The sequence below is a fragment of the Mucilaginibacter sp. OK268 genome, from assembly GCF_900103125.1.
Classification (GTDB): Bacteria; Bacteroidota; Bacteroidia; order Sphingobacteriales; family Sphingobacteriaceae; genus Mucilaginibacter.
In genome coordinates, this window is record NZ_FNJV01000006.1 from 230686 (window position 1) to 288356 (window position 57671).

General features: G+C 39.7%; 38 protein-coding genes, 1 tRNA gene and 1 pseudogene (1 of these 40 running past the window's edge). 23 read left to right on the top strand and 17 right to left on the bottom strand.

Annotation, left to right across the window (positions count from 1 at the left end; genetic code table 11):
- The first annotated feature begins 662 nt into the window (after positions 1–662).
- The 9 genes from BLR84_RS19425 to BLR84_RS19470 all read left to right on the top strand — a co-directional run bounded on the left by BLR84_RS19425 (position 663) and on the right by BLR84_RS19470 (position 15671).
- Complete coding sequence (locus tag BLR84_RS19425; RefSeq protein ID WP_090471427.1) at positions 663–1961, top strand: hypothetical protein; 1299 nt, start codon at positions 663–665, stop codon at positions 1959–1961.
- A 20-nt stretch (positions 1962–1981) separates the two neighbouring features.
- Positions 1982–3049 carry a hypothetical protein gene (locus BLR84_RS19430; protein ID WP_090471428.1) on the top strand — a complete coding sequence of 356 codons (1068 nt, stop codon included), beginning with the start codon at positions 1982–1984 and terminating at the stop codon, positions 3047–3049.
- Positions 3050–3053: 4 nt separating this feature from the next.
- On the top strand, positions 3054–3989 hold the full coding sequence (locus tag BLR84_RS19435) for a hypothetical protein (protein ID WP_090471430.1): 936 nt from the start codon (positions 3054–3056) through the stop codon (positions 3987–3989).
- Positions 3990–4007: 18 nt separating this feature from the next.
- Positions 4008–4844 (top strand): hypothetical protein, encoded by an 837-nt coding sequence (locus tag BLR84_RS19440; protein ID WP_090471432.1) that lies wholly within the window; start codon positions 4008–4010, stop codon positions 4842–4844.
- A 33-nt stretch (positions 4845–4877) separates the two neighbouring features.
- Entirely contained in the window at positions 4878–8333 is a 3456-nt protein-coding gene (locus BLR84_RS19445; RefSeq protein WP_090471434.1) for an RHS repeat domain-containing protein, read from the top strand.
- A 26-nt stretch (positions 8334–8359) separates the two neighbouring features.
- A complete protein-coding gene (locus BLR84_RS19450; protein ID WP_176852108.1) occupies positions 8360–11812 on the top strand; it encodes a DUF6443 domain-containing protein in 3453 nt (1150 codons plus the stop codon).
- A gap of 11 nt (positions 11813–11823) precedes the next feature.
- Positions 11824–12261 carry a DUF4279 domain-containing protein gene (locus tag BLR84_RS19455; protein ID WP_090471438.1) on the top strand — a complete coding sequence of 146 codons (438 nt, stop codon included), beginning with the start codon at positions 11824–11826 and terminating at the stop codon, positions 12259–12261.
- Positions 12262–13907: 1646 nt separating this feature from the next.
- Positions 13908–14516 carry a hypothetical protein gene (locus tag BLR84_RS19465; RefSeq protein WP_090471442.1) on the top strand — a complete coding sequence of 203 codons (609 nt, stop codon included), beginning with the start codon at positions 13908–13910 and terminating at the stop codon, positions 14514–14516.
- Between the two features lie 387 nt (positions 14517–14903).
- Entirely contained in the window at positions 14904–15671 is a 768-nt protein-coding gene (locus BLR84_RS19470; RefSeq protein ID WP_090471445.1) for a hypothetical protein, read from the top strand.
- Here BLR84_RS19470 and BLR84_RS30600 read toward each other — a convergent pair.
- The 10 genes and pseudogenes from BLR84_RS30600 to BLR84_RS19525 form a co-directional block, all read right to left on the bottom strand.
- Positions 15588–16055, bottom strand: a pseudogene (locus BLR84_RS30600) (hypothetical protein); the annotation flags it as partial. The gene BLR84_RS19470 and the pseudogene BLR84_RS30600 overlap by 84 nt on opposite strands.
- A gap of 595 nt (positions 16056–16650) precedes the next feature.
- Entirely contained in the window at positions 16651–17367 is a 717-nt protein-coding gene (locus BLR84_RS19485) for a M48 family metallopeptidase (protein WP_090471451.1), read from the bottom strand.
- Complete coding sequence (locus tag BLR84_RS19490) at positions 17367–20882, bottom strand: type I restriction endonuclease subunit R (RefSeq protein WP_218128395.1); 3516 nt, start codon at positions 20880–20882, stop codon at positions 17367–17369. The genes BLR84_RS19485 and BLR84_RS19490 overlap by 1 nt, the downstream gene beginning before the upstream one ends.
- Positions 20879–21295: a hypothetical protein gene (locus BLR84_RS19495; protein WP_090471454.1), complete on the bottom strand. Its 417-nt coding sequence runs from the start codon at positions 21293–21295 to the stop codon at positions 20879–20881. The genes BLR84_RS19490 and BLR84_RS19495 overlap by 4 nt, the downstream gene beginning before the upstream one ends.
- Positions 21295–22530, bottom strand: coding sequence for a restriction endonuclease subunit S (locus BLR84_RS19500; protein ID WP_090471456.1), 1236 nt, complete (start codon positions 22528–22530; stop codon positions 21295–21297). The genes BLR84_RS19495 and BLR84_RS19500 overlap by 1 nt, the downstream gene beginning before the upstream one ends.
- Complete coding sequence (locus BLR84_RS19505; protein ID WP_090471458.1) at positions 22524–24422, bottom strand: type I restriction-modification system subunit M; 1899 nt, start codon at positions 24420–24422, stop codon at positions 22524–22526. Before BLR84_RS19505 ends, BLR84_RS19500 begins: the two co-directional genes overlap by 7 nt.
- Positions 24423–24949: 527 nt before the next feature.
- Positions 24950–25735 carry a hypothetical protein gene (locus tag BLR84_RS19510; RefSeq protein ID WP_090471460.1) on the bottom strand — a complete coding sequence of 262 codons (786 nt, stop codon included), beginning with the start codon at positions 25733–25735 and terminating at the stop codon, positions 24950–24952.
- 9 nt (positions 25736–25744) lie between these two features.
- On the bottom strand, positions 25745–25957 hold the full coding sequence (locus tag BLR84_RS19515; protein WP_090471462.1) for a hypothetical protein: 213 nt from the start codon (positions 25955–25957) through the stop codon (positions 25745–25747).
- A gap of 778 nt (positions 25958–26735) precedes the next feature.
- Positions 26736–28805 carry a DEAD/DEAH box helicase gene (locus BLR84_RS19520; protein WP_090471464.1) on the bottom strand — a complete coding sequence of 690 codons (2070 nt, stop codon included), beginning with the start codon at positions 28803–28805 and terminating at the stop codon, positions 26736–26738.
- Between the two features lie 176 nt (positions 28806–28981).
- Positions 28982–29058, bottom strand: a tRNA-Met gene (locus BLR84_RS19525).
- A gap of 160 nt (positions 29059–29218) precedes the next feature.
- Between BLR84_RS19525 and BLR84_RS19530 the strand changes: the two genes are divergently transcribed.
- The 3 genes from BLR84_RS19530 (at position 29219) to BLR84_RS19540 (ending at position 32495) form a co-directional block, all read left to right on the top strand.
- Positions 29219–29599, top strand: coding sequence for an START-like domain-containing protein (locus tag BLR84_RS19530; protein WP_090471465.1), 381 nt, complete (start codon positions 29219–29221; stop codon positions 29597–29599).
- 104 nt (positions 29600–29703) lie between these two features.
- A complete protein-coding gene (locus BLR84_RS19535; protein WP_090471467.1) occupies positions 29704–31125 on the top strand; it encodes an LptF/LptG family permease in 1422 nt (473 codons plus the stop codon).
- Positions 31126–31289: 164 nt separating this feature from the next.
- Positions 31290–32495 carry a bifunctional 3,4-dihydroxy-2-butanone-4-phosphate synthase/GTP cyclohydrolase II gene (locus BLR84_RS19540; protein WP_090471470.1) on the top strand — a complete coding sequence of 402 codons (1206 nt, stop codon included), beginning with the start codon at positions 31290–31292 and terminating at the stop codon, positions 32493–32495.
- On the opposite strand, the gene BLR84_RS19545 is transcribed toward BLR84_RS19540, so the two are convergent.
- Entirely contained in the window at positions 32492–36940 is a 4449-nt protein-coding gene (locus tag BLR84_RS19545; protein WP_143013954.1) for a translocation/assembly module TamB domain-containing protein, read from the bottom strand. The genes BLR84_RS19540 and BLR84_RS19545 overlap by 4 nt on opposite strands.
- Positions 36941–37111: 171 nt before the next feature.
- On the opposite strand from BLR84_RS19545, the gene tsaD reads away from it, so the two are divergent.
- Together tsaD and BLR84_RS30105 are read left to right on the top strand one after the other, a co-directional pair.
- Positions 37112–38113, top strand: coding sequence for a tRNA (adenosine(37)-N6)-threonylcarbamoyltransferase complex transferase subunit TsaD (gene tsaD / locus BLR84_RS19550; RefSeq protein WP_090471473.1), 1002 nt, complete (start codon positions 37112–37114; stop codon positions 38111–38113).
- A 23-nt stretch (positions 38114–38136) separates the two neighbouring features.
- A complete protein-coding gene (locus BLR84_RS30105; RefSeq protein ID WP_176852109.1) occupies positions 38137–38307 on the top strand; it encodes a hypothetical protein in 171 nt (56 codons plus the stop codon).
- Between the two features lie 116 nt (positions 38308–38423).
- Here the strand turns inward: BLR84_RS30105 and BLR84_RS19555 are convergent, their stop codons facing one another.
- The 3 genes from BLR84_RS19555 to uvrA form a co-directional block, all read right to left on the bottom strand.
- A complete protein-coding gene (locus tag BLR84_RS19555) occupies positions 38424–40490 on the bottom strand; it encodes an IPT/TIG domain-containing protein (RefSeq protein ID WP_090471475.1) in 2067 nt (688 codons plus the stop codon).
- Positions 40491–40792: 302 nt separating this feature from the next.
- Positions 40793–41374, bottom strand: a complete 582-nt coding sequence (locus BLR84_RS19560) for a glycoside hydrolase family 19 protein (RefSeq protein WP_090471477.1) — start codon at positions 41372–41374, stop codon at positions 40793–40795.
- Between the two features lie 370 nt (positions 41375–41744).
- Positions 41745–44657, bottom strand: a complete 2913-nt coding sequence (gene uvrA / locus BLR84_RS19565) for an excinuclease ABC subunit UvrA (RefSeq protein WP_090471480.1) — start codon at positions 44655–44657, stop codon at positions 41745–41747.
- A 482-nt stretch (positions 44658–45139) separates the two neighbouring features.
- Here uvrA and BLR84_RS19570 point away from each other — a divergent pair, with 482 nt between their 5' ends.
- From BLR84_RS19570 to BLR84_RS19600, 7 genes are all read left to right on the top strand, one after another.
- Complete coding sequence (locus BLR84_RS19570) at positions 45140–45724, top strand: RNA polymerase sigma factor (RefSeq protein ID WP_076375554.1); 585 nt, start codon at positions 45140–45142, stop codon at positions 45722–45724.
- Between the two features lie 213 nt (positions 45725–45937).
- A complete protein-coding gene (locus BLR84_RS19575) occupies positions 45938–46132 on the top strand; it encodes a hypothetical protein (protein ID WP_090471482.1) in 195 nt (64 codons plus the stop codon).
- A 209-nt stretch (positions 46133–46341) separates the two neighbouring features.
- The gene (gene nth, locus BLR84_RS19580) at positions 46342–47103 is read left to right on the top strand and encodes an endonuclease III (RefSeq protein WP_090471484.1); all 762 of its coding nucleotides are present in this window, start codon (positions 46342–46344) and stop codon (positions 47101–47103) included.
- A gap of 216 nt (positions 47104–47319) precedes the next feature.
- Positions 47320–48339, top strand: a complete 1020-nt coding sequence (gene recA / locus BLR84_RS19585) for a recombinase RecA (RefSeq protein ID WP_090471486.1) — start codon at positions 47320–47322, stop codon at positions 48337–48339.
- 273 nt (positions 48340–48612) lie between these two features.
- Positions 48613–50244, top strand: coding sequence for an ABC transporter substrate-binding protein (locus BLR84_RS19590; RefSeq protein ID WP_090471488.1), 1632 nt, complete (start codon positions 48613–48615; stop codon positions 50242–50244).
- A gap of 39 nt (positions 50245–50283) precedes the next feature.
- A complete protein-coding gene (locus tag BLR84_RS19595; RefSeq protein WP_090471489.1) occupies positions 50284–50772 on the top strand; it encodes a cupin domain-containing protein in 489 nt (162 codons plus the stop codon).
- A gap of 35 nt (positions 50773–50807) precedes the next feature.
- Positions 50808–51569, top strand: a complete 762-nt coding sequence (locus BLR84_RS19600; RefSeq protein ID WP_090471492.1) for a 5'-methylthioadenosine/adenosylhomocysteine nucleosidase — start codon at positions 50808–50810, stop codon at positions 51567–51569.
- A 279-nt stretch (positions 51570–51848) separates the two neighbouring features.
- Here the strand turns inward: BLR84_RS19600 and BLR84_RS19605 are convergent, their stop codons facing one another.
- From BLR84_RS19605 to BLR84_RS19615, 3 genes are all read right to left on the bottom strand, one after another.
- Positions 51849–54116 carry an aconitate hydratase gene (locus BLR84_RS19605; RefSeq protein ID WP_090471494.1) on the bottom strand — a complete coding sequence of 756 codons (2268 nt, stop codon included), beginning with the start codon at positions 54114–54116 and terminating at the stop codon, positions 51849–51851.
- Between the two features lie 153 nt (positions 54117–54269).
- Complete coding sequence (locus BLR84_RS19610; RefSeq protein WP_090471496.1) at positions 54270–55358, bottom strand: PIN domain-containing protein; 1089 nt, start codon at positions 55356–55358, stop codon at positions 54270–54272.
- A gap of 36 nt (positions 55359–55394) precedes the next feature.
- Positions 55395–56015: a polysaccharide deacetylase family protein gene (locus BLR84_RS19615; protein ID WP_090471498.1), complete on the bottom strand. Its 621-nt coding sequence runs from the start codon at positions 56013–56015 to the stop codon at positions 55395–55397.
- A 94-nt stretch (positions 56016–56109) separates the two neighbouring features.
- On the opposite strand from BLR84_RS19615, the gene BLR84_RS19620 reads away from it, so the two are divergent.
- Both BLR84_RS19620 and BLR84_RS19625 read left to right on the top strand, forming a co-directional pair.
- The gene (locus BLR84_RS19620) at positions 56110–57555 is read left to right on the top strand and encodes a TolC family protein (RefSeq protein ID WP_090471500.1); all 1446 of its coding nucleotides are present in this window, start codon (positions 56110–56112) and stop codon (positions 57553–57555) included.
- A 36-nt stretch (positions 57556–57591) separates the two neighbouring features.
- Positions 57592–57671: the start of an efflux RND transporter periplasmic adaptor subunit gene (locus BLR84_RS19625; RefSeq protein WP_090471501.1), read on the top strand. It continues 1258 nt past the right edge of the window; 80 of the gene's 1338 nt are visible here — the first part of the coding sequence; it begins with the start codon at positions 57592–57594; its stop codon lies beyond the right edge, outside the window.

The following is a 57671-nucleotide window of genomic DNA, read 5'->3' on the forward strand; positions in this document are numbered from 1 at the left end:
GTTCTTCTGTTCGATCGTATGTTTATTGTTCGATGGGTTTAATAGTTTTGCAGAAATTCGGCCAACGATCATGTTATCGGGGACATCTTTAGTGACTACTGCACCTGCGCCGACCACTGCGTTCTCACCAACAGTCACACCTGGCAGAACCGTTGCACCTACACCGATCCAGGCACCTTTTTTATGACAATTCCATTCGAGATCGTCGCACGTCGTTCAGCCGGATCTAATGGATGACCTGTGGTGATGAGGCTTACTTTAGGCCCGATCAGTACATCATCTTCCAAAGTGATGCCGCCCCTGTCCATAAAAGTACAGGCGTGATTGATAAAGACGTTTTTGGCTAAAGTGATATTCTCCCCAAAATCCGAATAGAAGGGTGGGTGATTAACCTATATGTTAAGTTTGTATTAATTAGGTATAATATTTTAATATACTCTATTTATTTAGAATCATAAATAATTATATTTGAATCACCTTGCAATTAATAAAAATATAACTTATCACAATGATCAAACTCGCACCCCTCAAGTCCAAACAAGGACTGTTCCAATAACTATATCAATATATCCGAAAAGCTAGGCCTCCCTTATGGAATTGGCTGGTTATTTTTCTGTGCCTTTTAAATTATAACTCTACTCGATTTAGTCTTACTTTATTTTATGAAAACCCCTTATCTAATCCTTTTAGCTATCTTATTTGCTACATACAGTAGTCATGCTCAAAATACATTTCCAACAAGTGGAAATGCAGGTATAGGCACAACCACCCCTACAGCAGGTTTAACGGTCCAGTCGGAGGGTGGGAATACTGCAGATGGATCCCTTTTTCTGGTCAATGGAGTCAATAACGGATTTGGTGGAGGAGCAACAATTGCCGGAATTAAAACAACAGCAGGAGACGGAGGACAATATAATTTTTTAAAGATTCAAAATGCGGGAGGCGTTAAGTTCTTAATTAACGGGGCTGGGAACGTTGGTGTTGGCACCACTAATTTAAACGCTAAATTTAATATTTATCAAGGTTTGGTGTTAGGCAGTGTTATTAAAAATAATACACTGCTGGCTACAACCGGGGGTTCTACAGGAGCCAATAGCTTCCTGAATAATTTATGGCTGGTCAGGAATGTGGGAGGTAGCGATTTTACAACAGCCAGATTACATGATGGCATTTCTATTGATGCTTCATTTGGAACACCGCAAACGGATACCCGCACCTGGTGGGAAAGAGATCCTACTTCAGATATTCAATCCTGGGGAACAGCAACAAATGCTTATTTAACGATTAATAAAGGGAATGTGGGAATAGGTACCTTAACTCCAGGAAGTGCATTAACTCTTATAAACAGTACTCCTATAATTCAGCTTTTTGATAAGGAGCCTAGTCCACATGATGGAAGCAGTATGGGGAAACTCGCATTTGGTTCAGGCGGCTCTGAATACGCATCTATAGAAGCTTCACGAGTGGCTACTAATTTTGATGACGTATCTATGTTGCAATTCAGGACATGCTGGGCAACAGGAGCTGGAGGTGACGGCGTTAATCTGGAGCGTATGCGTATCAACTTTAATGGGAATGTGGGTATTGGAACAACAAATCCACAGAATAAGTTGGATGTGAATGGTACAATACATTCCCAAGCAGTCAAGATTGATTTAGTTGGCTGGAACGATTACGTCTTCAAAAAGGATTACCAACTACGAACCCTTCAAGATGTAAAGGCATATATAGATCAAAATCAGCATTTACCAGAAATTCCATCTCAACAAGAAATGATCAAGAAGGGCTTGGATGTGAGTGAGATGAGTAAACTACATATGAAGAAAATCGAAGAGTTGACTTTGTACCTGATAGAGAAAGATACAGAGATAAACGAACAGAAAGCGATCAATAATAAACTACAAGAGCAAATTAATCAATTAAATAAAAAACTCGAACTGCTCGTCAATAAAATTAAATAGTCTTTTATCCTTGTCTTATCATGAAGAAACCTTTCCTTTTCCTATCTCTATTTCTAAGCTTTTCATCTTTAGTGCATGCACAATGGACAACCAATGGAGCAAACACTATTACTTCAACCACTAATTCCATTGGTATTGGAACAACCACGCCACAGTCATTACTACATATCTCCGGAACAGGTACGTTCATCAATCAAAGCTCGCAGTTTGATTCGAAATCATTGATCATCCAGTCTAATAATGGAGGGCGAGGCCTCGCAAATGGGGCGCAATTGGAATTTGTTATTCCTGCTAATACCGATGGAACTAATCCCTGGGGGCAAGCTCGAATCATTACAGTAGCTGGTAATAGTAATACTGGCGATGCCACCGGTAAGATGATTTTGGGTACCCGTAGAATGTTTAATAAAATTGGCGCAGGCGCTACATGGTATTACGGGGATGATATCACTATTGATGGAGGTGGAAAAGTTGGTATAGGAACCACTATACCTAATACTCCGCTGGACATAAATGGGGCTTTTTGTGGAGGTAATACTAATTTAGACGGCTTTAATACTGGATTCTTAGCCAACTCATCTAAAATATTAATTGGATGGAATAGGACACAGGGAGCAGGTGAAACAGATTTTATTGCCAATCAAGGAGCCGGTACCGTTGGAGGGTTTGCGTTTTATAATCATGATAACAACAACTCCGAGAAACAATTAATGTGGCTCACAGGTGATGGTCGACTAATGGTTGGTTTGAGTACCGGAAATACGGGCAATAACAAGCTGGCTGTTGGTGGTGGGATTATAGCGGAAGCAGTCACTGTTAAATTGCAAGCTAACTGGCCAGATTATGTTTTCAAAAAGGACTACCAGTTACCGTCACTTCAAGAAGTTAAAGCATATATCGATCAAAACCAACATCTACCCGAAATACCATCAGAACAACAGATTGCTAAAGATGGATTGAACCTGGGCGAGATGAATAAGTTATTAATGAAAAAAATGGAAGAAATGACTCTGTACATGATAGAGGCGAAAGAAGAGATTAACGAATTAAAGAAACAAGTCCAGGACTTGAAAAAACAAAACAAATAGATATATGAAAAGAGCCTTACTTCTGACATTGACAGTTTTAATTGGTACGCATTTTGCAAATGCGCAAACTAAAACGGTTACTGTTGACGCCAACGATGCATTAAACAATAACACTAAAATCGTTGCTCAAACCTCTATCGGTCAGATATTTTTCACGGGACATCAACTTGGAACAAGTTATGCGTATCCTAGTGCGGGCATATTCAGAGCCTGGACCGATAATCCAAACGGAGCAAACAATATTTTTTTTGATGGTATTACTGCTGGGACGACAAATTTTAGTGTAAGAGCAGATGGGCAGGGATATTTTGCAGGCAATGTAGGAATTAGCACCAATGCTCCCGCTGCCAAATTACATATATTCAGTCAATATGATGTCAATCAAATAACTGCCTTGAAAATGTTTTATCAGGGTACTTGGGGAACACCTACTTACGCGACAAATTTTAGATTTATCGATTTAAACAGTACCGAAAGCGGAAAAGTACTACAGGTGAATGGAACGGGAATAGGTATCGGATATGACCCACCTGCCTGGTCGACCGCTGATAAATTATACATTAATGGAAACGTTGGTATAGGGACTACCGATCCTAAAGGATATAAGCTTGCTGTGAACGGCAGCGCCATTGCCACTGCCATGATAGTGAAGCTTAACTCTGCATGGCCCGACTATGTATTCAAAAAAGACTATCAATTACCATCCTTGCAGGAAGTAAAAGCATACATCGATCAAAATCAGCATTTGCCTGAAATTCCATCAGAGCAGCAAATAACTAAAGAAGGGTTGAATCTGGGGGAAATGAATAAGTTGTTAATGAAGAAAGTGGAAGAGTTGACACTGTATCTGATTGACGAACATAAAAAGAATAAAGATCAACAGGAGCAAATTGACCAGTTAAACAAGAGAATAGAACTGTTGAATAATAAAATTGAATAAAAATATAGATCTACGACTATGAACAAAAGAATACTTTTTAAACTGATTTTTTTAATCTTGTTGGCTTTTCCAGGTATAACCTATGCGCAATATACGGTGGATAATGTTGGATCAACACAGCGTCCATTCTATTTGGTAGGCAGTTTACCTCCAGATGATCTGGGTAACTATCAAAAATTACAAATTGATGTTTTAGGAGGTGGGTGGGGAAATAATACTCTCGGAGTCACCACATATTACGTGGGAAACAGAGGAGGCTTGACAATTCATCAAACGACGCAAGGTAGTGGTGCTACATCTTTTGGCATTAAAGCTTACGCAAACCCCAATGGGAATACGGACATATATATTATCATCACACAGGACTATCCTGCGATTTCTATAAAATCATTTAAATTACCTAGTAATAATGGCCAATTGCAAGCTATTGTACAACAGGCACCTATTGGAACAGACGTTACTCCAGTTTTACTTCCGGTAATGATTACCGATGCCAATGGTAATATCGCACTTAATACCTACGACTCTAAAGGATACAAGTTCGCAGTTAATGGCAGCGCCATCGCAACCTCAATGACCGTAAAACTCAACTCAGCATGGCCCGATTATGTTTTCAAAAAAGATTATCAATTACCTTCTTTATCAGACGTAAAAGCCTACATCGATCAAAATCAACATCTACCCGAAATCCCATCAGAGCAACAAATAGCTAAAGAAGGCTTGAATCTGGGAGAGATGAATAAACTGTTGATGAAGAAGGTGGAAGAGTTGACTTTGTATCTGATAGAGAAAGACAAAAAGGAAAAAGAATTAGAAACCAGGATAAAAAGCCTGGAACAAAAAAGCAAGAACTAAACATTAAGACGTTAAATCAAAACATTTTCTAAAATGGAAAAAATCATTCCTGCAAAAAGGAGTAGAATATACCGCTACTTTATTGGATTTATACTGTGCCTTAACCTTACTGTTGTGTATGGGCAGCCCAATAACCCAACTTTTGACCAAAACCCAATTCCGCCGTCCCCAGAAGCGCAGGCTTTTATGAAATATGGGATCTACCCGGTAGATTATAGTACGGGGGTGCCTAAAATTGAAATTCCTTTGTATCAGATTAAAACGGGGAAACTCTCCTTGCCTATTAGTTTATCATATCATGCCAGCGGGATTAAAATCAATGAGCTGGCTGGCAGTAGCGGTCTTGGGTGGACATTGAATGCGGGAGGTGCGATCTCCCGTGTGATCAATGGCTTTGAAGATGAGTATGGTTTTTTGCAATATGATCATTATTCGGCATCTTACATTGACAATTATACACCACCTTCTGGCGGTGATTATAGCCAGGTTTATGAGTTTGTTAGGGCTATCGCGTTTGGAAATAATAGTGGAGATGGTAGATCAGATGATTATTTTTATAACGTAGGAAGTGGATTATCAGGACAATTTGTATATGATATCAATAAGAATCTTCGTCAGCGCTCTTTTAGTAATAATATCATTAAATGGACGGGGCTTAATCAAAATACCTTTGAAATTATCGGTGAAGACGGAACGCATTACATATTTAATGATAAAGAGCTTGTTCATACCCAAATAGGCTCTAGTCCAAGCTCTTGGTATGTGAGCAAAATAATCTCCAGTGATGGCAAGGATGAGATCGATTTTGAATATAATATCCTTCCTCCGCCGAATTCCTATTTTATCGAATCGCAAACATTTAATAACAATAACTTGATAAAAGATGACCAGACAACCTGGCAACCATTGCAATGGCATCGAAATATAATCACCAATGATAACTCTGTAGTTGTCAAAAAAATCAAGTTCAAAAATGGCTCCGTTACCTTCACTTATGAAAGCGGGCGGAAGGATTTGATGAACAATCGGTTAAGTGTGGTTACTGTTAACAGGGTAACGAACACGGGTGCTGAAATACCGATCGATAGCTATAAATTGATACATACTTATTTCGGAGACCCGAATAGTGCCAATGCTCATTTTGATTCAAGGCTACGCTTAGATGAAATAAAAAAACTTGATCAAAACAATCAGTACATCAGTAGCTATTACTTTCATTATAACCAGCAAATATTGCCTGCTCTATGTGACCCAAATAATCCATCCGGAACAGCATTGGCCAGCCCGGCTTTTGCACAAGATTATTGGGGGTATTTTAATGGTCATTATGAAAACAGACATCTTATGCCAGATGTACCTGCAGGGGTAGGACTTTCCCCGGCAAATCGCTCTGCAAATGAGGTTTATATGAAAGCTGAGAGCCTGGAAGAAATCGATTATCCAACCGGGGGGAAAACCCTATTCGAATTTGAGGCTAATCGTTTCTCCGATGTATCATTAGTCGGTGGTTTGCGTGTAAAAACGATAACCTCAACGGCCAATAGTACAGCGCCGGCAGTAGTTAAACAATATCAATATGGTAATGCCATATCCTTAACACCAAACGGTGAGCCTTCCTATTATTCGTTTTTGCAAAAGTATGATAATGGAGTGGCGGCAAATTGGGGGGCTTATGATTGTCCGGTAAAAGCAGTTTATTTTTCAGATGCAGTTGTCCCGTCCGGGTCTCACAATGGAAGCCCTGTAATTTATGCATCGGTCGCCGAGGTGATGGATGTTGGCCAAAACCAGAAACAGAAAACAGTATATACTTATGATACAGAAAGTGACCAGGCTTATCCGGTTCCAGAAACGGGTAAATATGGCAGCGCAACTTATTCGGATAAATCCTGGGCTCGGGGAAATCTCTTGAGTAAAACCTATTATAAATATAAGAATGGGAACTATGTGATCAATAAAAGTATAACCAATCATTACGATCCTAAGCAGGTTAGTACGATAAATACCGGAATGAACTGTTTTATCCAGACGGTGCACAGCCAAAATGATCAGGGAAGAAATAATCCCGGGGGGTATCCCCTCCCTTTTACTTATCCATTCGGCCCTGCTCCTCGTCCCGGATATTGGGATTTTAGTTATTTTGATGTGAATGAAGAGGCTGGAGTAAAAAAAGTGACCAGTACCGAAGAAATTGATTATGATGATAACGGAAATCCCACTACGGATAAGCTCACCAATATAGCTTATAACAGCCCGGATCATCTTTTCCCTACACAAAAAGATGAAACTAACAGTGACGGTACTAAGTACATAACCCAATATAAATACCCGCAGGATTTTCCGGGAATGTCTCCATACGATGTGATGATAAGGAATAACATACTTTCGCCAACCATCCAGGTTTTTAATTATAAAAACACAATAAGCAACCTCCTATCCTTTCAAAAAACGAATTATGCCGATTGGGGAAATAATATCATCGAGCCGGCAACGATAGATTTACAGAAAACCAATAATCCTGTGCAAACGGCATTTAATTATCTGGGATATGATGAAATGGGTAATGTTACTAGTACGGGAAAAACCGCAGGGCCGATAACCAGCTATCAATGGGGATATCAGCAACAATATCCTATTGTGCAAATCAAAAATGCGGCCAGCACTTTGAAAACAACAATGACCTCTGTAGGAAACGGATTTTCCATACAGTTCCCGGCGACATCAAGAGACGTTAATACCCGACAGTTTACCGTTGGGGCTAATGGTACAACCAGCTTATCAATCGATTTTGGTGGTGACGAGGGAAGCGGTACTGTGCGTGCGGAAGTTACTATAAACATTACCGGGCCAAATAATTATAATTCTGGCTCTTTTTCACTTTGTTTAGCTACCGGGACGGCTACTTGTGGAACTTATTCGTCGAGCAGGGTATTGACCGGCTTAGCTCCCGGAAACTATACCCTGAGTGCCAGCATTTATGACGCTCAAAATCTGATCATTCCCATTAACTTATCCGTTTCTTATTCAGGCTCGGTACCTATTGTTTCGGGTAACAAGGATTTTTACTATGACGGTTTTGAAGAGAATGGGGGGAATAGTGCCATTAATGATTGCAGGACTGGTCATTTAAGTCATACAGGAGCATATAGTGTGGCTTTAAGTAATTTGTCGTCAAGAAGTTATATTTTAAGTTATTGGGTAAAGAGTGGCAATAGCTGGGCTTTACAGACACTACCACCGGTAAGTGTAACAGGCGGAACGTATACTATCAGCATTCCTGGCGGACAGATCGATGATGTGCGTTTTTGTCCGGTGGATGCGCAGATGACGACGTATACCTATGATCCGTTAGTAGGTATGACCAGCGTTACAGATCCTAAAAATGAGACGACTACTTATGAATACGATAGTCTTCAGAGGTTGAAGACTATAAAAGATAAGGATGGGAATATTGTTAAACAGACCAAGTATCATTACCAGGGGCAATAAAACAGATGTCATTAAACCTTATCAGCATGAAAACACAATCATATTCAAATCATCGTATATTAGGTAAACTGTTCCTGGCAATCCTGATGATATTGATATCACAGGAAATTAAAGCTCAATATATAGCTAGCCCCGCCCAATTGGGTATCCCGGCAACAACACCCGGTAATTATTATAATGAAACAAGTATTACTTTATCACCAGGTTTTTCGGCCACGGCAACAAGTACCAACAGTTATAGTTATTTTATCCAGACAAGTTGCGTTCCACTTAGTATTAATTTAAGCCAAAGCCAAAATTATATTTTGACATCGGTACCCCGGGAGGCAGGTATTGATCCTGAAGGCAACAATACCAATTGTAAATTAATGCAAACGGTACAGTATTTTGATGGTTTAGGGCGCTTGCTACAAACCGTTCAGGTTAAAGGTTCACCGAGCAGTAAAGATATCGTTCAGCCGGTGACTTATGATCAGTTTGGTCGCGAAGCAAAGAAATACCTGCCCTATACTATTACAAATGGAGCAAGCGATGGAAGTTATAAGTCAGACGCTTTAACCGTAAATGCAGGCCAGGATCAGTTTTATAAAAGCCCGCCTGCGGGAGTATCTATCATCCCTTATCCGTCAGAGAGCACTGGATTTGAGCCCTCACCGCTAAATCGGGTAGTGGAACAGGGTGCATCAGGGCAGCCTTGGCAGTTGTCTACTAGCGGTGTAACAGGTAGTGGTCATACTATACAGATGGCTTATGGCAGTAATGTGACTGACGATGCGGTGATTATGTGGGTTGTAAATGCCTCTGGGACCGGGGCCGCCGGATCTTCTAATTATGGTGTAAATCAGTTGTACAAAACAACAACGACAGACGAGAACGGGAACAGTACTATAGAATTTACCGATAAAAAAGGACACGTTGTGTGTAGAAAGGCCCAATCAGGCGCTACGTCTTACCTGGCTACGTATTATATATATGATGATTTTGATAACCTGGCCTATGTAATCCCTCCGCTGCCAGCCGGAACTGTTTACCCGGCAAGCTTTACGGAAGCGGACGCGGTATTTACGAATTTTATTTATGGTTATCATTATGATCTGCGAAACCGGGAGATAGAAAAGAAGATCCCGGGTAAAGCCTCCTGGGAATATATGGTTTATAACAAACTGGACCAGTTGGTGGCAACTCAAGATGGGATACAGCGGGCGAAAAGCACCCAGGAGTGGAGTTTTACCAAATATGATCAATTTGGTAGGGTAGCCTATTGGGGCGTATACCAATACCCGGGCAGTACACCGGGCACCAATTACCGGGCGGCATTACAATCTATGGTAGATGGACAGACCACATTGTGGGAAACCCAACAAACCACTGGCACCGGTTATTCCGGTATGGCTTGGCCACAGGCAAATATTCTGCGCTACCTGGTATTGAATTACTATGATAACTACACCTTCCCCAATAAACCGTATAGTCCAGTTGTAAGTAACACGCTGACCAATCCAACAGGGTTGCCGACTGCAACAAAAACAGCCGTGCTGCTGCCTGATGGAACTTATGGTTCCATGTTATGGACGGTAAATTTTTATGATGACCGGGGCCGGTTAGTACAAACCGATAAACAACATTACCTGGGTGGGGAAGCCAGTTTGAATACCTTAAACTATGATGAAATAGATAATATCTACAATTTCAATGACCAAGTAAAAACCACTAATCGGCATCACTACGTAGCAAATTCTCAGTCCCTTCTGGTGACCACCAATTACCAGTATGATCACATGGGTCGCAAGATGCTAACCTCAGAGGCCATCAGCTCAGGGCTCAGTCAAGCACCTTTACCAACGATCATTTCGCAATTGGACTATAACGAGATTGGTCAGCTGAAAACCAAACACCTGCACAGCACCAATAACGGAGGTAGTTACTTACAGGATGTCAGCTATACTTACAATGAGCGAGGGTGGTTGAGTCAGATCAATGACCCATCTGTAGCCCCTACAGCAAATAAGTTATTCAGCGAGAAACTGAATTACAATTTACCGCAATTTGGTGCGCAGGCTCAGTTTAATGGTAATATAGCAGAGCAGCAATACAATGCGGGTATCAGCGGCAATCAGCATGTCAACTACAGCTATGATAACTTGAGCCGTTTAAAAGCGGGTGTTTCCACCGCTGGTTTCAGTGAAACGATTAGCAATTATGATAACCTCGGTAATATCCAGGGATTAACCCGTACTGCTCCTAATACCGCTACCTTAACTTATAACTATATCGGCAACCAACTACAAACGGTGACCAATAGCGGTGCCGCATTCCGGAATTATGGTTATGATCCAAACGGAAATGCAACCAGTGATGGGCAGGGGAATGCGATCTTGTACAATATGATCAATCTCCCCAGAAGCATTGCATCCAAAAACCTGAATTATGCCTATTCGGCTACTGGAGAGAAATTACGGAAGAACAGTAATAGCTCGATCACGGAATATATAGGAGGGATACAATACAGGCCAGACGGAACAATAGATTTTGTACAGACAGAAGAGGGTAGAGCTAACCGGAGCGGGGCAAACTATATATATGAATATACCTTGACGGATCATCTTGGTAATAACCGGGTAACCTTCGATCAAACAAACGGAAAAGTAGGGGAAGATGATTATTATCCATTTGGGCTGAACGTACATCGGCAGGTAAACGGAGGAAATAAGTATCTTTACAATAATAAGGAGCTACAAGAGGAGCTGAATCAGTATGATTATGGCGCAAGGTTCTACGATCCGGTGATTGCCAGGTGGACATCCGTTGATCCGATGGCGGAAAGTAGCCGTCGATTTAGTCCATTTATCTATGGCAATAATAATCCAATACGGTTTATCGATCCGGATGGAATGTTTGCTGGACTGGGTGCTCCCTGGAAGCCAAACAACGATTTGGATGATCAAAAGAAGGATCCTTTTTCCGGAATGCTGACCAATGTTGCAGACCCAATTGATCCAACGCAGCAAAGTAAAGTAGATAATGAGGCAACCTCGCAAATTGAGGATGAAAATAATTCCTCTACCAACCCAGAGGATGATGGAGGGAAAAAAGGAAATGGGAAAGACGGCGACTCATCAAATGATAGGAACCCGGCGCAAGATAAGCCATTAACTCCAAGTGAAATTGATCAACTTGAAAAAGCTGGCTTTGATCATAGAGATAAGTCTATGAATGGAAAAAAAGGTGGAAGACTTGATTTATACAAAGATAAAAAAGGCAATGTTTATGAAAAGCCAAAAGGAAATAAAGGTCCAGGGGAACCTATCGGTTATAATCTGAATAATCTTTTTAAAAGTAAGGAGGCAAGTCCCCCAATAATAATAAACCATTACCCAAGTCCTCCCGCAGGCGGATTAAATCCCAATGTTGGAAAAGGATCGATGTTAGGGGGAGTTATAATATTTTTCATGATACTCCTTGCTCCTGCAGGTATTTAATAATTTAAGTTATGAGAAGAAATAAAATCGTTTTGAGTTTTGGGATATTTGACTTTAATGATATAACACACGAAGAGCTCACGAAACTGATACAAATTCAACCAGTAAAGGTTTTTATTAGAGGTGAAAAAAGAAACCCAAGAAACCCTAATTCCCCATTGATAAAACAAAATGGGTGGATCATGGAATCGCCATTAGATAAATACTCAACATTTGAAGAACAAATGAACTATTTACTAAATATACTTGAATCCAAGATGGAAATATTTAAATTAATATGTCATAAATATTATTGTGAGTTTTCTTGTGGCATATTTGTTTATTATGGTAATGAGGAAAGTACTCCATGGGTACATTTGGATAACAGGTATAATGATTTAATAAAAGAGTTAAACATTGAATTTGATGTTGACCTTTACGTTCTTCCTAACGATGATGTAGCGAATTGAATTTGTAAAAAATAAAGCTTTTTCCTATCCACACGCTACCGCAAGTGTCCTGCTTGTGGTAAGCAAGATAAGGAAACACAATATCAAGCCCAACCACGTGTTGGGCTTTTACTTTTTATAAGCTAACCTTGTTTTAGCGTGTTTGATAAGGCCACCTATAGCGTATATGTGGATTAACCACATATGATTGACCCCAGTTGGCCAATTTTAAAATGACCACCATTAGTGGTTAAGCTCAGGGTCTTAGTCGAGGATGGTAAATTAGCGAAATGGGGTCAACGAAATTGGTTTTTCCAAGTTATCAGAGTTCTTTAAAAAGCCAGTCACGTCAATGACCTTTTGCGCATATTTGGAAATGGATTCTTCAGTTGCCTCCAATCGCTTAAAATTGAACTGTCGCAGCGCCTTGTAGGCGAGTTCTAAATCTGACAATCTAAAGAAATCTTCTTTTGCAAATGCTGTCTTTAGCTGGCTCAACACATCCGCTAGCGATAATAATCCGTTCTTATATGCTTTAAAGCTGATTATATTTTACTTTGATTTCTAAAGGTATTGTAAAATGTGCTAATCAAAAATTTCCTGAGGCTGTTGTTTTAGGATATAGAATTTAACACTCAATTTTAATACTATGGCAAAGCAGAGAAGACCTTATACATCAGAAGAAATGGTCGAAATACTAAAGAAAAAAGGGACAATTGTGACTGTATAACAAGCAAAAACTATCCTTTCAGCCATGAGACATTTAGCGAAATTGACAATAGAACAAATACTTATGGAGAATAATTTTGATGAAAAATATCGAACTATTAAAAGGCGGAGAAGAAGTTGGTTAATTGATTGAAATACAATCTCCTACAATGCATTTGTTGGCTGCTTTAGCAAAAATTCTTGCTTTAGGTACTGGAGCAGGATCGAACTGGATATTGTGTTGATTTTCAGAACTGTAGATATTGACTGAAAAAACAGAGGCCTTGAAATATGCATTTCAAGGCCGTTTTCTGCCTCAGTAGCCGAACGTGAAAGATTTTCGACCCAATTTGTGGAGGATTTAGAGCGTTTGAGCCGAATTGATAAACTAATCGAGAATTCGTAAATCTTATTGCTTAGTTGGTAATATCGTATTTAGTCAGATAAAAGGGTAAACTTTCGGCAGATTAATCACCGCTAATGATAAGCAAACATTTTGCTTGTCATTGGCTATCATACACAACTTTAGAGGCCAGAGTCTTTGCGGTTATGGATTAGGCTTGGTGAAGTATCCTGCGAAACTACACGCTGCGCCTTTTCTCCACAGATGCTTTGCTCTACTCGTGGGCAGTCCGCAGATAGGTCATGAATTAAATTTTTTACATTTTTTTAACATAAAAATAGCATTAGGGAAATTTTCATCTAGGTATATTTGCGATACCTAACATTGTATTTATGCCTGCACCATCACTAACCGCTCACATTTTTCCTGATATTTCCCGGGGTACAATGACCATAACTCCCAAACGCGTGATCAATCTTTGATCAGCTTAAATAACTGCCAAACACTTTAATCTGAGCGTCGGTTCCGGGGAATAAATACGCTATACCGGGGACAATGAATAACATATGACATGTACGCCGCTCTTTATTATCCCTAGCCCTAATTACAAGCCATAATGACTATTTCTCAAAGAACTTTTTTGAAAGCGCAGGTATTATTACTTGCAAGCTTTTTCAGTAGCTTAACATTTGCACAAAACCTGCCGATGCCGCAACCGATTCCCCCATCTCCCAATGCGGCTGCTTTGGGTAAATATGGCGATATACCTGTAGGTAAGTATACTGGTGTTCCGGATATCAGTATTCCATTGTATCAGGTAAAGGAAGGGGATATACAAGTTCCTGTTTCCTTATCCTATCATGCCTCGGGGATTAAAGTAGAAGAGAACGCCAGTTGGGTCGGATTAGGTTGGACATTGAATGCCGGTGGGGTCATAACCAGAACGATCAAAGGAAAGCCCGATGAAAATGGATATGCCAATGCGCAGATCCCCAGCCTATTGCTAAATCCGCAGCCTGGAACGCCCAATTATTGCGATGCCTGGAATTCTGCTCTGTATGTTTATCTGGTCGGTAATTCTAATTTTGGTTATGACAGCGAGCCAGATGCCTATTACTATAATTTTAATGGTATCAGCGGAAAGTTTGTCTTTGATCAAAACGGCGTACCCTATACGATCCCTTATCAGAAAATAAAGATCGAAAGGCCATCATTGTCCAGCTGAGTTATCACTACACCGGACGGGTTTGTATACAAATTTGGGGGGAACAGCACCGAAATAAGTGATATTTATAGTGTTACCTATTCCAATTATGGTCCGCCCGCCTCAAAAAATAAGACATTAGTTAATCAGGCCATCCCATCGTCCTGGTATTTATATGAAATAGATTCACCCACCGGGCACAAAGTAACGCTCGAATATGCCAACGAGGATTATGAACTCAATTCAGGTATTTCACAACAGGTTTATTACAATACGCTAAATACCACGAATACCACATTTATTCCCACAAACAGCAGCTCATTTACCCGGTATTATGGAAAAAGATTAAGTGCGATCAGGTTTTCAAACGGAAGAGTGACTTTTGAAGCTACGGCTCAGAGAGCGGATATGTCGCTTAACTTTACAAGCCCGACAAATGCGTATGCTTTGGGAAAAATAGTCATCAATGATGCTAATAATAACCCGGTAAAAAAATTCATCCTGAACACGGACTATTTTCAAAGCCCGAATGGTAACCAGGATTTTACAACCAAGCGGTTAAGGCTGAATTCGGTAACAGAATTTAACGGCAATGAAAGCGCCAGAATAAACCCGTATCTGTTTACTTATGAGAATCCCAACGGATTGCCAACTAAGACCTCATCATGTCAGGATCACTGGGGCTTTTTTAACGGGAAAAACAATGTGGATAATCTGGGCTTTCCGATACTTATTCCGAGTTATACCGGCAACTACTTCATTTCGGTGTCGGTTCAGCAGTCGGGCGGAACACCGGCAGGATATTCTGTTACGCCGGGTCCGCTGAGATGCCCTGATCCTAACGCTACCGGGTGCACCATCACTTCTCCCCACATTAGTACTTTTCAATTTAATGGAGCAGACCGAAGTGCAGATTTTAGCTCCACTAAAACGGGTATTTTAACCAGGATCCAGTACCCGACGGGAGGATATACCACTTTTGAATACGAGCCTCATGATTACGATCTTAAAAACTACATTTACAAACAGGGTAGCGGGGGCGCTATCTGTTTTGCTACCTGTTGTGACCCGTTAGCCAATCCAGTTACAACATCAGGCGATCAATACTATGTAGACAAAACATTTATCCCGAATACCATCATTCCTAATAACCTTGTTCCAGTCCGGTATAAGTAACTTTGAATATGTTTTTATTAAATCAATATATTCTTTCTGTCCTAAATATTTGTTTAATTGTTCTTTATCTATTATATCCTCCCTGCTTAAAATAAAGCTGTTGAAAAGATCAAAGATTTCTTCAAGCTGATCAGGACTCAAACTTACGCTGGTTGCTAAGATGTATCTTGCTGGTTGTCTTTTTTTAACTTTCGCTAATTCATCAACCAAAGATGATTTTAGTTGCTTGTAATCGTCTTTGTACAGTTTTAATTGCCCTATAATTTTAATTGTTGAATTAGTACATCTAAAATCTATACCACCGTCTTTCCCTCTTCTATATGTTCGAAATTTTAAAGGATGTTCCCTGATTTCTAAAACATCACGGACCAATCTTTCAAAATCGGCGGGTGATAATTGCTATGAAAATCAAAATTTGGCATGTTTTTAATAATAATGTTGATCCATTTAAACAAAAATAAAAAACCGCCAGTATAATTGCTAAAAATATTGGCATTTTTTACACCCCTTCCGAAAATGATTATTTATGTTCGCGATACAAAAAGGATATTCTCAGCCAACTATACTAAGCAAATAGCAGCAATTTCTAAGTACAAAGACGAGCCTATGCACTGGGTTAATGGACAATATGAAGCAATTATCAGTAAAGCTATATTTGTTCGAGTGCAGCAAATTCTCGATGATCGGAAGAGGGGGCAGATTAAGAAGAAATTTATAGAACTCCCCTGTTGGTATTACGAGGCCTTTTAGATTTTGGCCGAATACTCACAGGCAGCACCTCAACCGGATCTTATGCCCCTTATTACTAACTACCATTGCCGTACCTCGTGTAGATATAGAAAAAGATCGGATTTAATTAACTAGATATTTACAGAAGAACTAATCAGATGGAGACCTAATGAAGAGTTTTTACCGCTTTTTAAATCAATCTTAATCTTCTCTAAGAATCCTAAATTTTAATAATGCCTAAAATATTAATTCAATAGCCCCATTCTGCATGGCTAACGGGTAATTTGTTAAGTTGAGTTTTTAATTGTTTCCAACTGGGGAGAAATGTATCAATATAATAAAGAAATCTCTCATTATGATGCCTTTCGATCAAATGAATCATTTCATGGACAATGATATATTCTAAACATTGTTCAGGCTTTTTTACAAGTTCCAAGTTTAGTAAAATTCTTTTTTTGTCAATGTTGCATGATCCCCACTTGGTTTTCATGCTCTTAATTCGCCAATTATGGACTTTAACATTTAAAACCTTTTCCCATTTTTCTATGATGTTGGGAATAAGTTTTTTTAATTCTTCTCGATACCATTCGGTAATAATTTTATGCCTTTTTATAGATGATGTCCCGGGTCTTACATATAGATCAATGTAAGTTTTGGTTCTTAAAAAAATTTTAGGTGTGGTATCTTCTTCAATTATATTTAATAAATACCGTTTCCCTAGAAAATAGTGGCTTTCACGTTGTTTATATTCGCGAGAGGAGGTTCTATCCTGTGATTCAAATTTTCTTTGATTTCGTTTTATCCACGCCATCTTAGAAATGGCAAACAGTCTTATCGTATCATCATTTACTTTTATAGGCGCAGCTATACGAACTCTCCCTGTAGGTGGATAAACGGCGAGGTGAATATTTTTTATATCTTTCCTTACTATATCAATTTGAATATTATTGATGGTTAGTTGTTCCATTAATATTCTTTTTGATTTTTCACTAGGTCCACTATTCGGTTTAATTCGATTACGTCAGTTATATGATACTCCTTTAATACATCAGAGATTGCATTTCTTACTGCCTTTAATTTCTGAATATTATCTCTCCACCCATCTTTTTTAGTAGTTCGTATTTTGCTATCCAACTCAATAACTAATGGTTCATTTTTGTTAAGGTTATCAAATAGGGCCCTTTTACTGGAAGTATTTATTATTGTAGGATACTGTGTGGATGAAGGCTTTTTGATTCTGCCCGATAATTCTACTATCTGCTGTAAATATTTTTCATATTGCATCGATGCTTCTTTTCGCATCTTTATAAGTTCGTCTAATAATACACTCATTTTTTCGTAATACATTGGGTTGGTCGGACTCTCCTCAATTATTACTCTTCTTAAGTTATTTTCTATAACCTCGGCCATAGCATCGGGATCATTTTTTATCTGATCTGGCAAATCGTTTGTTGCTTCCTTTCCCTTGGTTGCCAGCATTTCCACAAGGCTCATGTCATCAAAATTGGCCAATATGCGGCTATCTTCGGCACCGATATAACTGTCTATCAAAAAACGCATAGCTGGCTCATATTGCTTTAAATCAATGTAATCGCCGCTGGCAATTTGGATTTCTTTGCGAAGGTTTTCAAACTGTTTGATATCAGAATTGATTTGTGTTTTCTCACTTTCGTTATATCCTGCTTCTTCCATATCATCTGCAATGCCGGCGTATGCCCGCATTAATGAAATCACAAATTTATATAATATAACCCTTCGGGGTTCAGTATCTTTAAGTTGATCGGGATTTTCGGTGTCGTCGCCACAGAAATATTTTATATAGGCTAATGTGTCTTTAGGAGACTCAACCGGCTCAATTAGTACTTTAACTGCTTCTAATGCTTCACTTAACCGTTCCTTGCCTTTTTGCAATCGATTTTTTAATAACCCATCAACATCTTCTTTTTTATAACCGCCAAGAGCCTCAGAAGTGTAATCGTTATAAGCTTTTTCCAGGCTTTTGAACAGGTCCATATAATCAATAACATAACCATAGTCCTTGTCTTCACCATCTAACCTGTTAACACGACATACGGCCTGGAATAAATTATGATCGTGTAATTTTTTGTCAATATAGAGATAGGTGGCCGAAGGAGCATCAAAACCTGTTAAGAGTTTGTTTACCACTATCAATAGCTTCATCTGTGCGGGGGATTCCACAAACTTTTTCTTTACCTCTGTTTCAAACTCTTCTACTCTATTAATGGCAGTATCAACATCTTCATTAAAGTAATTTGCTAGCATTCGCTGATATATTTCAAAACGCTGCAATTTTTCGGTATAATTTTCACCCTCACCTTTGATGTCATGAATGTTAGGGACGAATGAGGTTACTATTGCACAGTTCTTTAGACCAGCATTTTGAAAAAGTTCATAATAGCGGCAAGCATTGTAAATGCTGTCTGAAACCAAAATGGCGTTCCCTCGGCCATTTTGTAAACGTTCTTTTTGTTCCATATCCAGCATAATATCCAAAACGATTTTTTCCAGACGCGATTTACTGCTATAAACTTTTTTTATCGTCCCCCATCTTTGTTTTAATTCAGCTTTGGCAAATTCTGTAAGGCCCCGCGTTTTTAATTCAAACCACTCGTCTATTTTGGTTGACGAAGAAATGTTTTGTTCGATGTCCCTTGCCTCGTAACGCAGATCAAGTACAACTTTATCTTTTACAGCTTCATCAAATTTATAGGTATGTATGTATGGGCCAAATATCTCTAAACTTGTTTTTGGAGTATTTAACAAAGGTGTACCAGTAAAACCAATAAATAACGCGTTTGGGATAAATTGTTTCATAGCGCCATGCAATTTACCCGATTGAGTGCGGTGGCACTCATCAACAAATACATATACATCACCTTTTGCTTTATAATCAGCTGGAATGCTGCTTCTCAGTTCATCAATGTATTTTTCTACATCTTTTTCATCGGTATCTTCTTTTCCGCCAAACTTGTGCACCAGCGAACACAATAACCAAGAAGCTGTATTATTAAGATTTAGTAATAGATCTCTTCCGCTTTTTGTCCGGTAAATATCTTCTTGAACGCCTGTAAATACCTTTTTTATTTGCTCATCTAATTCATCTCTGTCGGTAATAATCAATACACGGGCGTTGGGGTTGTATTCCCTTATCCATTTTGCAAGCCACACCATTGTTAGGCTTTTGCCGCTACCTTGTGTATGCCAGATAATACCGCCTTCACGACGTTTAATAAAATCCTGTGCGGCTTTAATACCGAAATATTGATTAGGGCGACTTAGCTTTTTCTTGCCATGGTCAAAAACAACAAAATCGTGCAGCAGTTCAATAAATCGTTCTTTGTTTAAGAGTTCAATAATGTTTTTATCTAAACGATATTGGTATTTTGCCGTTTTATGACGTACGGATTTGGTAATATGAAGTAAGTGTGGATAAGAATTGTCTTTTTCTTCATCAACTTCCTTCCATTTCAAATAATATTTTTCTTTTGTATCAATAGTACCATACATCAGTCCTTGTAGCTCGTTGCCTGCCATTACATATTGCATGGTGTTAAAAAACGATTGAATAAACATGTGTTTTTGATTGTCCTCATTTTGCCTGATACCTTCAGATAAAGAAACGGTGCTCCGCTTCAGTTCTAATACACCTAAGGCAATACCGTTTATATAAAGAACAATATCGGGTCGTTTTTTGTGAAGCCCCTTAATTGTGACTTCTTCGGCAATAGCAAAATCATTATTTAGTGGATTTGCCCAGTCAATAAGCCAAATAGTTTGCTTATTTTGGCCTGTTTCGGGCTGTACAGTTACGCCATAACGCAATAAAGAATATACTTCTTTGTTTACATCATATAAGTTTCTGGTTTGGTTGGTTACTTTGGTGAATTCGTAAATGGCCTTATCTGCTAGTTGGGGATCATGTTGTTGTTGTTCTACTAGCCAGTTAAGTAAAATACTTTCTTCTACATTGCTGTTGTTATCCCTGTCTTCCCAATTACCCAAGTAGCGGTATTGCAATTCATCCTGCATAATTTTTATAATGCGATTTTGCGTTACACGCTCCAGTTGTCCAACTTTTGATTTCTGTGAGCCAAACTCAACACGATTTAATTCTTTTTTAAGTGTTGTTACTAATGTGTTTTCATGATTAATCATGATTAGCCCATCATCGGGCAGCAAATCATCACTGTATTCACCAAGGTAAAGTCTTGCATTAAACTCACCGGTTTCGTTATATTTGCCTATATACAAGTTAGTTTCCCTGTTCTGGTAAATAGGTTTCAAATCCATTTTTCCTTCCAGAAACAGGCTAACATCTTCTACATTTACTTTTTTACCAATGTATTCGTACGTTTCGTCACTTAGCAGGATAAATATGAAATTATTTTGCCGTTCATCCTGACAGAAAATTACGGTGGGTACCTCATAGTAGTATAAGTATTTAATTACTTCAAGTTTCATACCTCAACCTCCTTTACCGTTACCGTGGTAATATCAAATGTATTTGAGCGCCACCAGGAATGGTGGTTAATATTGTCAAAAGTTTGTTTTAGCACACCATCATGCCCATTAAGGGTAAATGTACCAATATGCTTCTTTTTGCCACGATTAAACGGTAACCTGAAAATGGCATTTATTAAGCCATCAAGATCATCGAATACAGAAACCGATTTGGCAATACAAGCATCAAAACCATTAGGTAGAGGCATGCTGGTATTTACCTGAGTTGGCAAAAAACTATCGGATGATAGTGTGCCGCTTTTAATATACCTATAATATAACTTTCGGCCATCTGGCTCAAATGCATCCTCGTGCGGGCAGGTAATGCCCGTTGAGTCCAAATCTTCAAAGTAAGTTATATCACTTGTAGCCATTATATCAATCGTATTTTACCGGTTAGCAGATTTTGCATCATCCCTTGTTTTATGAGTTTGTATTTTGCTAACTTTTGTTCAAGTGTTTCTATTTCAGCATCCATATCTGATAGGATTGTGGCAATTCGGATTTGTTCTTCGATTGTATCTGGAACCATATATTTAAATGTAACAAAGTCTTTTTGATATAAATGAATAATTGTTGAACCTGCGCTTAATTGAGATAAGAAATCTAAAAATATATTACTCAGCAATAAATAATAAAAAAAAATGGGATCAAATGAGTTATTAATAGGTCGAATAACAAATACACCACTATTCAATGTTGCAGGCTTTGGAACAGATTTTATTATAGCTATCTTACCTATTGTTCCGTCTTTTGTAACTAAAATATCGTTTTCTTTTACCTGGATATTTTTATCTTGTTTATATCGATCTTGATCAACATAAAAACATTTTGCCCAATTAATTAGGCCATTTTTAAATTCAGTTCCAGTAATCAGATAATAATCACCTGTATTTCTATATTCACCTGTAGTAAGTCCTTGCCAGCCTATTCTTGCTTTCAATGTGGCTGTATCGCCCAGAATGTTTTCTTTCCACACTTCTTTAGGTCGCAGCAATTCCTGCATAGCACCTTGTTTGATAGCCTGCTTTTTATTAATCAATTTTTCTAACGCCGTAATTAAAGCATCGGCATCATTCAGTGTATTGGCTATTATAATCTGTTCGGTGTTAGTTGGAGGAATAGGAATTTTAAATGCCGCTAAATCTTTATTTGTGATTTGATTTATTGTTGCTCCTAATGTTTCATTTATCTGTTTTTGAATTATAAATGATTGAAATTGATGAAAGGCATACACAGAGCACTTACTTCTAAAAACAGTCATAAATGCCCCAAATGCACTTCCTGCTATTTCTCTATTAACTAAAGCGCATTTTCCGATCAACTGCCTGCTACCATTTCTAACGCAAATTAAAATGTCATTTTCCTTTACAATTACGCGCTTAGGCAAATCCATGTCAACATACACATTGTCTTTAAAAGCCAACTTGCCATTTTGGATATTTGAGGAACGTAAAACTAATGTTCCGTTAGATTTAACATTTAAAGGGCTATATGTTAGGCCAATTATACTTTCACCTATATCTAATAATTTTTTCACCGCCCAATCCTTTGGTATGAACCCAACTTCCGTTTGCTTAAACCTAATCTCTTCCATCTCCTCTACCATACAAAATTCATTTTCTTTAAATGCGCTTCAACTTTTGCAGTCAATTCATTTACCTCCATATCAATAGCCGGTAAAGGTGTTTCGTAACGTTCGGCTAGTTCGGTAAGGCGCGCGGTTAAGCGGTGGCTAATATTGTCCATTTCGGTACGTACGCGCTGTTCAATTTCCAGCATCCACTTATGTTCTATAACAATGGCTTTTATCTCATCAATAGTAAGTAAGGGGTATTTGGCAATTACCTTTTCTTCCAGTTCGGCTTTGGCTGCTTTAATTTTGGCATTTGTTTTAGCTTCCCATGCGGTAAACACGTTATCCATCTGTTCGCTATATACAGTAAACTCAGGGTGGTGATAAATGGTGTTTTTGATCTCAACGTTAGCGATATTTAGTTTATAATAGTTTGGCCGATTATCGATCAATTGATAAAGACTATCTTTAAGTGAAGGGTATATCTCCCAATAGTTTTCTAATGAATCAATATCATTTTTGGGTATGCCCCCACGCAAATGCGCTTCAATATCCTGTAGATCTTCCGCTTCCTGACTGTCAATATACCGCGGAATATTCAGGTTGTAATCATTTTTATCGTTGGCAATTTCAGATATCAAAACATCGCGCGAATATTTTGGCACTTTTAACCGCTTATTAAAAGTATCCACTATTTTGTGAATGTCCTGCTCACGTAAACGGTTTTTATTTCCATCTTTAATATAACCGTGGCTCGCATCTATCATAAAGATACTGTCGCGTTTATCAGCATCCTCCTTATCAATTATTATCAATGAGGCAGCAATACCAGTACCGTAAAAAAGATTAGGCGGTAAACTGATAATGCCTTTTATATATCCCTTTTTTACAATCGTTTTCCTGATTGTGCCTTCAGCATTACCACGAAACAACACCCCTAAAGGTAGAACAATACAGCCTTTGCCGTTTGATTTAAGTGATTTGATAAGGTGTAGCAGAAAAGCAAAGTCGCCATTCTTTTGAGGTGGAACAGTTGTAACAAAGTCGAACCGTTTGTAAATATCATTTGTCGGGTCTAAACCGTTCATCCATGATTTGTAACTAAAAGGCGGATTAGATATACCGTAGTTAAATGTTTTTAATTCACCGGTAATATCATCGGTAAATTGAGGAGCTGCCATAGTATTGCCTTGCCTGATATCGGCATCGTCAAAATTGTGTAGCCACATATTCATAACAGCCAATGCGCGGGTAGCATTATCGTTTTCCTGCCCATAAATGGTAATGCCGTGCGGGGCAAGATCAGCCGCTTTTAATAACAGCGAGCCGGAGCCGCAAGTTGGATCATAAATAGTTTCATCCTGGCTTTTTGAATTGCGTATACCTATCACTTCTGCCATAATGCGCGAAACTTCAGCTGGGGTATAAAATTGCCCCTTACTTTTACCGCTTTCGGTAGCAAAGTGTCGCATCAGATATTCGTAGGCATCGCCTAAAAGATCATCGCCTTCCGCTCTATTGTTTGAAAAATCGAGTTCGGGTTTATTAAATATATTAAGTAGATTGGTAAGCCGGTCTATTTTTTCTTTTCCACTCCCTAACTTCGAGTTGTCTTCGAAGTCTGCCTCATCGATAATACCGATTAGATTATTGGCCTTTGCAAACTCACCTATAACCTTATTTATTTTATCACCAATGTCGGGTTTGCCACGATAAGCAAGCATATCATAAAAACCAGCTCCTTCCGGGATATCGATTATTGGAGTTTTACCATCGGCCTTTTCTTGTTTTACCTTGTCAGAAACATATTTCATAAATAGCATTACCAATACATAGTCTTTGTATTGACTTGCATCCATACTACCTCGTAGCTCATCACAACCAGCCCAAAGTGAACTATATAACTCAGATTTTTTTATTGCCATTAATTTAATTAGTTAGAATAGAAAGTAAACTTCCATACAAAGAACGCTTATTAACGTTATAACTACAATATATATCCAGTACGATAATAGTTAACGATTGTATTATGAGCACCTTAAAAAAGATGCATCAAAAGGAAGTATAGTCTTGGTGTCAAAAAGGTAATATGCCTGCCGAATAAAAAGACCAACCTTCAGCTATTGAGTTGGCTGATCAAGATATTATTGGAAATTATTTTTTGATTTTAGTATTATGGGAAATCGATCACGTTTCAGAATTGCAAACAAATAGTTCCGAAACATTGTGATCATGCTAATAATCTTGCATCCAGAATTCATTTAATGATATGTTCACAAGGTTAGACACAGAATCGTATGGTCAAGTGTTTGGGAATATTCAACTTAGTGTATAAGAAGAAAAATCTGGTTTTGATTTCCCTTTAAACACGTTATTTCGTTGCGCTAAAACTATAAGCATTTGACCGACTGGAAAAAGAAAGTTGAATTTTTTAAAGCCTGGAAAATATGAGCTAAATCTTTGGTGAAACTTTCTGCGAATAGTAAATCTTGAACCAGTTCGGTACATCAGTTTCGTTGATCTCATCCCAGGCCTTTTTACCTGCAATGATCTTGAAGTGTGCGAACATCTTAAAATCCCCTCCTTCCTCCGAATTGTCAAAGAAATAGGCCTGGTAAGCTAGCTGCGCAGCATCATGTAAAAGTTCGAGTGCCCTATAATAACGACTAACGATCTTATCCACGGGTACATCATGCCCGCCTTTAACCGTCCTGGCCTGCACCCGGAATTTATTAATCTCTGGTGATTCAGTGGAAACATAATAAAGGTAAACCTTGTACCCCGCTAAAACGGCCTCCCGCATAATATCCAGCTTAGAAGGATGCGAAAAAACGGTTTCAAATGAAAATCTCTTTTTCTGTTTTAATAGATTTTTTCGGAGATAGTCTGCGATAATCTGGGCGAGTCGCTCAATTTCCTTATCGTGGAGGCAATGGATGCTGTTACCGGTGATCTGATAGACAGTAACAAGGTTATCAATGTTAAAGTTGGCGTTCAGCAGGCCTGAATCCGAAACGATCTGATTAAATTCGGTGGCCTCAACCTGGAAATCAAATTGCTTGAACGAGAACCCCTTTTTCTTTTTAAGCTCTGTGGCAATATCGTCAGCATTGATATAGTATCCGAAATCAACGAGTTTATTATTTGCCTTATATTTTCTGATGTATTCAATGACTGTGCTCTTACCTGATCCGTTGGGTCCGGCAAACACCCGTAGTCTGGGCTGGCGGGTATCCATTACTAATTATTAATCAAGCGTTACAGGGCCAAGATCAGCAGGAGCATTGATCGGGTTAATTTGTTCAATAGAACCATCCTGGTATTTCTTAACTATCCATCCGTCCTGGGCGATCACATTATAACCCATTGCTTCCATGGTTTCTTTCGAAGCCACTTTCATGCCTCTCCTAGTCGCACGGATAACGATCCTTTTGGTTAAATACTCTTCGTTTGTATTCATGTTTAAAGTTACAAAAATATTAAATAAAGGTTTGTAAGTAAATTAACATAATTCATCACAGTTTATTGAGTTCCTATTTTTTTTAGATCAATACTTAAAGAATACTACGAAATCAAGATGTGCTTAAAAATAGAGAAACGGTACCGCAATTAAGCAATTGGATATAGAACATTCCAGGTTTAATCGTGCTCGGGAACTTTTGTTAAGTGAAAATTTAAGCTTGATCGAATTTGAAACTATCAAAACAGATTATATAACGAAACTACAAGCCCTCCAGGAAATTGTGGATAATAACCCTGATTACGTAAAGAAATTCGGATTATCTGTACATAATCAAGGGGCTCAATACTTAGATTATATGATTTTTTTAAGATGGTAAATACAACAGACCAGCGAAGGCTAATAGGGTTAATTTCTCCGGCAAATCTCACTTTTAAAGGAACCGGTTTTGATATAAAGCAATATGGATTGGCGATGAAACTTATTTACCATTCATAATTAGTGGTCTAAACACTATAATGAAATGATTTAAATTAAGAGATATAAAAAGGAGAAGAACCTTTAAGTAGAAATGTCGCACTATGTAAATAGCCCTTAATAAGACACCAGTTTGCTTTTTTGAATTATAATAGCATTTATAGCAACTAAAAAAGTTCGAACTTGTAACTGCCTGGTTTGTAATAAGTTATTTTAGTTTTGAACTTGCTTGGGGGTCGAGCGGCAAAAGTTCTAACTTTCATGGTGATATTGAGGCTATTGTAGATGCAAAAGACCTGTATCAAAATAATTTCTCTTCTAACAAGTCTTTCCAAACGATAAACCCTTTATGATCATTTGTATAATCATGTACGATGCGACTAAATTGTTCAGGATTAGTTTCAAGATATTGCTGTCTGCCATTTGTTCGTATCTGTCCAAGCAGTCCATCTATCCGCTTTGTACTTCTTTCAAGTTCATAAATTGATTTATCAATATGCCATATATAAGTAGCCTCTTCGGTATCCAAAGTTTCCCAAACCAAGTGGTACTGATTATTCCCCGACAGCAAGAACACAAATGAAAAGGGCTCTAATACAAAACGGAGCTTTAATATAGATCGTTCATGTTTTTGGGAAAGGTAACAGAGATGACGATGATGCTTATACTGCTTAAGAGCCAGTATGTTTTCCAATAGATCATCCTCGTTTGTGTAAATCAATTGTTCACTGCCGCCTTGCACTTGCCCGGCATCCAATAGATTTTCTTCACCTACCGGGGTACCTTTAATAATTTCTTTATTTAAGAACCGGAACTTTACACTTTCAATGACTTCGCGGTTTATTTTATCAAGATCACTGGAGGATGCTGATTTAAATACCAACCTGTTGTGCTGGAATGTAGCCCGTATGTTTACCAATACCGTAGTACTTTTGAGGAACCGAATAAAGTAGGGCTTAAGCACGGTAAACTCCGGCCTGACATTTAAATTCTCTATCTCAAATTCAACTTCCTTGCCGTTAAAGTCAGCAATGATATGTTTAAACGCAATACTGCCAAACCTGAATTCTAATTGTTCTATTGACACCTCAATATTCTCATTTTTTTGGCCACTTACCGTTTCTCTTTCATCTACCGGATTCGTTAGGCCACTTTGATCAAGCTTTTTATAATACACGTTCCTTTTCTGAAACAGTCTTTCCAGGTAGCTGATCTTATGGTCACGGTAATCATAAATAACAGGTGACACTTCTGATCGTTGTACCCTGCCAATGTATTGAATCAGCTTACCCTCAAAAGCAAATGGGTAAACTAAAAATAGGCACTCTATATTCTGGATGTCGGTTCCTTCGCCAAAATACTGTCCTGTTGTGATCAGCACTTGGAAATCACCTCTATTTATGGCTGCCCATTTAGATTTTTTAGATAAGTCGGAATCTTCGCCACTTAACGCAATGGTATCGTAATGTTGTTTTAGATATTGTTGGAGAGAAGTAATATGCTCTTTTCGTTCTGTGATGATAACAGCTTTTCTACTGGCATTTAGTTGTGATACCACATCATTTAAAATGAGTTGATTTCTTGCTGAATCATGGATCAAGATTTTAAATAGCGTTTCGAACTTGTCTGTTTGGGTATTAAAGGGAACAAACAAATCGGTATCCCTAATGATAATCTGCGTACCAGTTTGATTTTGCATCTCTGGTGCTTTAACCTCATGGATTATTTCACCTAAATGAATAAATATTAACTTGCCATCGTTGTATTTCCTAAATGGGGTTGCGGTAAGCCCGTACATATAGTAACTGTTCAATTTTCCAATAACTCTTTGGTATGTTTCCGCAGGCACATGGTGGCATTCATCAATGATAACGGTACCAAAAGCATTTATTAGTTCTGTGGATTCCGTAGATTCCAAAGCTTTTTCCATACTTTGGATCATTGCTACAGTAATGTGTTTACCGGGCTTGTTCTTTCCTTGCCCGATACGTCCAATATCCTTCTTAGGAATCCCCAGGAACGATTCTATACGTTCCGTCCATTGATCTGCCAGTTGCTTGCGGTGAACTAAAATGAGGGCTGGTTGCTGCTTGTCTTTTATAATAGCCAAACTCAATACCGTTTTACCAGAGCCAGGCGGAGCGACAATAATTCCAAAATCTTTTTTTGTAGCTGCTTGCTGCGCGGGTAATTGATATTCCCTTAATGCAATAGAACCTTTGAAATTGATTAACTCTGCTTTCTTTCTTTGATCTTCGAGCACATATTCAATTTGCTGCTCTTTACAAAACCGTAATACCCTACCAATAAATCCACGAGGAACTGAAATAGAATCCGGTGTTTCGTGCAGCAATTTAAAGTAACGTTTCACGCCAAAGGTATATTTACTTAGGGTAGCCTATATAGTTTTTTTAGACCTAAATTTGTTTTGGTATGCGTCAACTGGTTGGAAAATGTCGAACCGGTAATGGGAGGGCTGCAACTAATTGTTGCATAGAGGTTTATGGGTATAAAAAAAGGAAACAACAAAGATATGCTGTTTCCTTATGGTAGCGGGGAGCAGGATCGAACTGCCGACCTTAGGGTTATGAATCCTACGCTCTAACCATCTGAGCTACCCCGCCTTTTTGTGTATGTTGCTCTTTTATAGTGGTTTTATAAAAGAGTGGCCCTTAATAAATCAATGGCCTTCCTTAAAAAGGTTTGCAAATATAGCAGAAATTCGTTTTCTTTAGAAAAAATGTTAACATTTACAGCTTTTAGAGCTCACAAGTATAAACCCAAATGTCCGAAAAAAAGAAATTTACCATTGAATATGAGATAAAATCGTCTCCACGTATACTGTTTTCCTTTCTGAGTGAGCCCAATGGATTAGCGCAATGGTTTGCCGACGATGTGAACATCAAGGACCAGGTTTATACATTTACCTGGGATGGCGATGCGCAAAAAGCAAAGCTGCTTACTGTAAAAGAAAACAAACTGGTTCGATTTAAATGGGTAGATGACGATCCGCAATTTTATTTTGAAATGGAAATTCTACAGGATGAGTTAACCAATGATGTTGCTCTCAGTGTTACCGATTTCGCAACAGAAGATGCCATTGCCGAGCGCAAATTGATATGGGATAACCAGATCGAATACCTCATCAGCGTATTGGGTGCTTAAAGAAACTTAATTTTAGCTAATTTTGTATTGTGAAATGCTATTTGTGCGTTAATGAAAATTAACAGGCATTTGCTGCGTTATATCCTGTTGTACAAATTGCGTTAATGAAAAAGATACATCTTTTACTCCTTAAATCGTTTATAAGACCGTTTGTAAGTACGCTTTTCATTGTGATGTTTGTTTTGTTGATGTTGTTTTTGTTTAAATACATCGACGATCTGATAGGTAAAGGTTTTGCCTGGTATACCATTCTTGAGTTGATGCTGTACAACTCGGCCACCAATGTGTCTATGGCACTCCCTTTATCCGTACTGTTATCAACCATCATGACCTACGGCTCACTGGGTGAGAATTACGAACTGGTGGCTATTAAGGCAGCTGGCATATCCCTGCGCCGGGCCATGTATCCCATGATAGTTGTGGTTACTATTCTGAGTGTGGCCGCTTTCTTCTTTTCAGACTATATGTTGCCTGTGGCCAACCTCAAATATTTTTCATTACTGTATGATGCCCGTAAGCAAAAATCGGCAGATCTGTTGCCCCAAATGGTTTTCAGCAATAGCTTTACCGGTTATACCATCCGCGTAAAAAGTAAAGATCCTGATGGGCAAAGGTTATATGGTATTATGATATACCAAAAAAGTGCCGATAACAATAATACAACTGTTACTATAGCGCGTGAGGGGACTATGTTCCGGACCATGGGCGATAAATTCCTGGTGCTGAAATTAAAAGATGGTGTGCGGTATGAAGAATCAGCTCCAGATAATGCTACTTATAATTTCAGGCAGCGCCTTTCGCGATTTCGCTTTAAGGAAACCGAACAAAAGTTTAGTTTGGACGGCCTTAAATTGACACGTACTAATGAAAATGAATTTAAGTCGGCTTCGCAAATGATGAATTTGAAGCAGTTAAGATTCTACGTAGATTCTGTACAACACCAGGTTGATGGCAGTATTGTACAAAATTATAAACTTATTACCCCCTATATTAAATATTTTAACATGCCGGCAAAACCAGCGGTTAAATATATACCAGCTGATAAAGCGGGGGTGTTGAAAAGCATGAAACTGGCCGACCAGGTGGTGGCTCTTTCAAGCGCGGCCTCTGAAATTCGTTCTATAAAAGATATATTAAAGAATCGTACCGACCGTTATAATGATGACACCCTTAACATACGGCGTTACGCGTCGGAAGTTCAAAAAAAGTTTACGCTTTCGGCGGCATGCCTGGCTTTATTCCTGATCGGGGCACCATTGGGGGCTATTATCCGTAAGGGAGGGCTGGGTTTACCGGTAGTGATTTCTGTTGTTTTTTTCCTGATATACTATATTATTTCTACCATAGGCGAAAAATCGGTCAGGGCAGGCAATGTTTCTATCTTTTTCGGTATGTGGGTAGCCATTATCGTACTCACACCCATCGGGCTTTTCCTGTCATACAAAGCGGCTACCGACTCGGTGATATTTGATGTGGAACTATATAAAAGGTTTTTTAATAAATTAATTAAGCGTAAAAGCAACTAATTAGCCCTCATTCACCGTAATCATTTATAGTAAGCCTAATCCCCTGTTGCTGAAAGGGATTTTACACAGTACCGACCTGAAACATTTTTATATATCATAAATTTGTTTAACTTTTAAAATACTTTGTGGCTTATTTTATTTAAGCCCTATCAAATACTCATATAATGCTAAACACGATACAAGAAGCAATTGAAGATATAAAAGCCGGGAAAATGATCATCGTTGTTGATGACGAAGACCGGGAAAATGAAGGCGATTTCCTAACCGCGGCACGTAATGCCACACCCGAAGCCATTAATTTTATGGTGCGCTATGGAAGAGGTTTGGTATGCGCGCCTATTACACAACAACGTGCCCGCGAACTGGAGCTGGAGCCTATGGTAAGCCACAACACAACCTCGCATGAAACCAACTTTACGGTTTCTGTTGATCTGTTGGGACATGGCTGTACAACGGGTATCTCGGCGTCAGACAGGTCAAAAACCTCTATGGCTTTAATTGACCCGGCTACAAAACCCGAGGATCTGGGCAGACCAGGGCATATTTTCCCACTGATTGCCAAAGATGGTGGGGTATTGCGCAGAACCGGCCATACCGAAGCTGCTATTGACCTGGCTGTTTTGGCTGGGTTTGAACCTGCTGGTGTAATATGCGAGATCATGAAGGAAGATGGTGATATGGCCCGCCTGCCTGATCTGTTGGTAATGGCAAAGGAATTCGATTTAAAGATCGTATCAATAAAAGACCTCATCGCATACCGCTTAAATGCCGAAACCTTAGTTAGAAAAGAGGTATCAGTAAAAATGCCAACTGAATGGGGCGATTTTGAAATGATAGGCTATACCCAATTAGATACCGGTGAAAATCATCTGGCCCTTATCAAAGGCACCTGGGAACCCGATGAGCCGGTTTTGGTACGCGTACATAGCTCATGTGTTACCGGCGATATTTTTGGCTCTTGCCGTTGTGATTGCGGACCGCAGTTACATAAGGCCATGGAGATGATCAGTAACGAAGGCAAAGGCGTTGTGGTATACATGAATCAGGAGGGACGCGGCATTGGGCTTATCAACAAGCTAAAAGCCTATCACCTGCAGGAAAACGGCTTGGATACAGTAGAGGCCAATATTAAATTAGGATTTAAAATGGATCAGCGCGATTATGGTATTGGCGCGCAGATATTGCGTAGCCTGGGTATTTCTAAAATGCGCTTGATGACTAATAACCCTAAGAAACGTGCTGGTCTGATAGGTTATGGTTTGGAGGTTGTTGAGAATGTACCTATCGAAATAGCGTCAAACCCGCATAACGAGTCATATTTGCGTACCAAAAGAGACAAGATGGATCACGCTATTATGCGCGATCATTAATTCTCATCATCTGGTTTAGTTGCCGGTGTTCCGCCTGTTGTAGTAGGTGGAACTGCCGGTGTTGATGTTGTGGGTGTTCTGTCGCGCCTGCTGCGCCTGAATATGTTCCTGATGAACTCTCCAAAGGTGTCAAAATCGCGGTTGTACACTAAGCCGATACCATTTACGTATTGAAACTCGAGGTTATTTAATGGATTAAGGGTGGTATTGTTTAGTAACCGGTAAGAATATCTTGCCGTCAGATTTCCATCTTTTCTGATTTGGTATAATGCTTCAAAATCTTTGGTTAAACTACTGAAATTTTGATTGAAGAGACTGGCGCTACTGTTGAACAGGTCATTTGAGCCATTATTGCTAAATAAGCTGCCATTGAATGAAAGCCTGCTATTAAAAAACCTTAAAGAAGCACTGGCCTCACCGAACGATCTGATATTTAAATCAAAATCAAAGTTTTTGATATGCGATTGTGATATAAGGCTGTTGAGTTTGTTAAAAGCAAATTCACTCACCATCTGGCCAGCTGTTCCGAAAATCAAATTGTTGTTATTGTTTGCTGTGAAACTGCGACGGACAATGATACTGATCGCCTGCTGATTTCGGTTATTATTATCAGCAAGATAAGTAGCCAAATCGTCCTTTACCGATGGGTCGGTAGGGAAGTTGAAGTCAAAATCAATGTTTGGTTGTAACAATGATTTGGTCAGTATCAACTGTGCCTGTACCAGTGTTTGCTGAGATGAGGTAGGCGTTTGCAAGCCCGCGGCCGCATATAAGGGGGCTTTACTGGTGCGTACTTCATAAAGGGCTTTCAGGTTTATTTCGGCATTTGAAGGATTGCCCGTCCACCTGATGGTTCCGCCCTGGTTTACCGTAAAGTTTTTACTGATAAAGTTTTTAGCCGTAAATTCAAACTTACCTGTCGATATCAGGAAGTCGCCGTACATTTCAAAATCACCCAGGCTGTTTATGTTCAGTTTTAAGTTATTAGCCACCCCGCTACCTTCGAGCACACCATAATCGGTGGTTATTTTAACTATAGTTTTTTCATCGGCACTTAAGTCAAAATTTAAAGTTACACCATTAAAGGCGCGTGTTTTATTTGCAACTTTAGCAGTATCCTTATGGCCCACAAATCTGATAAAATCATATTCGCTGGCCGTTGATGAGGTATTGAGCGGGATATTGAAAACTGTGCCAGCGTCCGTACGGGCCGTAATATCAATCTTCATATTATCAACAGGGCCTTTAAAGCTAAAGGTACCACTACCAAACGCGGTTCCATAATAAAGGTGATTGTCCTTAAATGTAGTGTTTAAGGCCATCAGGTTACGTGCCAGAACAGATACTTCGATATCGGGGTTTGACAGATTATTCAGGTCAACCGTTCCATTAGCTGTACCTGTACCTCCACGTGTATCCTTCAGTATCATATTATTTAAACTGATGACACTGTTGTTCACACTTAGTTTGTTATTAACCGTGTAGGCAGTCTTGAGATAGTTAACCGTAACACCCGTGTTTTCAAGTGTTAGGCTACCGTTAAGCTGTGGGTTTGATGGTTTTCCTGAAAGTTTCAGATCGGTGGAAATGTGCCCTTTGACATTAGACACCAAGTCTTTAATAAAAGGGGTAAAGATGATGGCCTCGGTTTGGTTCATCTTTATATCAAAGTCCAAATTATCGTCGGTATCATGTCCAAAAGAATAAATGCCACCAATATTCATAGTCTCGAGTCCGCGGTTTAGAATATTCAGCTTTATGTTGGCCTGTTTGCGGTCATTACCGAGGGTTGATACCAGTTTTACATCACCAATCAGGGTCTTATTCATCGTTAATGAATCGATGTTCAAATGTGCGTCAATCCCAGGCGATTTGATAATGGAAGTGAAATTAATATCACCATTCAGATCGCCTCTTAAATATATACCCGATGTTCTGGTCAACTGGTTAAGCGTACGCATACTGAATTTTTCGAACGAGAGTTTTAGCTCATCAGCAGGGTTATCGGATACAAACCCGTTAATGCGTACCTTTTGCGGGCCATTGGATAGCTCAAAGCCGGATACCTGGGTTTTTCCATCCAATAAACGGATGCGTACTTGCTCCTGGATATGCCATTTTTCTTTTTCCAGGATAACATCAGAAGGTAATAGCTTAAGTTTGGCTGTAGTATCGCGCCCAAACTCAACCAATCCGTAAAGATCGAGTTGGTTTACCGCGTTTTTATCAGACAGCTTCACGTTAAAATTAAGGCTGTCGTTCTTCAGGAAATTGGTAATGTTGATGTCTTTAATAAACAGGCTATCAGTCAAGTCAACCTTTCTTAACGATAAGTTGAGGCCCAGCATATCTTCAGACGTATTTTCATCGATGATGAAATCGTGAAATACAATTTTGCCATATTTAAATGTTTTGATATAGCCGGATAGGATGGCCGTTTTCTTTTCCGAATCAAATTGTCCCATTAAGGTGCCCTGATCAGGTATTTTTAGGTCGGGTACAAATATTGCAGTAAGAGGGTCTGTATTCTTAAGTGTAAGGTTAAACGTAAACTGCTCGGGTTTGGGCGTAACAATGGTTGTTTTTAACGAAGGAATATATTTTTTGGCAATGGTTTTAAAATACGAAGGCAGGGTTGCCAAATCAAAAGTACCCTTGATACTACCATCAGCAAAATCAGACCGAAGATCTATCTCCCGGTTGTTTCCTTTCCCTGTAGATGATAAGTATAAAGAATCAACTACATAATTATTACGTGGATCAACAATTCTGGCTGGTGAAAGTAAAATATTACCCTCAATATTAGCCAAACTATTACCCGAAAATTTGGTTTTTAACTGGGTACTTATGGTGATAGTATCTGTGATAAGCTTAAGCTTATTCAGGTTAGCATCCTTAATATTTGCCACCAGATCATAGGCTGGTAATGCAGGATTTAAGTTTACACTACCCTTCAGGTCAAGTTTAACATTCTTATCATTAATGGTCATATGACCATTGGCCAATTTTTTAATGAACGAGCCGTTTACAATAAGATTGTTATAGGTGTAATTGTTATAGCTTATGTTATTGATGCGGGCATCAACCTTTTCGGTCAGGTTTTTCAACTTATCACCGCTGCCTTGTATATCGGCATTAAAGGTAGTACGGCCAAGTGACTTTTCATCAAGTAGGGTTCCCAGGTCAAAGTTGAAAGCATTTAGTTTTCCGCTGTAACTGGGTATGTTTTTTTTATCAATTTTGAGGTTAATGTCTGAATCAAACCTGCCTAGCCCGGTTTTAAAAATACCATAGGCAACAAAATCATTCTGTAAACCGCTAAATCTGCCGGTAAAATTGATATTACCAAATTTACCTATGATGGCCGGAGCCTGCATGGTGGCATTGCCCGAAAAATGGCTAAGCAGGTAATCCAGATCTTTTTTATTAGAAGCAACCTGTTCAAACTTCAGATCAAGGAAAGTATTATCCCAATCGGGTAAACCGCGTAAATTAAAATCACCCTTGATAAAAGTGGCTTGGCCTCCACTAATAGTGACGTTTTTGGCCTTCAGATTATTTACCAAGCCTTTAACACGGCCTTCAATACCCAGGTCAAAAGTGGTTTTACCCATACCGTTGGTAAAGTAGGCAATATCTGTTGATGATATACGTGATGATTTAAAGTCGGCATCCATGTTCACGCGGTTCTCGAAATTGTCAAAATCATCAAATGATTTAAATCTCATCCGGAAATAATCTTTCAGATCAGAATGTTTGGTTTGAATAGCAAGCTGTTGCAGTAAGATCTGGTTGGTATCAATAGTAGTATGAGCAGTAAAGTTCTTTACGTAAAAACCACTTTTTTCCTGTAGTGTAAGGTGTTGGACATTGCCCTTAAATAAATGGTTTTTGATATCCATGCCGGTTACCATCGTGCTAAAATGACTTACATCAATATCGTCAAAATTCACCTTGTTCTCCACGGTATCTATCAACTGGTTCTTGTACCGGAAATGAAAATTATTGATGGTTATTTTATCAAAATTAAGCGTCCAGGGTTTGCTGGCAGTTTTTTTAGTGGTATCACCAGAACTAAAATAATCGATAATAAATTTGAGGTTGGTAGTACTGTCTTTTTGTTTTTTGAGATAAAAGGAACCGTTATCCAGTTCGATGGATTCAAAATTGATAGTACGCTGTTTGATGCTATAGAGGAGCGAAAAACCTTCAATATCAACAGCAAGCTTGGGGGTATTCAATAAGGTATCCCGTTTTTTATCGAGCACGTATAAACCCTCCAGTACTACAGAAGTAAAAGGTCTGATATACAAGCTCTTGATACTAACTGTGGTATGCAGTTCGTCAGAAAGATAACCCGCGGCTTTTTTAGCGGCCCAGGTTTGTACAGGTTTATATTGAAACGCCAGTAAAAGTATGCTCAGTGTCAATAAAATGAACAACACTATCCCTAACGCTATATTGAGTACTTTTTTAATAACTTTGTAATTAATTAAAAATTCAAAAGTAAAAATTCAAAACCGTTTGAAATGTTTTACTTTTCTAAATGTATTTATAACGTATCAAAAAGTATAGTCAATTTTTGACTTTAAACTTTTGATTTTTGACTTAACACTGTGCCTGTAATTTTAGGAATCGAATCTTCATGTGATGAAACCTCTGCATCTGTTTGTGTTGATGGAGAGATCTTGAGCAATGTAATTGCCAATCAAACCATTCACGAAGCGTACGGAGGCGTTGTCCCCGAGCTTGCCTCAAGGGTTCATCAGCAAAATATTGTTCCTGCTGTACAACAAGCATTATTGAACGCAAAAGTAAACAAAAATGATATTGATGCAGTAGCTTTTACGCGCGGACCGGGACTTTTAGGCTCACTTTTAGTAGGTGTATCATTTGCCAAGGCATTTGCACTGGCCAAAAGCCTGCCACTTATTGATATAAATCATATGCAGGCCCATATACTGGCCCATTTTATTGGTGATCATAAACCTGCATTTCCATTTTTATGTCTTACCGTATCTGGCGGGCATACGCAGATAGTTTTGGTTAAGGATTATTTTGATATGCAGGTAATAGGCCAAACGCTTGATGATGCTGCCGGCGAAGCCATGGATAAAACCAGTAAGATATTGGGTTTACCTTATCCGGGTGGCCCGTTGATCGACAAGTATGCACGCCAGGGTAATCCTGATGCCTACAAATTTCCCGAACCACAGATCCCTGGTCTGGATTTTAGCTTTAGCGGACTGAAAACATCGATATTATATTTCATCAGGGATAATGTGGCTAAGAATCCAGATTTCATCAGTCAAAACTTGCCTGATATTTGCGCGTCGGTTGAAAAACGTATAGCTACTATATTGCTTAATAAACTGCAAAAAGCGGCGCAAACCCATGGCATAAAACAGATTGCTTTGGCTGGCGGTGTTTCGGCTAATACTGGTTTGCGTTTAGGGCTACAAGAACTTTGTACTAAAAATGGCTGGGAAAGCTTTATACCCAAAATGGAATATTGTACCGATAACGCGGCCATGATAGCCATTGCCGGTTACTATAAATATTTAAAAGGCGAATTTGCCGGTCAGGAGATTGCTCCGCTGGCAAGGATGATATTTTAATTCGAATTATTGAACTGGAACTTATGAACATTCCTTCACTTATTTTCTGGGCGGTTTTTGTGTTGCCGCTGGTTGCTTTTTTAATATGGCTGATGCGCCAGGACAAAAAGAAAGGTGTAACCGGACTTATTGTATTGGCCATTATTGTAGTTGGCGGCATAGTTTATATGTACTTGAAAACAGGGGGGCAGTAGTTAGTTGATGCCGTTAGAGGATTTTTACGGCATTTGATTAACAGAAGAGTTTATCATAAAAAAGCCCTCCGCAACAAAACGCGGAAGGCTTTTATGTTTATGCAGGGGATAGGTTATTACCTCGCTGCCCTGAATATTTTACGATCACCGGCTGTATTAAAGCCCATGATATAGTAATAGGTATTGGTAAATTCAATGCCACCTAAAGTGTAGCCCGCAGGCATAGGATAGCTTTTGAAATCCACCCCATCATTGTTGGATAGGTTAAAGGTTTGGCTGCCATAAGCGACGGTTGCGCTATCTGCCTTGATCACGTTGCAGGCTTCTGTACCCACCTGAGTCCAGGAGTCGCCTTTATTGGTTGATCTGTAAAGGTGCTGACTGCCTTCGGTTTGGGCAGCCCCTTTATAGCTAAACGCACAAAATACGCTATAGCTGGCCGCAGCCAGAAAATCCTTATAGCCCAAGTTATAATAATAAATGCCGGTATAACCTTTAGTAGCTTCCCAGGTAACACCATTATCTGTCGAGCGATAAAATAACTTTTCTTCTTTAGATGTGTAGTTTTTACTGGTATCTACTGCAAAAAAATTGTTGCTGCTGTAGCTATCAGTAATGGCCGTTGTGTAGTTGAGCGAAGCGCCGGGCACACTGATATTGGTGCGGGTCCAACTGTTACCACCATTGGTTGACCGATAAAGCCTGTTACCGCTTACCACTGCAACGTAATTGTTGGTGATTGTAATACCTGTAAAGCCCGTATCGGGTGCGGTAGTTTCGGGCGTAAGCTTAGTCCAGTAAATGCCGTTGGTTGATTTGGCAATACCAAGGTTAGTGGAGATATAGTAAGCGCTTTTATAGGCTTTTAAAACATTGATGGTCAGTTTTTTTGATTTGTTAAAGGGCAGGTTAGATGCCACATCTGAGTATGTTTTTCCGTCTGCGCTGTAATACAGAAAGCTGGCATTGTTGCCTCCGGTAATGAGCAACGTTGAGCCCATATGTATCATTTGATTGATCTTTTGTAACCGTGGAATGGACGTCAGGCTTTCCCAGTTCAGAGTGGGGTAGGGTGCATCAATCAGGTAGGTGCTTACTGAGGCCGATTTAATACCCTTAATGCTAATGGTAAGGCGCACAAAGGCCCCGGCTTTTAAACCCGCCGGAACTTTCACGGTAACCTGAGTTGTGGTTGCTGTTACAATAGTTCCTATGGCATTATCGAAGTTAACCACAATATCGGCCGGGTTGCTGCTAAAATTAATGCCTGTTATGGTTACTATATCCCCCGCTCTGCCTTCGGTAGGTTTAACGTCGGTGAGGTTTGGCAGGGTAACATAAGTAAATACAGGGCCGTTAACGGTTTCGCTGTTTTTTACCTTAAGACTGATGTTGCCGGTAGTGCCTGTTAAGGGTACAAGTACCCTAAGCCGCGTCGGGGTGGCTGTCTTTACTACGGCATCCACACCGTTAAATTTAACTACGTTATCAGTTAAAACCTGGCTGTAATTAACCCCGGTTATGGTAACCGTATCATTGTATTTGCCTTGCTGCGGACTGATACTTTCAATAGTAGGTTTAGCCGAAACCGGTGTAGGATCAACTATCTGCGTTTTGGGTTTGGTATTATTGGCGAAGTTGGCCGCGGTATAGGAACCATTTGATGCAAAATCCTTGCCTGCGGCATCTTTAAATACGATATTCCAACTTACCGTAGCTGTATTGGCATTGATGGTAACAGTAATGCTGCCCGAGTTGGCGAAATAGATATTACCACCATTAATATACTGTACATAGGTTTGTACAGGTGGAGCTGTGGCTGTCGTGGCGTTTACTTTTAGCGTTGGATTGCCTGGGTTTAAAGAGGTGCCGGCCTTTTTACTAAGGTTAACCGAGCCGCTTTTAAGGTCACTGATAAAGAACACCAATTTGCTGCCGCTGGCATCCAGGTTGGCGGTGGTTTGCAGGGCTTTTACATTGTCGCCGTCTGCAGTGTAATAGGTGGAGGTAAAATCTGTAGCTGCAAGATTATAATCGGCGCCATTGATTTTTGCGGTTAAGGCTGGTTGGGATTTGTCGGGTGTTACATCGGGATCTTTCTGGCTTTTTGAACACGAAAAAAAGGTGATAACAAGCAGCATAAAGCTTACTGCTTTAAAAGTGTTTTGTAATGGTGTAATCATATTCAATTTGGGGTATGCGCAATAAAGTTCAAGGCGGGGCAAAGGTAACGGAAATACACGCCGTTTTAAATACTATTTGAACTTAACTAAAAGGCAATCAGGGTAAAAGGTGATAATCTCTAAATAGTGATTGTATGGCTTGTTATAAACAAAAGCGGAAGACGTATTATCTACGTCTTCCACTCAAATGTATCAGCTCACTTAATCGAAGGTTAAAAGCGCTCCTTCTAATAATGGACTGTGGGTGATTTTTTCTCTTTCATCAAATCTTCGGGTATGACTTCAAATACTACTTTTGATAGCTACTCCGTTAACCCCTTATAAAAAGTTTTAGCGTAACCTGCAATGGTTTTGGCCATGTCAAGGCCATTAATGATTTTGCGGGCGTTTACCCAGTCTGTACTGTCGCTGGTAAAATACTTATCTAAACTCACACCTGTAAATGAACCTTTGGTCATGCCTTTTATCAGGATGGCGGCAGCTATAGCGGGTTGTAAAGCCAGGTCGGGGTTATCGAGCAGATCGATGTGCAGGAGCTTGCCCATATTCTCATAATTCTCGTACCAGGTTAACTGTACATAGCCACGACCGTAATATAATTCATCGGGAGTAGTGTAGGGGATGCGTTTACCCGGACCGCCGCCCATTTTTAACTTTTTGCCATAGTCGTGTCCGGCGCCTTTGCCAAATTCATTGATGGGCTGCATGGTTTTAGCGGTTTCATGAAAAACAGTGGCCAGTATGTAGGCCGTTTTACGATCGTCGGTAATGCCGGCATCTGTTGTGGCTTTGAGTATGGCTTGTATGCCATCAACCTGGCTTTGTGTTAAGTGCCCACCAAACAGTGGACGGATTTCTGCGTAGAACTCTTTTGTATCAGGCATAATGCTAAGATTTAGGTTTGTTAAGTAAATATAAATATTTAGGTGGGTAAAATAAAGGGGAATTGATAGCTATATATCTTTATTGATGAACCATTACACCAAACAGGAGGGGAAGTTGCTTATAAAAATGGGTTTACATGGTTTACACTTTTTATGGTTTACGTAAATTTATATAATTGATAATCAACTAATTACGTTAAAATTCATATAGAAAGTGGGTTTGCAATGTAAACCATAATTAGTTGGGTTTACACTGATAAGTCTGCGCTCATATGCAATGACGCGTGGAAGCGCAATGCACCTAAGAGTAGGATTGAGGAGGTTAAAAGAGTTTTAAGCCCTCTCCTTTGGAGAGGGTTGGGTGAGGCACTTACTTCCCGAACCGCTCCTTTAAATAATGGCCGGTGTGCGATTTTTTCTCTTTGATCAAATCCTCAGGGACACCTTCAAACACAACCTTTCCGCCGCGGTCGCCACCTTCGGGGCCAATGTCAATGATCCAGTCGGCACATTTGATCACATCCATATTGTGTTCAATTACAATAATGGTGTTGCCATGTTCCAGCAGCGCGTCAAATGATTTGAGGAGTTTTTTAATATCTGCAAAATGCAGACCGGTAGTAGGCTCATCAAAAATGAATAGTGTTTTATGTGTATTATTCCCTTTTACCAGGAATGATGCCAGCTTAATACGCTGGGCCTCACCACCAGACAGGGTATTTGACGATTGCCCTAACTGTACATAACCCAAACCTACATCAACCAAAGGTTTTATTTTAGCGATGATCTTTGGCTCTTTAGCAAAAAATACCAGCGCCTCATCAATGGTCATGTGCAGCACTTCGGCTACATTTTTTTCATTGTAGGTGATATCCAGGATATGCTGTTTAAAGCGGTTTCCACCACAAGTTTCGCAGGTCAGGAAGATGTCGGCCATAAACTGCATCTCTATCTTCACTTCACCTTCGCCCTGGCAAACATCGCAGCGGCCACCCTCTACGTTAAAGGAGAATGCAGATGGTTTTAAACCAGCTGCTTTGGCAGCAGGCTGTGAGGCATACAGGTTGCGGATCTCGTCCCAGGCTTTTACATAAGTAACCGGGTTGGATCGTGACGAACGGCCTATAGGATTTTGATCAACCAGTTCCACCTGTTCTATTTTGGCGTAATCACCATCAATACTGTCGTAGGAGCCGGTTTGTTCGCCCGAGTAATTGCCCAGTACTTTTTGCAGAGCAGGTGCCAGGATGCGTTTTACTAAGCTGGTTTTACCAGAGCCGGATACACCTGTTACTACCGTAAGCACACCTAAAGGAAATTTAGCCGTAACATGCTGCAGATTATTTTCTCTTGCTCCTTTTATCTCAATATAATCGTTCCATTTACGGCGGCTTTTGGGGATCGCGATCTCCTCTTTGCCACTCAGGTAACGACCTGTTAAGCTATTGTCGTCTTTAATAATTTCGTTGTAGGTGCCGGTGAAGATCAGTTCGCCGCCGTGTGTACCGGCTTCGGGGCCGATATCAATAATATGGTCTGCCGCTTTCATGATCTCCTCCTCATGCTCTACTACTAATACGGTATTACCAACATCGCGAAGTGATTTAAGTACACTGATCAGTCGCTGGGTATCACGGGGGTGCAGCCCAATACTGGGTTCATCCAATACATATACAGAGCCCACCAAACTGCTTCCCAGCGAAGTGGCCAGGTTGATACGCTGTGACTCACCACCCGATAAGGTATTTGACAGTCGGTTAAGCGTTAAATAGCTCAATCCCACATCATTTAAAAACGACAGGCGGTTAGTGATCTCCATCAGCAGGCGTTTACCAACTTTGGCATCCGTTTCGTTTAACTCTAAACCTTTAAAAAACTCAAGGGCTTTATCCAATGGCATCAATACCACATCGGTAATGGAGCGCTCGCTGATCTTTACGTATGAGGCATCACGACGCAGACGACTGCCCTTACACTCCGGACAGGTAGTTTTGCCACGATAACGTGACAGCATAACCCGGTACTGAATTTTGTAGGTCTGCGCCTCCATCTCCTGGAAAAACTCATCCAGGCCACGGAAATATTTATTACCTGTCCATAACAGGCGTTGTTGTTTTTCGGTTAATTGATTGTATTGACGATGTATCGGGAAATCAAACTGCAAAGCATGTTTGATCAGCATATCGTTCCACTCGCGCATTTTTTCGCCGCGCCATGGGGCAATAGCGCCCTCATAAATACTTTTACTTTTATCCGGTATCACCAGGTCTTCGTCAATACCGATCACTTTACCATAACCCTCGCATTTTTTGCAGGCACCGTAAGGATTGTTAAAGCTGAAAAAATTAGGTGAAGGTTCTTCGAATTTAATACCATCGAGTTCAAAGCGGTCGCAGAAGAAACGTTCCTGTTCACCATCGGCATCAGGTTCCTGATAACGTACATAGCAATCGCCTTTACCTTCAAAAAAAGCAGTCTGCACCGAATCGCCCAAACGGCTTATGGTTTCATCCTCTTCATTTTTTGATATACGGTCAATCACGATCCGAACACCGGGGTAATGGGTTGGCGTTTCCTCTTCAGTAGTTACCGATTCGTCGCTTTCGGCTTTAAGCTTTTTGCCTTTAGCTTTCTTTTCACCGTGAACCTCAGCTACAAGGGAAGTGTTATCAATAGATTCATCCTCCAATAAAGCTTCAATTTTTGATAACTTGTTCAGATATTCTACCCTTACAAAACCTTTTTGCATTAAAACGGCCAGTTCTTCTTTTAAGCTGCGGTTATTATGCGGATATAATGGCGCTAAAACAGTTACCTGGCTTTCGTTGGGTAACGATAGTATAAAGTTTACCACATCGGTAACGGAATCTTTCTTGACAATTTGACCGGATACCGGGGAAATAGTTTTGCCAATGCGCGAGAAAAGTAATTTTAAATAATCATATATCTCGGTTGATGTACCCACCGTTGAACGCGGATTTGAGGTAATTACCTTTTGCTCAATAGCTATGGCGGGTGCTATACCTTTAATATAATCAACATCGGGCTTGTTCATGCGCCCCAGGAACTGGCGTGCGTAGGAAGAAAGACTTTCTACATAACGGCGCTGACCTTCGGCATACAGGGTATCAAAAGCAAGCGATGATTTGCCTGAACCGGACATACCCGTAACTACAACCAGCTTGTTTTTAGGGATGGCCACATCCATGTTTTTAAGATTGTGTACCCGGGCCCCTTTAATAATGATATGTTTCTGCGGATCTTTTTCTGCTTCTTTGGTCATGATTGTTGATAGTCGATGGTCCATAGACCATAGTTATACTTCAAATTACGATGGTCTATGGACTATTGACCATGGTCTTTTTTCCGGAATGCAAAAATCCTAAAATATTTAGCAGAATCCAAATCGGTTTTACTTTGTTTTGGGCTTTAAGCCAAATAAATTTCTGAGTTTACAGTTTGCTGACTTTTAAATACTTAATGTCATGGAACAGATATGGTTTGCAAACTTTTTGAGATAGCAATTAAACCATTGCCAACCGTTCTAGTCAAACCCCCGGATAGGTATCAGAATTATGAATGGTGAAGCCCTTCATGAGCCCAATGAACCTGATTAACAGAAGTAAGTAAAAAATATAATTTGTTTTTTAGCTGGGAATTTGTTTTATTTGAAGTAACAATTTCTTAACCCCTAAGGAGCACGCTATAGAATATACTCTACTTTATAAGTTTTTAACTAAAAATTAAGTTTAAGTAGTACTTTCTATGGATTTTCAATTGAAAAGTGATCAGGATCTAATCCATCTATACATTGCCGGTGATGAAGCTGGGCTAGTGGAGTTGATCAGACGATATCAGACCAAAATATATACCTCTATTTACCTGCTTGTAAAAGACGAGTATCTGGCAGAGGATATTTTTCAGGATACCTTTATAAAAGTTATCAATACACTGAAAGCTGGAAAGTATAACGAAGAAGGTAAGTTTTTACCTTGGGTAACCCGTATTGCCCATAATTTGGTTATCGACCACTTCCGCCGCGAAAAGCGCGCCCCTATGATCAGTAATGGCGACGACTTTGATATTTTTGAAGTATTGGGTAATTATGACGAAAGTACCGAAGACCGCATGGTACGTGAACAAACGCATAAGGACCTTAAAACATTGATACAGCTTTTACCATCGGAGCAAAAAGAAGTATTGATCATGCGCCACTTTGGCGATATGAGCTTTAAAGAAATTGCCGATATTACCGAAGTAAGTATCAACACGGCCCTGGGCCGCATGCGTTACGCCCTCAATAATCTCCGCAAAATGATGCAGAGTAAAGAGTTAAGTTTAAAAAATTAATCAGGAAACATTGGGTTATTGCGTGGGTGATTTGTTAGTTAAATAACAAAGCTTATCAATAGCCCAATGTTTTTATGATCAATAGCTTAACTTATTCACTTAAATGTGATAAAAATTAACCCATAAAAAAAATTTCATTTAATTTTCATTTAGTAAAATATTATCTTTAAGTCGCCGTTATAAATCATATAAAATTTACAACAAAATAAGCTTATGGATGAAACTTTTACAACAACGTTAAATGGAATTGCTAACCAGGCTCTGATGGACGAGAATGCACAAGAAAATCTGGGTGCCGACGATTTGATATTTTACAATTCAATTCGTGCTGATTTGGACCTTTTGAACAAAAAACCCAAGGTACAAACTATACACCAGATACTTGACTACTCTAAAAGCTTGCGCTAAGTATTCCGAACTTGCTGGTTCATAGATCATAATTGTTGATTGAGGTGGATGTTTGAAAGAACAGAAACTAAAATCCAGCGTGATTTATGAACCTTTCTATTTTATATAGATCACGTAATTAATTTTTATAGTTTAATACATATTATAATATATGTATTATCTAATAAGTACATGATCAATTACCCATAAAAATTTTCTTAATTTTAAAAATGCTGAAGGCCGAACGTTACCGCCATTTTGTTGAATATTTTTCAAAAAACCAACCCAATCCCGTTACCGAGCTGCATTACGATAATCCATTTCAATTATTGGTAGCCGTGATCCTGTCGGCGCAATGTACCGATAAGCGCATTAACCAGGTTACCCCAAAGCTGTTTGAACGTTTCCCGACGCCCGGGGATCTGGCGGCATCAACCCCCGAAGAGGTTTTTACTTACATCCGCAGTGTGAGCTATCCTAATAACAAAGCCAAACATTTAGTAGGTATGGGTAAAATGCTGGTAGATGTTTTTAACAGTGAAGTGCCGGCGGGTATCGAAAACCTGCAAAAAATGCCTGGCGTAGGACGCAAAACCGCCAATGTTATCGCATCCGTGATTTTTGAAGAACCGGCCATGGCTGTAGACACGCATGTGTTTAGAGTGGCTAACCGTATTGGCCTTACCCATAATGCAACCACACCCCTGGCTGTTGAAAAACAATTGATCAAACATATCCCGAAAGAATATATAGGTGTTGCCCATCACTGGCTTATACTGCATGGCCGGTATATTTGTTTGGCACGAAGCCCTAAGTGCGAGATATGCCCGCTAACCTGGTTCTGTAAGTACTACGAGCATAATAATACCGAAACCGCCCTGCTAAAAGCCGAAGCAGCCAAGATTAAAAAAGCTAAAGAAACTAAAAAGAAAAAAGCATTGAATACTATTACTAAGGAGTTGAAGAAACGGAGTGTGGATAAAGATATTTGATGGAATAGTTGATTGAGTTTATTAGGTTGATTATGTTTGTTAGTTAGGTTTTGAGCCTTAAACAAGGCCTGTCATCCTGAGCTTGTCGAAGGATCGCGTGTAGAGGCCTGCCCACCATGCTTCGACAAGCTCAGCATGACAACCCTGCAAATAAATTACTAAAAAAATTAGTAATTTAAAATAAAACATTTTATATTTGTTCAAGATAATTTTAAGATGAGCACAGATAAAAATAATTCAGATAAATTGAAGGCACTACAGCTTACTTTAGATAAGCTGGAAAAATCATACGGAAAAGGTACCATCATGAAATTGGGTGATTCCGTTATTGAACCTACAGAAGTAATATCAACAGGCTCTTTAGGGCTTGATATCGCTTTAGGGGTTGGCGGCTTACCCAAAGGAAGAGTTATTGAAATATATGGACCTGAATCGTCTGGTAAAACCACATTGGCTATACATGCCATTGCGGAATCGCAGAAAAAAGGTGGCATAGCTGCATTTATTGACGCGGAGCACGCCTTTGATCGTTTCTATGCTAAAAAATTAGGCGTTGATGTTGAGAATCTATTGATCTCTCAGCCAGACAACGGTGAGCAGGCGCTGGAAATTGCCGATAACCTGATCCGTTCTGGCGCTATTGATATCCTGGTAATTGACTCTGTGGCTGCACTGGTTCCCAAAGCGGAGATTGAAGGTGAAATGGGCGACTCGAAAATGGGTTTGCACGCGCGTTTAATGTCGCAGGCTTTGCGTAAATTAACCGGTACCATCAGCAAAACCGGGTGCTGTTGTATATTTATCAACCAGTTACGCGATAAGATTGGTGTAATGTTTGGTAACCCCGAAACTACTACCGGTGGTAACGCCTTGAAATTTTATGCTTCGGTACGTTTGGATGTACGCCGTATATCACAAATAAAAGATACTGATGAGGTTTCAGGTAACCGCGTTAAAGTGAAGATCGTTAAAAATAAAGTAGCTCCTCCATTCCGTGTGGCAGAGTTTGATATTATGTTTGGCGAAGGTATTTCAAAAGCCGGTGAGATCATTGACCTGGGTGTTGAATACAACATCATCAAAAAAGCAGGTTCATGGTTCAGCTATGGCGAAACACGCCTTGGCCAGGGCCGCGATGCCGTTAAACAACTGATCCTTGACAATCCTGAATTACAGGAAGAACTGGAAACCAAAATTAAAGAAACCGTTACCGGCGAAAGCTTGGTTGAAGAATAAACTGATTTTTGGATTTCACCGATTTGCGGGTGATTTCACTGATATTAAAAGCCTTCCCATTGGGGAGGCTTTTTTTGTTTCCCAACTCCGCATAGTCATGCCGAACTTGTTTCGGCACCCCACATGCACGGCTTGGCGCCTGTCCTGAGAGATCCTGAAACAAGTTCAGGATGACAAACACATTTATTGATCTAGTCAATTATCTTCATCCACAAGTAATAAATCACTAATTCAATAAATCAGTAATTCAATAATTAATATATTTAGCTCTGCATGAATAAATGGGGCTTATTATTACTTTCTGTACTGTTCATTCAGTTTAGCGCCTGCCATACTACGGCCCCTGATTCGGGTAAAACTGTTTTTAACATTAACCTGGAAGAAGGTCTTACTTCGCTTGATCCGGCTTTTTGCCGTAACCATTATACCATTTGGATGGATAACCAGGTTTTTAATGGCCTGGTACAGATCAATGATAGTTTAAAGGTAATTCCATGTATTGCTAAAAACTGGGATATATCTGCCGATGGTCTTCTTTATACTTTTCATCTACGTAATGATGTATATTTTCATGATGATCCGCATTTTGCAAGTGGTGTTGGTCGCAAGGCTGTCGCATCCGACTTTGTCTACAGTTTTGGGCGATTGATCGACCCAAAAGTAGCTTCGTCCGGCTCCTGGATCTTTAGTGATAAAGTGGAGGGTAAAGATTCTTTTACCGCACCCAATGACAGCACTTTCAACATCAGGCTTAAGCAGCCATTCGCACCCTTTTTAAGTATGCTTACGGCGCAGTATTGTTCGGTAGTACCTAAAGAGGTGGTAGAGTTTTATGGTAAAGATTTCAGGAGTCACCCGATAGGTACCGGTCCTTTTAAGTTTAAATATTGGAAAGAAGGGGAGGTGCTGGTATTGCTTAAAAATGAAAAATACTGGGAGAAAGATAATAAAGGTAACCGTTTGCCTTACCTGGATGCGGTTAAAGCCAGCTTTATTGCTGATAAACAAACCTCGTTCCTGGAGTTCATCAAAAAGGACCTTGATTTTTTAAACGATATCGACGGCAGCTACCGTGATGATATCCTGACCAAATCGGGCAAAGTAACACAAAAATATAAGGGCAAATTTGTTTTAAATACAGCGCCGTATCTCAATACCATGTACCTGGGTATATTGGTAGATACCAATCTGACTATTGTCAAAAAATCACCGCTCAAGATATTGAAAGTACGACAGGCCATTAACTATGCTATTGACAGGCAGAAGATGATGAAATATCTGCGGAACAGTATGGGCACACCTGGCTATGCCGGTTTTATTCCGGAAGGTATGCCTGGTTTTAGCAAAAATGTAAAAGGGTATACTTATGATCCTGAAAAGGCACGACAGCTATTAGCCGAAGCCGGTTTTCCTGACGGTAAAAATCTGCCAGAAATTTCATTGGCTACTACAGTAGGCTATCGTAGTTTGATAGAATACGTGCAGGGGCAATTAGATAGAATAGGTATTAGAACCAATGTGGAAATTACCCAAGGCGCCAGCCTGCGTGAGCTGGTATCAAAAAACGGGATCAACTTTTTTTACGGTCAGTGGATAGCTGATTATCCAGATGGTGAAAATTATCTGTCGGTATTTTACTCAAAAAACAAGATCCCTTTTGGGCCTAATTATACCGGCTTTAACAATAAAAAATTTGATGCTTTGTTTGAGCAAACCTATCATGAAAAAAATGATGCCGCCCGCTATGCCCTATATCAGCAAATGGATAATTTGGTAATGGGACAATCGCCGGTGGTGGTGCTATATTATGATAAACTGGTGAACCTGTATCAGAATAATATTAGTGGTTATAGCCTAAACGGGCAAAACCTATTGGTACTTAAACGAGTGAGGAAAGCCCCCTAATCTCATGAAAGGAGAATTGTATAACATATCATCTACTACATGAATACACAAAATGCAGCTTATTGGGTTGAACGACTAACGTTGCAACCCCATCCCGAAGGAGGATATTATAAAGAGGTATTCCGGTCTGAACAACAAATAAACCGGATTGGCGAAACAGCAATTAAACAAGCCTGTACATCCATCTATTATTTGTTGGAAGGAGAGGATTTTTCAGGCTTTCACCGCTTGGTATCAGATGAGCTTTGGTATTTTCACGCCGGCTCGCCGCTCTATATTCATATGATCGATGCTTCCGGAAATTATTTTCTGCAGGAACTTTCGGCATCAGATACAGGGAGCCTCTCGGTTATCATACCTGGTGGTGCCTGGTTCGCATCTGAAATTCCGTCGAAAGTAGGATTTAGCCTGGTAAGTTGCGCAGTGGCCCCGGGATTTGATTTCAGTGAATTTGAAATGGCAGTTAAAGAAAACCTAACCGCTGCATATCCCCAGTTTGGCGAGTTACTTAACCGGCTTTGCCGATAATCTCCATTTAATTAGTAACATCTATCATCTACCATATGAACGAAAAAATAATAGGCATCATGGGTGCTATGCACGAAGAAATTAACAGCATCCTTCATCTCATGGCGGGGATTGAAGAAATTTCCTACGGCAGAAGAACGTATTATACCGGAACTATCAACAACATCAAAACTGTGGTGGTTTTTTCCAGATGGGGCAAGGTTGCGGCAGCAACTACGGTAACCAGTCTGATCACTAAGTTTAACATTACCGATCTGATATTTATTGGCGTTGCCGGAGCTATCAACACCGAATTGAAAATAGGGGATGTGGTTATTGGTGACCGACTGGTTCAACATGATATGGATGCCCGGCCATTGATGCCGCGGCACGAAATTCCGTTGTTGGGTGTAACTTATTTCGAAAGCGACCCTAATTATATCACCATAGCGAAAAAGGCTATTGATGCTATCGTCGGCGATCATGTCCATTCGTTTATTGATGAATATGAAATTGAACGTTTTTTATTGCGTAAAACTCGTGTGTTTACCGGGACTATAGCCAGTGGCGATCAGTTTTTTGCAAAGCAAGCAGATAAAGAATTGCTGCACGCTGTACTCCCTGACACCCTATGTGTGGAGATGGAAGGCGCCGCCGTAGCCCAGGTTTGTTATGAATACGAGATTCCCTTTGTGGTTTTAAGGATCATTTCAGACGAGTGCAACGAAAATTCCTCTATTGATTTTCCTGATTTCATACAAAATGTTTCCAGCAAATATGCCTATGAGATCATTAAGAATATGTTTGCGTTGCTATAAGATAGCTTCTAAGTAAAGGTGTCATACTGAGCGGCGTCGAAGTATGGTGGGCTGGCCTCTACGCGCGATCCTTCGACAAGCTCAGGATGACAGGCCTGGTTTTTATGCCATCACGTCATTGCGAGGTACGAAGCAATCCCCGATAAGCAGAGCCGCTCTGTAAAGCATAGAGATTGCTTCGTACCTCGCAATGACGCGGTGGGGAAAGTGGTGTCAACAAAAAAGCCTCCCCAAAGGGGAGGCTTTTTGAATATTAGCGTTCAGCTTTAACCTTTCAGCTTACGATGCCATTTGCTTGCGGATGATGTTCAGTGCGCCACCAGCTTTAAACCATTCAATTTGCTGATCGTTATAGGTATGATTTACCGGGAACGAATCAACAGAACCATCTTTGTGGTGTAATACTACGGTTAACTGTTTGCCAGGGGCAAAAGTTGTTAAACCGTCGATATCGATGGTATCGTCTTCCTGTATCTTATCATAGTCGTTAGTATCAGCAAAAGTGATACCTAACATACCTTGTTTTTTAAGGTTGGTTTCGTGGATACGGGCAAATGATTTTACCAATATGGCACGTACACCCAGGTGACGTGGCTCCATAGCCGCGTGCTCACGTGATGAACCTTCGCCATAGTTTTCGTCGCCTACTACTACAGTGCCAATGCCATTCGCTTTGTAATCGCGCTGAGTAGCCGGTACCGGACCGTATTCGCCGGTCAGTTCATTTTTAACGCTATCTGCTGTATTGTTAAAATAGTTGATAGCGCCGATCAACATATTGTTTGATATGTTATCCAGGTGACCACGGAACTTTAACCACGGACCAGCCATAGAGATATGGTCGGTAGTACATTTACCTTTGGCTTTGATCAGTAATTTCAAGCCTTTCAGGTCGGTACCTTCCCATGCTTTAAACGGCTCCAGCAATTGCAGACGTGATGATTTTGGATCAACAATAACAGATACTTTGCTGCCATCTTCGGCTGGTGCCTGGTAGCCTGCATCTTCAACTGCGTAGCCTTTTACCGGCATTTCTATACCTTGTGGCTCATCAAATTTTACCTGCTCACCGTTTTCGTTGGTCAGTGTATCGGTTAATGGGTTAAAGGTTAAGTCGCCTGCGATAGCAAACGCGGTTACAATTTCTGGTGATGCTACGAAAGCGTGAGTATTGGGGTTACCATCCTGGCGTTTAGCGAAGTTACGGTTAAACGAAGTGATGATAGAGTTTTTGCGTGTAGGATCGTCGGTATGACGAGCCCATTGACCAATACATGGCCCGCAGGCGTTGGCCAATACCACACCGCCCATTTGAGCAAAGGTATCTAGGTAACCATCACGGTCAACCGTGTAGCGTACCAGCTCAGATCCTGGAGTAATGGTAAACTCAGCCTTGGTTTTTAATTTTTTATCGATAGCCTGTTTTGCGATAGAGGCAGAACGGGTGATATCTTCATAAGATGAGTTGGTGCAGGAACCGATCAAACCAACTTCTAATTTGGTAGGCCAGTTGTTTTCTTTAACCGCGGTAGCGAATTTAGAGATAGGCCATGCCAGATCCGGAGTGAACGGGCCGTTTACATGTGGTTCCAATTCGCTCAGGTTGATCTCGATAACCTGGTCAAAATATTGCTCAGGGTTAGCGTAAACTTCCTCATCACCGGTTAAGTGCTCCGCAATAGCGTCGGCCAGCTCAGCAATATCGGCACGTTTGGTGCCTTTCAGGTAAGCAGCAGATTTTTCGTCATATCCGAAGATAGAAGTAGTAGCGCCAATTTCGGCACCCATGTTACAGATGGTACCTTTACCAGTGGCGGACAGTGAACGTGCACCTTCGCCAAAATATTCAACAATAGCTCCGGTACCACCTTTTACAGTCAGGATACCAGCCACTTTTAATATTACGTCTTTTGCTGATGTCCAGCCAGAAAGTTTTCCGGTTAATTTAACACCTATCAGTTTAGGGAATTTAAGCTCCCATGGTAAACCTGCCATTACATCACAAGCATCAGCACCACCAACACCTATAGCAATCATACCCAAACCACCCGCGTTAGGCGTGTGTGAATCGGTACCGATCATCATACCACCCGGGAAAGCGTAGTTTTCCAGAACAACCTGGTGAATAATACCAGCGCCTGCTTTCCAGAAACCAATACCATACTTATCAGAAACCGATGCCAAAAAATCATAAACCTCGCGGTTTACATCAACGGCAGTATTTAAATCGGCAACAGCGCCAACTTTTGCTTGTATCAGGTGATCGCAATGTACAGTAGAAGGAACAGCTACCTGCGGACGGCCAGCTTGCATAAACTGCAAAAGGGCCATTTGGGCAGTAGCATCCTGCATAGCTACGCGGTCTGGTGCAAAATCAACATAATCCACTCCGCGGCCAAATGCTTTTTGAGCATCGCCTTCAGAAAGGTGGGCATATAAAATTTTCTCGGTTAAGGTTAGATGTTTACCGGTCGCTTTACGGGCAGCATCCACACGGGTGCTGTAGCGATCGTAAACTTTTTTGATCATATCTAAATCAAAAGCCATTTGTATTTGATTTTTAGGTGAAAAGTAAACGAATTGATACCAAACCCAGTACCTGGGCTCAGTGCGGCGAATTTACAAAAATTACTACTAAAAGCTGTCAGTCAATTGTGTAAATGTTATTTGGAGATATTCTAAATAGGTGGATGGGAGGAGCTAATCTGTCAATTCAATTTCGCTTGATGTAACTTCAGTAAAAGAGTTATTGACTGTTAATAAAAATTTTAATTTAATTATTCGATCCTCATAAGCAGCTACGTAATGATCATTCCAATCTTTATCTGAAATTGAAGGCATGTCATCTTCATTCATTGAATAATAGTCTGATTTGTAAATATAAAAGTCAAAAGTACAGGTTACTTCAACTTCTCCATCTATCAAAATTTCATCATCGCTTAATTGTCTAACATCATTAACAGTAAACTGATAATCATCATATATTTCTGATACTGAAGGATTTTCAAATTCTTGTGGAAAATCTATTTCATCAAAACCAAATTCTCGGCTATCAAGGAAATTAAATACAAGATTAGATACTAACTTTTTAATATTTAATCTTTTGAAGTCTCCTTCTATTAATCCACTTTTTATGTCATTTAATAATTTAAGTTTAGGATTGATATATTCATTGATAAATTTATCCATATCGGGATTTATCTTAATTGAATGTTCAGGTATTTTATCGGTGTTTAAATTATCTAAAAGGTCTGGATGAAGATTATAATCTTTATCACCAAAGTCTGTATGGTTTTTAGTAATAAATATTATTTCTGGCTCGTTAATTAGTTTTTGTTGAGGTTGAATTAAACTTTTAATACTTTCCCATATTAATGCATCTCGATACCCACGCCCGCTCTCAGAAAATGGTTTCTTTCTTGCTAAGGCTCTCTTAACAAGCGCTTCATGTGAAATACTTGGATATGGGATTATTTTTATGTCCAATTTAATAATTTGACTATCAAATAGCTTATTGAATATTTCAATTTGTTCTTTTATAAATTCGTTGGTTACTGGATTCTCTATCTTTTTATTGGTTTTTCTATATAGGTCAGCTAACTCTTTATCAATTTTTAGTTTTACCTCAACAAGTTCTTCTGCATATTTATTCTTTGCTTCGTCTACTACTACTTGTGGGAAATAAATAACATTTCCAGTGATTTTTGAGTTTTCACTAAGGGTTTTGATTTTTGTTTTTGACAAACTTAAATCACTGTAAATTGAACTGGTGTCAATAACAATCTTCATTTTACCAAGTTATCCATAATTATCAAATTTATATATTCAACCCAACACACCAAAACTATACCCTGCCTCGCTCCAAACTTCCAATGCCCTGGGCAGCGCGTATTTCACCCGGTCATACGCTTTCAGGCTGTCATGAAATACAACGATGGATCCAGCTTCGGTATGTTTCAATACATTTTGCAGGCAGGCTTCTGGTTTTAAGCTGATATCGAAATCGCCGCTTAGTACATCCCACATGATAATTTTGATATCCGGGCGGGCAGCTTGCAGGTCGCGGATCTGTTGTTTTTTGATCCTGCCGTATGGCGGGCGAAAAAGGGGAGTATCTAATACTTTATCGGTCTGTAAAAAATTATCCAGGTAAGTTTTGTTGTCCGTTTTCCAGCCTTTGAGGTGATTGTAGGTATGGTTGCCAATGGCGTGACCGTCATCGGTCACCTGCTTGAAAATGTCAGGATGTTTTGCTACATTATCCCCGATACAGAAAAAGGTGGCTTTAGCATTGTACTGTTTTAAAATATTTAATATATGCGTTGTAACAATTGGTATAGGCCCATCGTCAAAAGTGAGATAAATGCAACGATTGGGGTGGTTTTTATTCCAGATGAGTTGGGGGTATAGCTTTTTTAGCAACCAGGGTGTTTTAATCAAATACATATACAAAACAGGCCTTATATGTTTTATTTAAAAAATAAACAAAAATGAACATGCAAGGTAAGCATCCGTTGCTTACAATTGCATATAAAAACTTATGAAACCAACATTGTCACTACCCATTAAAACAACTCTTATAGGTGCTATTATATTTTCGGCACTTGGTTTTCAAGCTAAAGCGCAGGAAGTAATTACTTTACAAAAAGCGATTGACCTTACCCTTGAGCGAAATTTAACCATTAAACAATCGCAATTTACCGAGGCAATATCTGAAGAGGATCTGAAACAGTCGAAATTTAATCAATTACCCAATCTTACGGCAGCTCCACAAGGCGGGTTCAACTTTGGCCGTAATATCGACCAATCAACTTATCAGTTCATTAATCAGCGTATTTTGCAGGTTTATGGCCAGTTCTCAACACAGGTTACCTTATTCCAGGGTGGACAGTTGCGTAACCAGATCATCCAGAACCGGATATTGGTTGATGCCAATAAAACCTCCACTGCAAAAGTTAAGAACGATCTGATACTAAATGTGGTTACTACTTTTTTACAGGTATTAACTAACCAGGATCTGGTAAAAGCATCGAAACAGCAAATTGAGATATCAAAGTTAACGCTGGATAGAGCACAGCAAAACTATAATGTAGGCAACCAAACGCTGGCCGATCTTTCACAGGCCAAAGCCCAGCTTTCAACTTCGGAGCTTGACAATACCAATGCACAAAACCAGTTGGAATCATCAATGCTTACCCTAAAGCAATATATGGAGATGAACCCGGCTACCGAGATTGAGGTACAAAAACCGGATATTGGTAAGCTTAGTGATATTAAAACCATATATGACCCGCAGGATATATTAAAAACCGCGTTAAACGTAAATCCGGATGTATTGCTTGCCGAGGTTCAGCAAAAATCATATGAACAGGCCATAAAAGTAGCCAAAGGCAATTATTACCCTACCGTTACTTTGGTTGGGCAGGCCGGTTCTAACTATTCAAATGCAAAAAATACACTTGACCAGGTAATATCTACGGGTACGTTTACACCTATAGGTATTGTACAAAACACACAACAGGTTGTTGTACAGCCAGGCTTTACTCAAACGTATAAAAGCAATCCGTTTTTTAACCAGATAAGTAACAACTTTAATCAGGCCATAGCCATAAGCTTACAGATACCAATTTTTGGCAGGTTTGCGGCACGCACGTCCGTACGCAAAGCCAAGATTCAGGCTCAAAATGCCGAAGTGACTTCTCAATTGGCCCGTAATAACCTGAGCAAAGTTATTTATCAGGCGGTTTGGGACCTGCGCGCTGCCGAAAAGAAATTTATGTCAACCTCGCAAACTTACAAGGCCAATAAAGATGCCTTTAATATTACACAGCAACGGTATACAGTTGGCTTAGTAAACTCGCTGGACTATAATACCTCCCTGACTAATCTTAATAAATCACAATTTGATATGATCGAGGCGCAGTACCAGCTCATTTTCAGGAGCAAGGTGATCGATTATTATCTGGGCAACCCTATAACGCTTTAATCTTAAAACACATATAAAATATCCAAACGCATAGTCATGGGAAAAACTACTAAATATATTTTGATAGCTCTGGGGGCAATAATTGTATTGCTTATTTTAGCGAAGGTGACCGGCAT

What these genes read in the sequence shown, in the direction of transcription:
- BLR84_RS19425 (WP_090471427.1), top strand. Translation starts at nt 663, where the DNA reads ATGAAAACCCCTTATCTAATCCTTTTAGCTATCTTATTTGCTACATAC.
- BLR84_RS19430 (WP_090471428.1), top strand. Translation starts at nt 1,982, where the DNA reads ATGAAGAAACCTTTCCTTTTCCTATCTCTATTTCTAAGCTTTTCATCT.
- BLR84_RS19435 (WP_090471430.1), top strand. Translation starts at nt 3,054, where the DNA reads ATGAAAAGAGCCTTACTTCTGACATTGACAGTTTTAATTGGTACGCAT.
- BLR84_RS19440 (WP_090471432.1), top strand. Translation starts at nt 4,008, where the DNA reads ATGAACAAAAGAATACTTTTTAAACTGATTTTTTTAATCTTGTTGGCT.
- BLR84_RS19445 (WP_090471434.1), top strand. Translation starts at nt 4,878, where the DNA reads ATGGAAAAAATCATTCCTGCAAAAAGGAGTAGAATATACCGCTACTTT.
- BLR84_RS19450 (WP_176852108.1), top strand. Translation starts at nt 8,360, where the DNA reads ATGAAAACACAATCATATTCAAATCATCGTATATTAGGTAAACTGTTC.
- BLR84_RS19455 (WP_090471438.1), top strand. Translation starts at nt 11,824, where the DNA reads ATGAGAAGAAATAAAATCGTTTTGAGTTTTGGGATATTTGACTTTAAT.
- BLR84_RS19465 (WP_090471442.1), top strand. Translation starts at nt 13,908, where the DNA reads ATGACTATTTCTCAAAGAACTTTTTTGAAAGCGCAGGTATTATTACTT.
- BLR84_RS19470 (WP_090471445.1), top strand. Translation starts at nt 14,904, where the DNA reads ATGTCGCTTAACTTTACAAGCCCGACAAATGCGTATGCTTTGGGAAAA.
- BLR84_RS19485 (WP_090471451.1), bottom strand. Translation starts at nt 17,367, where the DNA reads ATGGAACAACTAACCATCAATAATATTCAAATTGATATAGTAAGGAAA.
- BLR84_RS19490 (WP_218128395.1), bottom strand. Translation starts at nt 20,882, where the DNA reads ATGAAACTTGAAGTAATTAAATACTTATACTACTATGAGGTACCCACC.
- BLR84_RS19495 (WP_090471454.1), bottom strand. Translation starts at nt 21,295, where the DNA reads ATGGCTACAAGTGATATAACTTACTTTGAAGATTTGGACTCAACGGGC.
- BLR84_RS19500 (WP_090471456.1), bottom strand. Translation starts at nt 22,530, where the DNA reads ATGGTAGAGGAGATGGAAGAGATTAGGTTTAAGCAAACGGAAGTTGGG.
- BLR84_RS19505 (WP_090471458.1), bottom strand. Translation starts at nt 24,422, where the DNA reads ATGGCAATAAAAAAATCTGAGTTATATAGTTCACTTTGGGCTGGTTGT.
- BLR84_RS19510 (WP_090471460.1), bottom strand. Translation starts at nt 25,735, where the DNA reads ATGGATACCCGCCAGCCCAGACTACGGGTGTTTGCCGGACCCAACGGA.
- BLR84_RS19515 (WP_090471462.1), bottom strand. Translation starts at nt 25,957, where the DNA reads ATGAATACAAACGAAGAGTATTTAACCAAAAGGATCGTTATCCGTGCG.
- BLR84_RS19530 (WP_090471465.1), top strand. Translation starts at nt 29,219, where the DNA reads ATGTCCGAAAAAAAGAAATTTACCATTGAATATGAGATAAAATCGTCT.
- BLR84_RS19535 (WP_090471467.1), top strand. Translation starts at nt 29,704, where the DNA reads ATGAAAAAGATACATCTTTTACTCCTTAAATCGTTTATAAGACCGTTT.
- BLR84_RS19540 (WP_090471470.1), top strand. Translation starts at nt 31,290, where the DNA reads ATGCTAAACACGATACAAGAAGCAATTGAAGATATAAAAGCCGGGAAA.
- BLR84_RS30105 (WP_176852109.1), top strand. Translation starts at nt 38,137, where the DNA reads ATGAACATTCCTTCACTTATTTTCTGGGCGGTTTTTGTGTTGCCGCTG.
- BLR84_RS19555 (WP_090471475.1), bottom strand. Translation starts at nt 40,490, where the DNA reads ATGATTACACCATTACAAAACACTTTTAAAGCAGTAAGCTTTATGCTG.
- BLR84_RS19560 (WP_090471477.1), bottom strand. Translation starts at nt 41,374, where the DNA reads ATGCCTGATACAAAAGAGTTCTACGCAGAAATCCGTCCACTGTTTGGT.
- uvrA (WP_090471480.1), bottom strand. Translation starts at nt 44,657, where the DNA reads ATGACCAAAGAAGCAGAAAAAGATCCGCAGAAACATATCATTATTAAA.
- BLR84_RS19570 (WP_076375554.1), top strand. Translation starts at nt 45,140, where the DNA reads ATGGATTTTCAATTGAAAAGTGATCAGGATCTAATCCATCTATACATT.
- BLR84_RS19575 (WP_090471482.1), top strand. Translation starts at nt 45,938, where the DNA reads ATGGATGAAACTTTTACAACAACGTTAAATGGAATTGCTAACCAGGCT.
- nth (WP_090471484.1), top strand. Translation starts at nt 46,342, where the DNA reads ATGCTGAAGGCCGAACGTTACCGCCATTTTGTTGAATATTTTTCAAAA.
- recA (WP_090471486.1), top strand. Translation starts at nt 47,320, where the DNA reads ATGAGCACAGATAAAAATAATTCAGATAAATTGAAGGCACTACAGCTT.
- BLR84_RS19590 (WP_090471488.1), top strand. Translation starts at nt 48,613, where the DNA reads ATGAATAAATGGGGCTTATTATTACTTTCTGTACTGTTCATTCAGTTT.
- BLR84_RS19595 (WP_090471489.1), top strand. Translation starts at nt 50,284, where the DNA reads ATGAATACACAAAATGCAGCTTATTGGGTTGAACGACTAACGTTGCAA.
- BLR84_RS19600 (WP_090471492.1), top strand. Translation starts at nt 50,808, where the DNA reads ATGAACGAAAAAATAATAGGCATCATGGGTGCTATGCACGAAGAAATT.
- BLR84_RS19605 (WP_090471494.1), bottom strand. Translation starts at nt 54,116, where the DNA reads ATGGCTTTTGATTTAGATATGATCAAAAAAGTTTACGATCGCTACAGC.
- BLR84_RS19610 (WP_090471496.1), bottom strand. Translation starts at nt 55,358, where the DNA reads ATGAAGATTGTTATTGACACCAGTTCAATTTACAGTGATTTAAGTTTG.
- BLR84_RS19615 (WP_090471498.1), bottom strand. Translation starts at nt 56,015, where the DNA reads ATGTATTTGATTAAAACACCCTGGTTGCTAAAAAAGCTATACCCCCAA.
- BLR84_RS19620 (WP_090471500.1), top strand. Translation starts at nt 56,110, where the DNA reads ATGAAACCAACATTGTCACTACCCATTAAAACAACTCTTATAGGTGCT.